At 52.3% G+C, this 57,671-nt stretch carries 53 protein-coding genes and 1 pseudogene (2 of these 54 only partly in view); 50 read left to right on the top strand and 4 right to left on the bottom strand.

Annotated features, from left to right (window positions below; genetic code table 11):
- From aguA to ACTOY7_RS00960, 5 genes are all read left to right on the top strand, one after another.
- Positions 1-937 carry the 3' portion of an agmatine deiminase gene (gene aguA / locus ACTOY7_RS00980; protein WP_004078748.1) on the top strand. It extends 164 nt beyond the left edge of the window, so the window shows 937 of its 1,101 coding nt (coding positions 165-1,101); its start codon lies off the left edge, out of view; the stop codon is at positions 935-937.
- A 95-nt stretch (positions 938-1,032) separates the two neighbouring features.
- Positions 1,033-2,073 carry a putrescine carbamoyltransferase gene (ptcA, locus tag ACTOY7_RS00975; RefSeq protein ID WP_004078750.1) on the top strand — a complete coding sequence of 347 codons (1,041 nt, stop codon included), beginning with the start codon at positions 1,033-1,035 and terminating at the stop codon, positions 2,071-2,073.
- A 31-nt stretch (positions 2,074-2,104) separates the two neighbouring features.
- A complete protein-coding gene (gene arcC, locus ACTOY7_RS00970) occupies positions 2,105-3,046 on the top strand; it encodes a carbamate kinase (RefSeq protein ID WP_004078751.1) in 942 nt (313 codons plus the stop codon).
- A 207-nt stretch (positions 3,047-3,253) separates the two neighbouring features.
- On the top strand, positions 3,254-4,609 hold the full coding sequence (locus ACTOY7_RS00965) for a Na+/H+ antiporter NhaC family protein (protein ID WP_285825512.1): 1,356 nt from the start codon (positions 3,254-3,256) through the stop codon (positions 4,607-4,609).
- Between the two features lie 268 nt (positions 4,610-4,877).
- A complete protein-coding gene (locus ACTOY7_RS00960; protein WP_125127433.1) occupies positions 4,878-5,486 on the top strand; it encodes a cytidylate kinase-like family protein in 609 nt (202 codons plus the stop codon).
- Between the two features lie 149 nt (positions 5,487-5,635).
- Here the strand turns inward: ACTOY7_RS00960 and ACTOY7_RS00955 are convergent, their stop codons facing one another.
- Positions 5,636-7,771, bottom strand: coding sequence for an FtsX-like permease family protein (locus tag ACTOY7_RS00955; RefSeq protein WP_482671801.1), 2,136 nt, complete (start codon positions 7,769-7,771; stop codon positions 5,636-5,638).
- Positions 7,772-7,777: 6 nt separating this feature from the next.
- Positions 7,778-8,518, bottom strand: coding sequence for an ABC transporter ATP-binding protein (locus ACTOY7_RS00950; RefSeq protein ID WP_004078760.1), 741 nt, complete (start codon positions 8,516-8,518; stop codon positions 7,778-7,780).
- A gap of 231 nt (positions 8,519-8,749) precedes the next feature.
- Between ACTOY7_RS00950 and ACTOY7_RS00945 the strand changes: the two genes are divergently transcribed.
- The 7 genes from ACTOY7_RS00945 (at position 8,750) to ACTOY7_RS00915 (ending at position 16,565) form a co-directional block, all read left to right on the top strand.
- The gene (locus ACTOY7_RS00945) at positions 8,750-9,466 is read left to right on the top strand and encodes a LytR/AlgR family response regulator transcription factor (protein ID WP_300849786.1); all 717 of its coding nucleotides are present in this window, start codon (positions 8,750-8,752) and stop codon (positions 9,464-9,466) included.
- A 2-nt stretch (positions 9,467-9,468) separates the two neighbouring features.
- Positions 9,469-10,779: a sensor histidine kinase gene (locus ACTOY7_RS00940; protein WP_160282466.1), complete on the top strand. Its 1,311-nt coding sequence runs from the start codon at positions 9,469-9,471 to the stop codon at positions 10,777-10,779.
- A gap of 219 nt (positions 10,780-10,998) precedes the next feature.
- Entirely contained in the window at positions 10,999-11,718 is a 720-nt protein-coding gene (locus tag ACTOY7_RS00935; protein WP_482671802.1) for a LytR/AlgR family response regulator transcription factor, read from the top strand.
- A 1-nt stretch (position 11,719) separates the two neighbouring features.
- Complete coding sequence (locus tag ACTOY7_RS00930; protein ID WP_482672260.1) at positions 11,720-13,021, top strand: sensor histidine kinase; 1,302 nt, start codon at positions 11,720-11,722, stop codon at positions 13,019-13,021.
- Positions 13,022-13,228: 207 nt separating this feature from the next.
- Positions 13,229-13,654, top strand: coding sequence for a BlaI/MecI/CopY family transcriptional regulator (locus ACTOY7_RS00925; RefSeq protein ID WP_125127425.1), 426 nt, complete (start codon positions 13,229-13,231; stop codon positions 13,652-13,654).
- Positions 13,651-14,904, top strand: coding sequence for a M56 family metallopeptidase (locus ACTOY7_RS00920; protein ID WP_482672629.1), 1,254 nt, complete (start codon positions 13,651-13,653; stop codon positions 14,902-14,904). The genes ACTOY7_RS00925 and ACTOY7_RS00920 overlap by 4 nt, the downstream gene beginning before the upstream one ends.
- Positions 14,905-15,065: 161 nt before the next feature.
- Positions 15,066-16,565, top strand: coding sequence for a hypothetical protein (locus ACTOY7_RS00915; RefSeq protein ID WP_482672261.1), 1,500 nt, complete (start codon positions 15,066-15,068; stop codon positions 16,563-16,565).
- Positions 16,566-16,655: 90 nt separating this feature from the next.
- On the opposite strand, the gene ACTOY7_RS00910 is transcribed toward ACTOY7_RS00915, so the two are convergent.
- Complete coding sequence (locus ACTOY7_RS00910; RefSeq protein WP_482672628.1) at positions 16,656-17,450, bottom strand: HAD family hydrolase; 795 nt, start codon at positions 17,448-17,450, stop codon at positions 16,656-16,658.
- 371 nt (positions 17,451-17,821) lie between these two features.
- On the opposite strand from ACTOY7_RS00910, the gene rimP reads away from it, so the two are divergent.
- The 19 genes from rimP to ACTOY7_RS00815 all read left to right on the top strand — a co-directional run bounded on the left by rimP (position 17,822) and on the right by ACTOY7_RS00815 (position 40,703).
- The gene (rimP, locus tag ACTOY7_RS00905; protein WP_004078775.1) at positions 17,822-18,289 is read left to right on the top strand and encodes a ribosome maturation factor RimP; all 468 of its coding nucleotides are present in this window, start codon (positions 17,822-17,824) and stop codon (positions 18,287-18,289) included.
- A gap of 52 nt (positions 18,290-18,341) precedes the next feature.
- On the top strand, positions 18,342-19,691 hold the full coding sequence (gene nusA / locus ACTOY7_RS00900; RefSeq protein ID WP_160282472.1) for a transcription termination factor NusA: 1,350 nt from the start codon (positions 18,342-18,344) through the stop codon (positions 19,689-19,691).
- Positions 19,692-19,730: 39 nt separating this feature from the next.
- A complete protein-coding gene (gene rnpM / locus ACTOY7_RS00895) occupies positions 19,731-20,009 on the top strand; it encodes an RNase P modulator RnpM (protein ID WP_160282473.1) in 279 nt (92 codons plus the stop codon).
- Positions 19,996-20,334 carry a L7Ae/L30e/S12e/Gadd45 family ribosomal protein gene (locus ACTOY7_RS00890; protein ID WP_160282474.1) on the top strand — a complete coding sequence of 113 codons (339 nt, stop codon included), beginning with the start codon at positions 19,996-19,998 and terminating at the stop codon, positions 20,332-20,334. Before rnpM ends, ACTOY7_RS00890 begins: the two co-directional genes overlap by 14 nt.
- Before the next feature lie 2 nt (positions 20,335-20,336).
- On the top strand, positions 20,337-23,774 hold the full coding sequence (gene infB / locus ACTOY7_RS00885; protein WP_482671385.1) for a translation initiation factor IF-2: 3,438 nt from the start codon (positions 20,337-20,339) through the stop codon (positions 23,772-23,774).
- Between the two features lie 35 nt (positions 23,775-23,809).
- Positions 23,810-24,184: a 30S ribosome-binding factor RbfA gene (rbfA, locus tag ACTOY7_RS00880; protein ID WP_160282476.1), complete on the top strand. Its 375-nt coding sequence runs from the start codon at positions 23,810-23,812 to the stop codon at positions 24,182-24,184.
- Positions 24,181-25,143 (top strand): DHH family phosphoesterase, encoded by a 963-nt coding sequence (locus ACTOY7_RS00875; RefSeq protein ID WP_160282477.1) that lies wholly within the window; start codon positions 24,181-24,183, stop codon positions 25,141-25,143. Before rbfA ends, ACTOY7_RS00875 begins: the two co-directional genes overlap by 4 nt.
- A complete protein-coding gene (truB, locus tag ACTOY7_RS00870) occupies positions 25,143-26,135 on the top strand; it encodes a tRNA pseudouridine(55) synthase TruB (RefSeq protein ID WP_300885387.1) in 993 nt (330 codons plus the stop codon). Before ACTOY7_RS00875 ends, truB begins: the two co-directional genes overlap by 1 nt.
- Before the next feature lies 1 nt (position 26,136).
- Positions 26,137-27,057, top strand: coding sequence for a bifunctional riboflavin kinase/FAD synthetase (locus ACTOY7_RS00865; protein ID WP_160282479.1), 921 nt, complete (start codon positions 26,137-26,139; stop codon positions 27,055-27,057).
- A gap of 51 nt (positions 27,058-27,108) precedes the next feature.
- Entirely contained in the window at positions 27,109-28,764 is a 1,656-nt protein-coding gene (locus ACTOY7_RS00860; protein ID WP_160282480.1) for a Na/Pi cotransporter family protein, read from the top strand.
- Between the two features lie 207 nt (positions 28,765-28,971).
- The gene (gene rpsO / locus ACTOY7_RS00855) at positions 28,972-29,238 is read left to right on the top strand and encodes a 30S ribosomal protein S15 (protein ID WP_004078786.1); all 267 of its coding nucleotides are present in this window, start codon (positions 28,972-28,974) and stop codon (positions 29,236-29,238) included.
- 114 nt (positions 29,239-29,352) lie between these two features.
- Complete coding sequence (ilvB, locus tag ACTOY7_RS00850) at positions 29,353-31,071, top strand: biosynthetic-type acetolactate synthase large subunit (protein ID WP_160282481.1); 1,719 nt, start codon at positions 29,353-29,355, stop codon at positions 31,069-31,071.
- 106 nt (positions 31,072-31,177) lie between these two features.
- Entirely contained in the window at positions 31,178-31,687 is a 510-nt protein-coding gene (gene ilvN, locus ACTOY7_RS00845) for an acetolactate synthase small subunit (RefSeq protein WP_004078804.1), read from the top strand.
- A 291-nt stretch (positions 31,688-31,978) separates the two neighbouring features.
- Positions 31,979-33,004 carry a branched-chain amino acid aminotransferase gene (locus tag ACTOY7_RS00840; protein WP_160282482.1) on the top strand — a complete coding sequence of 342 codons (1,026 nt, stop codon included), beginning with the start codon at positions 31,979-31,981 and terminating at the stop codon, positions 33,002-33,004.
- Positions 33,005-33,138: 134 nt separating this feature from the next.
- Positions 33,139-34,416, top strand: a complete 1,278-nt coding sequence (locus ACTOY7_RS00835) for a hypothetical protein (RefSeq protein ID WP_160281424.1) — start codon at positions 33,139-33,141, stop codon at positions 34,414-34,416.
- 89 nt (positions 34,417-34,505) lie between these two features.
- Positions 34,506-35,345, top strand: coding sequence for a class I SAM-dependent DNA methyltransferase (locus ACTOY7_RS00830; RefSeq protein ID WP_160281425.1), 840 nt, complete (start codon positions 34,506-34,508; stop codon positions 35,343-35,345).
- Positions 35,338-36,225: an Hsp33 family molecular chaperone HslO gene (gene hslO, locus ACTOY7_RS00825; protein WP_482671386.1), complete on the top strand. Its 888-nt coding sequence runs from the start codon at positions 35,338-35,340 to the stop codon at positions 36,223-36,225. Before ACTOY7_RS00830 ends, hslO begins: the two co-directional genes overlap by 8 nt.
- A 45-nt stretch (positions 36,226-36,270) precedes the next feature.
- Positions 36,271-38,181 carry an NAD(+) synthase gene (locus tag ACTOY7_RS00820; RefSeq protein ID WP_300885380.1) on the top strand — a complete coding sequence of 637 codons (1,911 nt, stop codon included), beginning with the start codon at positions 36,271-36,273 and terminating at the stop codon, positions 38,179-38,181.
- Positions 38,182-38,615: 434 nt separating this feature from the next.
- A complete protein-coding gene (locus ACTOY7_RS00815; protein ID WP_160281427.1) occupies positions 38,616-40,703 on the top strand; it encodes a polyribonucleotide nucleotidyltransferase in 2,088 nt (695 codons plus the stop codon).
- 47 nt (positions 40,704-40,750) lie between these two features.
- On the opposite strand, the gene ACTOY7_RS00810 is transcribed toward ACTOY7_RS00815, so the two are convergent.
- Entirely contained in the window at positions 40,751-41,839 is a 1,089-nt protein-coding gene (locus tag ACTOY7_RS00810) for a coiled-coil domain-containing protein (RefSeq protein ID WP_300886061.1), read from the bottom strand.
- Positions 41,840-42,060: 221 nt separating this feature from the next.
- Here ACTOY7_RS00810 and spoIIIAA point away from each other — a divergent pair, with 221 nt between their 5' ends.
- The 19 genes and pseudogenes from spoIIIAA to recN all read left to right on the top strand — a co-directional run.
- The gene (gene spoIIIAA / locus ACTOY7_RS00805; protein WP_482672187.1) at positions 42,061-43,014 is read left to right on the top strand and encodes a stage III sporulation protein AA; all 954 of its coding nucleotides are present in this window, start codon (positions 42,061-42,063) and stop codon (positions 43,012-43,014) included.
- A complete protein-coding gene (locus ACTOY7_RS00800) occupies positions 42,999-43,481 on the top strand; it encodes a stage III sporulation protein AB (protein ID WP_482672627.1) in 483 nt (160 codons plus the stop codon). The genes spoIIIAA and ACTOY7_RS00800 overlap by 16 nt, the downstream gene beginning before the upstream one ends.
- Positions 43,482-43,528: 47 nt before the next feature.
- Positions 43,529-43,723 carry a stage III sporulation protein AC gene (gene spoIIIAC, locus ACTOY7_RS00795; protein WP_016294201.1) on the top strand — a complete coding sequence of 65 codons (195 nt, stop codon included), beginning with the start codon at positions 43,529-43,531 and terminating at the stop codon, positions 43,721-43,723.
- A gap of 124 nt (positions 43,724-43,847) precedes the next feature.
- Complete coding sequence (locus ACTOY7_RS00790) at positions 43,848-44,234, top strand: SpoIIIAC/SpoIIIAD family protein (RefSeq protein ID WP_160281430.1); 387 nt, start codon at positions 43,848-43,850, stop codon at positions 44,232-44,234.
- Complete coding sequence (locus ACTOY7_RS00785) at positions 44,231-45,487, top strand: stage III sporulation protein AE (protein WP_300886060.1); 1,257 nt, start codon at positions 44,231-44,233, stop codon at positions 45,485-45,487. The genes ACTOY7_RS00790 and ACTOY7_RS00785 overlap by 4 nt, the downstream gene beginning before the upstream one ends.
- Before the next feature lie 26 nt (positions 45,488-45,513).
- Complete coding sequence (locus ACTOY7_RS00780; RefSeq protein WP_160281431.1) at positions 45,514-45,966, top strand: stage III sporulation protein AF; 453 nt, start codon at positions 45,514-45,516, stop codon at positions 45,964-45,966.
- Positions 45,947-46,600: a SpoIIIAG-related protein gene (locus tag ACTOY7_RS00775; protein ID WP_160281432.1), complete on the top strand. Its 654-nt coding sequence runs from the start codon at positions 45,947-45,949 to the stop codon at positions 46,598-46,600. The genes ACTOY7_RS00780 and ACTOY7_RS00775 overlap by 20 nt, the downstream gene beginning before the upstream one ends.
- 14 nt (positions 46,601-46,614) lie before the next feature.
- Positions 46,615-47,226 (top strand): SpoIIIAH-like family protein, encoded by a 612-nt coding sequence (locus tag ACTOY7_RS00770; protein WP_160281433.1) that lies wholly within the window; start codon positions 46,615-46,617, stop codon positions 47,224-47,226.
- 295 nt (positions 47,227-47,521) lie between these two features.
- A complete protein-coding gene (locus ACTOY7_RS00765; protein ID WP_160281434.1) occupies positions 47,522-49,114 on the top strand; it encodes a peptide chain release factor 3 in 1,593 nt (530 codons plus the stop codon).
- Between the two features lie 92 nt (positions 49,115-49,206).
- Entirely contained in the window at positions 49,207-49,584 is a 378-nt protein-coding gene (locus ACTOY7_RS00760) for an Asp23/Gls24 family envelope stress response protein (RefSeq protein ID WP_016294194.1), read from the top strand.
- 138 nt (positions 49,585-49,722) lie between these two features.
- Positions 49,723-50,115, top strand: a pseudogene (nusB, locus tag ACTOY7_RS00755) (transcription antitermination factor NusB); the annotation flags it as partial.
- A 290-nt stretch (positions 50,116-50,405) separates the two neighbouring features.
- On the top strand, positions 50,406-51,638 hold the full coding sequence (gene xseA / locus ACTOY7_RS00750; protein ID WP_482671373.1) for an exodeoxyribonuclease VII large subunit: 1,233 nt from the start codon (positions 50,406-50,408) through the stop codon (positions 51,636-51,638).
- A gap of 116 nt (positions 51,639-51,754) precedes the next feature.
- Positions 51,755-52,012, top strand: a complete 258-nt coding sequence (xseB, locus tag ACTOY7_RS00745; protein WP_160281437.1) for an exodeoxyribonuclease VII small subunit — start codon at positions 51,755-51,757, stop codon at positions 52,010-52,012.
- Entirely contained in the window at positions 52,002-52,934 is a 933-nt protein-coding gene (locus ACTOY7_RS00740) for a polyprenyl synthetase family protein (protein WP_304970239.1), read from the top strand. The genes xseB and ACTOY7_RS00740 overlap by 11 nt, the downstream gene beginning before the upstream one ends.
- A gap of 128 nt (positions 52,935-53,062) precedes the next feature.
- Complete coding sequence (dxs, locus tag ACTOY7_RS00735) at positions 53,063-54,943, top strand: 1-deoxy-D-xylulose-5-phosphate synthase (protein ID WP_160281439.1); 1,881 nt, start codon at positions 53,063-53,065, stop codon at positions 54,941-54,943.
- A 64-nt stretch (positions 54,944-55,007) separates the two neighbouring features.
- Positions 55,008-55,853 carry a TlyA family RNA methyltransferase gene (locus ACTOY7_RS00730; RefSeq protein ID WP_160281440.1) on the top strand — a complete coding sequence of 282 codons (846 nt, stop codon included), beginning with the start codon at positions 55,008-55,010 and terminating at the stop codon, positions 55,851-55,853.
- Between the two features lie 21 nt (positions 55,854-55,874).
- On the top strand, positions 55,875-56,708 hold the full coding sequence (locus ACTOY7_RS00725) for an NAD(+)/NADH kinase (RefSeq protein ID WP_160281441.1): 834 nt from the start codon (positions 55,875-55,877) through the stop codon (positions 56,706-56,708).
- Between the two features lie 4 nt (positions 56,709-56,712).
- The gene (gene argR, locus ACTOY7_RS00720; protein ID WP_160281442.1) at positions 56,713-57,168 is read left to right on the top strand and encodes an arginine repressor; all 456 of its coding nucleotides are present in this window, start codon (positions 56,713-56,715) and stop codon (positions 57,166-57,168) included.
- Between the two features lie 49 nt (positions 57,169-57,217).
- A protein-coding gene (gene recN / locus ACTOY7_RS00715) for a DNA repair protein RecN (RefSeq protein WP_300884439.1) crosses the window boundary here: on the top strand, positions 57,218-57,671 show its 5' portion. 1,205 nt of this gene lie beyond the right edge of the window; the window shows 454 of its 1,659 coding nt (coding positions 1-454); the start codon lies at positions 57,218-57,220; the stop codon falls past the right edge of the window.

The following is a 57,671-nucleotide window of genomic DNA, read 5'->3' as shown; positions in this document are numbered from 1 at the left end:
AATCGCGGAATTTGAACCGGTGAAGATGTGCGTACCTCCTGCACAGTATGAGAACGCAATCGCGCGTCTGGGAGGAACCGATAATATCAGCATTATCGAAATGACCAACGACGATTCCTGGATTCGTGATACTGGCGCTACGTTCCTGATCAATGACAAGGGCGGCTTAAGAGCGGTTGACTGGGATTTCAACGCTTACGGAGGATTGATCGACGGACTTTACTTCCCATGGGATCAGGATGCTATGATCGCACGCAAGATGTGTGAGATTGCAGGCGCTGACAGCTACAGGCCGGGAATCGTCCTGGAAGGCGGCTCCATCCATACAGACGGAGAGGGAACGGTTCTCACAACAGAGATGTGCCTGCTCCATGAAAGCAGAAATCCGGACAAGAGCAAGGCGGAATTAGAGCAGATTCTTAAAGATTATCTGAATGCAGAGAAAGTAATCTGGGTAAAAGACGGAATTGATCCGTATGAGACTAACGGACATATCGATGACGTGGCTTGCTTTGTCGCTCCTGGTGAGGTTGTATGTATTTATACAGACGATGAGAACCATCCGTTCTATCAGCAGGCGCAGGATGCTTATAAATTCCTGTGCGAGCAGACAGACGCAAAGGGACGCAAGCTCAAAGTACATAAACTGTGCATGACCAAAGAGCCCTGCTACTTGAAGGACGCAGACACGATTGATTATTCAGAGGGTGCGATTCCGCGTGAAGAAGGCGAGATTTCCATCGCTTCTTATCTGAATTACCTGATCGTAAACGGAGCCATCATCCTGCCTCAGTACGGCGATGAGAATGATGAGCTTGCAGTAAAACAAATGCAGGAAATCTATCCGGATCGCAAGATCGTAGGCGTGCAGACAACAGAAGTTGCTTACGGCGGCGGAAATATCCACTGCATCACACAGCAGCAGCCGAAGGCTTAATCAACCTGGACATATGACAAGGCCCGCAGCAATGAAAACATAATACAGATACCAATTAAAAAAAATAAATTTAAAAGAAAAAGGAGATTACAATTATGTATGCAAATGGCGTAAGACACTTCATCGACACAATGGATTTCACAAAGGAAGAACTGCTTGACATCATCCACCTTTCCCTGGAGATCAAGAAGAGCATCAAGGCAGGCTACAATCCGCCGCTCATGAAGGGCAAGACACTGGGAATGATCTTCCAGCAGTCCTCCACAAGAACCCGTGTATCCTTTGAGACTGCTATGGAACAGATGGGCGGACACGCACAGTACCTTGGACCTGGCATGATCCAGTTAGGCGGACACGAGACCATCGGCGATACAGGTAAGGTTCTGTCCCAGTTGATCGATGTAGTGATGGCACGTGTAATTGAGCATAAGACAGTTGTAGACCTGGCAAGCGCATGCTCCATCCCGGTACTCAACGGAATGTCCGATTACAACCATCCGACCCAGGAAATCGGCGACCTCTGCACCATCGTAGAGAACCTGCCGAGAGGAAAGAAACTGGAAGACTGCAAGGTGGTATTCGTAGGCGACGCGACACAGGTTTGCGCATCCCTGGCAATGATCACCACAAAGCTGGGCATGAAGTTCGTACACTATGGACCGAAGGGACATCAGCTTCAGGACAGCCCCAGCGCGGCATGCCTGGCTAAGATCGAAGAGAACTGCAAGGAAAGCGGAGCAACCTTCCTGACCTCTGACAACAGAGAGGATGTAAAGGGCGCTGACTTCATCTACACAGACGTATGGTACGGCCTGTATGAAAACGAGATGCCAAAGGAAGAGCGTGTACGCGTATTCGGCGACTACCAGGTAAACAGAGAACTGATGAGCCTTGGAAACATTGGATGCAAGTTCATGCACTGCCTGCCGGCAACCAGAGGCGAGGATGTGACAGACGAAGTTGCGGATTCTGATTCTTCACTTTGCTGGGATGAGGCTGGAAACCGTCTGACAGCAATGAGAGGACTTCTGGTATACCTGACACAGTATCAGAGAGAAGAGGCAGCGTCAGAGCTTCAGATCGCAGCGGCAAAAGAGCGTCTTGAGAAGTTCATGGCTGACAGAGGAATCAACTAATCCATAAAAAAAACAGCATGAGGTGAAGAAAATGTCCAAGATTGTAATCGCATTGGGCGGAAATGCCCTTCAATCAAAGAACAGTGCACCGACAGCAGAGGGACAGCTTGAAGTCGTAAAGAATACCTGTGAGAGGATTGCGGATATCTGCTCCCAGGGATATGAGGTAGCCATCGTACACGGCAACGGGCCTCAGGTAGGAAGAATCCTGCTTGCATCGGAGACCGCAAAGGATGTGACCCCGGCTATGCCCTTTGACGTATGCGGCGCTATGAGCCAGGGCTATATCGGATACCACATCCAGCAGGCGCTGCGCTATGCGCTGAATACACGCAACATCAATTATCCTGTACTGACGGTTGCGACCCAGATGATCGTAGATGAAAAAGATCCCGGATTTACCAATCCGACAAAACCCATCGGCCCCTTCTACACAGAGGAAGAGGCGAAATCCCTGCAGGAAGAGAAGGGATATTCGATGAAAGAGGATGCAGGCAGAGGCTGGAGAAGAGTGGTTGCTTCTCCGATTCCGAAGAGGATCGTAGAGATCGAAGCCATCAAGAACCTGTGGGATTCCTCCATCGTGATCTCCTGCGGAGGCGGCGGGATTCCGGTTGTGGAAAAGATGAACGGAACCCTGGAAGGCGTTGCGGCTGTCATTGACAAAGACTTTGCGGCGGAACTGCTGGCAGAGCAGGTGGATGCAGATACGCTGATGATCCTGACAGAGGTGGAGAAGGTTGCCATCAACTGGGGCAAGCCGGATCAGAAGAACCTGGATCACATGAGCCTTGCAGAGGCGGCGCAGTATGTAGAGGAAGGCCAGTTCGCACCGGGAAGCATGCTTCCGAAGGTAGAAGCTGCCATGAAATTTGCCCGCACCTATCCCAATAAGAAAGCCATCATCACCAGCCTGGACAAGGCCATTGATGCGCTGGAAGGAAAGACCGGAACAGTGATCACATTCGCATAAACAAAAGCGCGGAAGCTGTACGGCTTATGAATTGGTTTGGAACTGCTGACATGATTTAACCATAATTCCTTAAAAATATGTATTTACGAAAGGGCGTCCCGGAAAAACAAAACATTTTTTCCCGATACGCCCTTTCCTGCATTTTCGAAACGACCGGGGTCTGCAAGGGAAGATGCCGGGATTCATAAAAAACGATTGGAGAAGCCTATGGATCAAGGATTAATCGCAATCATAATAACTGTCTGTATTATTATAGGGGCAATCAAGACAAGGAGAACGGTGGAGTGTATGCTGCTGGGCTCCCTTGTGGCTGCATTTTTTGCCTTTCAGGGGAATTTCCTTGCGCAGTGGTGCGTGGTATTACAGGAAATGCTTGCGGAGGAGGTCTGGGTTTTTCTGGTGTGCCTGCTGTTCGGCGCGCTGATCGCGCAGCTTACGGCCTCCAGAGGGAGCTTCGGCTTTTCCAAATACCTGGCGAAAATATGCAGCAGCGACAAAAAAACGTTTCTCACCACATATATCATGGGAATCCTGATCTTTGTGGATGATTACCTGAACGTGCTGTCCATCGGAGCCTGCATGAAAAAGATCTACGATGACAGGAAGCTCCCCAGAGAATCGCTGGCCTATGTGCTCAATTCCACCGGGGCGCCTGTATGCGTGCTTCTGCCGATTTCCACCTGGGCGGTATTCTATGCCAACCTGTTTTTCGAGCAGGAGAGTGTGAAGGCGATGGGGGTGACTTCTCCCATGGCGGCCTATCTGAAAGCAGTCCCCTTCTGCTTTTACCCGATTATCACGCTGGCCTTTGTCTTTTTGTTCGCAGTCGGGGCCATGCCGAAGCTGGGCCCCATGAAGAAGGCGTTTCGGAGAGTGGAGGAGACGGGAAAGGTGTATTCGGACTTCAGCCGGAAGTTCAACCACGCAACGGTGTATGACCAGGATACGGACGGCAATATCTGGTACTTCCTGATCCCCATGGGAGTGCTGGTAGGGCTGGCGGTGGCAACCGGGGATATCCTGGTGTCTGTGGTGGTGGCGCTGGTGGTCTGCTTTGTACTCTATGTTCCCCGTAAAGTCCTTACGGTGGATGAATTTATGAACAACACCATCCAGGGGTTCAGCGATATGCTGCCGGTACTGACCATGCTCCTGGTAACTTTTGTATTGAAGGACATCTGCGGGAAGATGGGCCTGACGGAGTATATTGTGGAGAAAACAGAGCCCCTCCTGTTTCCGGCCATATTTCCCGCCATGGTGTTTGCGCTGGGAGCGGTCCTTGCGTTTACCACCGGCTCGGACTGGGGCATGAGTTCCATTATTACCCCCATCGTGTTCCCGCTGGGTTCTGTGATCGGGGCAAATCCGGTGCTGATCATGGCGGCGGTCATCTCCGGAGGAACCTTCGGCAGCCACGCCTGCTTCTATTCGGACGCCACCCTTTTGGCGGCCCAGAGCGCGGGAATCGACAGCATGGAGCATGCCCTGTCCCAGCTTCCTTATAATGTCATCGCGTGCGTACTGGCGATCGTGGGATTTATGATCACGGGGGCTGTCATGTAGCTTGTATTCACTTTGTTCTTGTGATTTTTCCGGGAATGTTGTAAAATATACAGCGGGGTTTCAGCAAGCGTATTTAGGAGTGAGCACTCTCGGAAACTCCCTTGCACCCATCTTTGCGGCTGATTTTCCGCCAGAAGCACCCAAATTTAATCAACGTACGTTCCACGTACGCCTCATAAATTTGTGCACTTCTGACAAAAAATCGTCTCACAAATCTGGGCACAAAGAGTTTCCGAGAGTACTCGGAGTGAAGAATGGAGGAACATAGATGGACCGATTTGTGATTACCGTGAACAGACAGTTTGCCAGCCATGGACGCGAGATTGCAAAGCGCCTGAGCGAGATCCTGGGGGTTCCCTGCTATGACGGCGAGATGATTCAGGAGGCGGCGGAGGAGCTGTCGATCCCGGAGGATGTGGTGGAGAGGGAAGAGGAGACGGCCGTGCGCCAGCCCCAGCCGGCCACCCGGATTCCGTTTGCGATGGCAAGAAACAGCAGCAGTACCCAGGACGAGATCTTCGAGGTGCAGTCGGAATTTATGAAACGTGTGGTGAAGAAGGGAAGCTGCGTGGTAGTCGGGCGCTGTTCGGACTATATACTTTCCGAGGAAGAGAACGCCCTGCATATCTACATCTTTGCAGAGTATAAGGCAAGGCTTCAATACTGTATGGAAGTGCTTGGGCGCACGGAGGAGGACAGCCGCAAGGCCCTGCGTGAGATCGATGAGATGCGGGATTCCTACTCCCTGGAGTATTCCGGATACCTGGCGGAAGACAAGGAATATAAGGACATCCTGATCGACAGCAACACCATGGGGGTGGAGGCCACCGCCCAGTATCTGGCCGTGGCGGCCAGGATGAAGTTCGGCCTGTCCTAGGAGAGCTGAAGCTCCAGAAGTTTTTCCATATGCGGATAGAAGATATGCAGTATAGAAGATATGCGGATAGAAGATAAAAAGATACGGCAGGAACCAAAACAAATTTCCCGGTTCCTGCCGTTTTTTTCTATATACCGAATCCCCCTGTTTCAGCTTTTTTTACAGCGGATATCCAATACCCGGCACGCCTTGCGCAGCGTGACCCTGTAGATTCCATAATACAGCAGGGAGACCGGGACGGCCACCAGGGCGCAGATCCACAGAGCGGTCAGCTCGCTGGGGCTAAAGCTCTGATCATTGAGATACAGGATCATGGCAAAAAAGCAATAGATGGCGCTGGTGCCCACCACTGCCGGTGTGAGAAAGACGCGTTTTGCCTGATCCCTTACCGTATGATACAGATAGGGATCGGAAGCGCCCAGACGCCGCAGGTCTTCATAGACCAGCCTTCCGGACAGCACGATGGTCATAGTCCTGGTAAAGGCGATGACAAACACGGCTGCGAAGCATACAATGGCTATAAAAATGAAAAGCATGAAATAGACAGCCAATGTCTTCAAAAAATCCTGTTTGTCCAGAATCCGGAACTTGGGCATATATTCCCAGTTCAGCCGGAACGTGGAACTGTCCCGCTCGTTATAATCAATTTTTTCGAATCCATGATCCTCTATATGCTCCGGGTCGAGAAAATAAAAGCCTTTTTCGTGATCGTCAATCTGTTTTACGACCGGATCCCAGCTTTGGAAGAGCTCTACGTTTTGATCGGAATGGTCTGTAATGTCATAAAACAGTGCCTTGGCAAAATCATAGCTGTTTTCCCAGTCCGTTACGTGAAACAGGCACAGCATTTCCTTCCATTCCTCACTCAGGCCTGTTTCCATGGACAGAAAATCTTCGTCGTTCATCACATAGTATCCGAAAAGGGTGTCATGCTTTAAGGGAACGATGGAATCGACCTTCATGGTCTGCCCCGACAGTGTATTGGTGACCAGTGACACATCGCGGGAACTGTAGGAGTCCGGATTTGCGTCCCCGCGGAAAACCGCGCCCAGTGTTCCAGGCTTTAGCCCCGGCGCGTCCCCGGTATAGCTGGCGTATGCCGACTCCGGCAGAAACAGCGCCGAACACAGCAGCCTTCGGTACCGGAGTTCCTCCGTCATGCCCACGGCCTGCTGGGTCCAGATTCTGTCCGTCCCGTCCACTCCCAGCCGGATTGCCGGGATATCCGTCCAATCCGTGATCTCTACATCATACCTGCCTGCCAGTTTTTGTACTTCCGGTTTTCGGGGAATCTTCTGGTCCATCCGGAAGCGGTAGAGAAAGTCTGTCTGCCTTAAGCTGTACTCCGCAGCGGAGCCCGTCCCTGTGACGGGGGTATAGAAGGACGCGAAATAAGCGCCTGCGATCAGTATGCTCATGACCAGAAGGGTCTGCACGGTCTGCCGGCCCTGAAATTTCATCTGGCTGTCGGACACCAGGTTTTTATAGCGGTGCGTACTCTGCCTCCATCCGTTTACGACCGTATGCAGAAGGATCATGTACAGGCCGGTCAGGGCCGGAAGATATAAGAGAGCCGACAGAGCGCCCGGCGGATTCCAGTGGAAGACGGACATGAAAAACGAAGGGCCCTGGTATCCGAGAAAAACACCTGCGCACAGGAGGGCAATCCCAAGCTTCCCATAGCTTTTCGGCACGCTGCGGATGGGTTCTGACCTGTGGCTTTCGTGGATGATGTCAATGACGCTGATCCTCTGGATGGAACGGTATCCTGTGAACAGCAGCAGGAAGAGGACCATCAGGGAAAATGCCAGTGTAAAGACAAAAGCCCGGGGATCTAAAAACAGCGTCATTTCTTCCGTGTCTACAACCAGCAGCCGGAATAACGTCCACAGGCCCCTGGTAAAGGGGATGCTCAGTACAATGCCGCAGATGCAGGACAGGGCCAGGAGCAGGCACATTTCCTTTAAGACCTGCACGGCCAGAAGCCTTCTGTCTGCCCCGAGGGCCAGAAAGATCCCGGTGTCTTTGGATCGCTGCCGGAAGAACAGGCCGGCCGCGTACAGGGAAAAGACCATGCATCCGATGGCGGTCAGAACGAAGATCATCATCACCTGCTTCCGGCTGTCTCCGCCTTCCGGCAAAACGGTGAGGATCGTGGGCGAGTACATCATGGAGATATAGGAGGAGATCAGCAGGGCGGAAAAAAACAGGCAGCCGAACAGCAGCAGGTATTGTTTCCGGTTCTGTCTCCTCAGCGTTTTATAGACTTCAGAAAATGTGTTCATTTCGTATCACCTTCCCATCTCCCTTATCGCATTCAGCAGTTCGTCCTGGAACGCGCGCCGTTCTCTTCCGTCCCGTAATAATTCCTTCCAGACCAGTCCATCCTGTAATATGATGACCTTGTCGCAGAAGCTGGCCGCAAACGAATCGTGTGTGACCATGAAAATGGTGGCGGACAGGGAATCCCTGGCCTGGAGAAACGTGTCGATTACGGCCCTGGCGGACTTGGAATCCAGATTCCCGGTGGGCTCATCCGCAAGAATGAGCTGAGGGTGGTTGATCAGGGCCCTGGCAACCGCGGTGCGCTGTTTCTCGCCGCCTGAGATTTCCGCAGGGTATTTTTCACAGATTTTTTCGATTCCGAAAATGGTGCACAGATGGTCCGCCTGTTCCTCGGCGGCATCGGATATGGTATTGCCGATGATGGCCGGGAGGAGGATATTCTGCCTCACCGTCAGCCCGTCCAGAAGGAGGAAATCCTGGAATACAAAGCCCAGTTCCCGGCTGCGGACTCTTGCGATCTGTGTTTCGTCCAAAAGGCTTAAGTCTGTATCCCCCAGCTTCACCTTTCCGGAATCAACCGGTATATACCGGGAGATGCAGTTCAAAAGGGTGGTCTTTCCGGAGCCGGAGCTTCCCATGACCGCAGCAAATTCCCCGTCCATAACCGTGAAAGAGACCCCTTTGAGGACGGGATAGATGGTATTGCCTGCCCCATAGCTTTTTTGCAGTTTTAAAACCTGCAGCATAAATATCACTTCCTTTCTGCAGGGAAGCGTAGCACAAAGGCGGTTTCATTTCAAAAGGGCATGTCATTTATGGCACGGGACAGGTCAATGTCTGCAGGAGGAGTGGCAATTTTATCAAAAACGGCAGGTTTCATGTAAAGTTTGGTTTTATACAAATTCGGATTTATGGTAAGATAGAATTGCCTGAAACGGGAAATGGATGTTCTGTGCGACAGGCAGAAAAAGGAGGGGATGATCGTGATCCGGATCGGAATATGTGATGATATCTATGATGCCAGGCTGATGCTTCGTGCCGCGCTGGAGCAGATTTTTGAGGGCAGGGGGCTTATGAGTACGACTGTGGAATTTTCTTCCGGGGAACGGGCGCTGCGCTGGCTTTCGGCCCACAGAGGGGAATTGGACGTCCTGTTTCTGGACATCAAAATGACAGGTATGGACGGGATGGAAACGGCCCAGAGGATACGGAAAGCGGACGACCGGCTGGAGCTGGTCTTTGTCACCAGCTACTCGGACCGGGTTTTTGACGGGTACTCCGTGGGGGCGCTGGCCTATCTCATGAAGCCGGTAAAAAAACCTCAGTTGGAACCCATTGCGGACCGTATTCTGGCGAAGCTGTACCAGAATGAAAACAGTACGTTTTTTTGCAAATACGGGGAGGTGACCTACCGGATTCCTTATAAAAAGATTCTCTATTTTTATTCGGAACGGAGAATGGTTACCTGCGTGACAGCGGAGAGGGAATATGTGTTTTACGACAAACTGGATCATGTGGCGTCCCGGCTTGGAAGACAGTTTGTTCGGATTCATCAGAGATATCTTGTGTATGCCCCGGCAGTGGAGGAGGTTTCAGCGGCGGAGGTCCATATCGGAGATGCCGTGCTGCCTGTGAGCCGCTCCTGCAGGGAATCGGCCATGATGGCACTCACGTATGCGGCGCTGGAGGACTGAACATGGAATCTGTTTATATCATAGAACCCCGGGGGATGTTGGAGTGGCTTTATAGTATGGTCTGTATCCTGCTCGGCGGATTCTGCATTTACCGGTTATTTGTCCATTATATACAGCCGCGGCAGAACTGGATCTGCAAACTGGTCCTGTTCGCCGCGTTTGGCATCAGCAGCTTCATGCCCATCTGGCTGGGAGATGAAAATCTGCTCCTGACCGCCCCTCCCTTTATCGGGACGGTTATGCTCTGTACGCAGGGAAACAGATATGGGCGTCTCTGTACGGTGTTTACGTTCTTCTGTCTGGAAATGTCCCTCAGCGCCTTTTTCGGCACCTACCTGGAAGGTGTCGGGCCATACACGGGCTTCTCCAGAAGGGCTTTTGACGGATACAGGTGCGTCTCTTATATCCTGATCTTTTTTTATCTGAAAAGGAAACTGCCGGAAAAATGGGTGTATCTGCCGAAGCGGCTCTGGAAGATTCTTTTCTGGTTTTCGCTGATGCCGCTGGGGACTTTGGCCGCGCTGGTCACCCTGGGTATGAGCGAACGCTTCGGCGATCTTGCGTATGTCCAGGTTCGGGCGATGGGGCTGGTCATTCTGCCTTCTGTGTTTCTGACATCCTTCACCATCCTGGCTGCGGTTTCCGCGCTTGCGGATTATGAGCAGATGGAGAGGACTGTGCATCTTTTGGAGCTGCGGGAAGATTATTACGAGAGCCTTAGGCAGGAGGAAACCCGAATCCGGCATATCCGTCATGATATGAAGAATCATCTGTTTACCATCCGGGAATTGCTTGCAGGGGGCAAGCCGGGGGAGGCGGCCGCGTATCTGGACGGCCTGCTGGGGGAAGTGCAGCCGGGGCAGAAGGCGCGCTTCTGTGAAAATGAGGCGGTCAATGCGCTCCTCTGTTCCAAAGTGGATCTGATCCTGCAAAAAGGGCTGGATTACGATTTTCGGATTTTGCTGGAAGAGAGGATTTCCATTGCGGACATCGACCTGTGCTCCCTGATCGGAAATGCCCTGGACAATGCCATACGCGCCGCCGTTTCGGCAGAGGATCAAAAGATTTCCCTGCGGTGCCGGTGCGATAAGGGGATGTTCATGCTCAAGGTGGTAAACGGATTTGGCGGGGAGATTGATGGCCGGCTGAAAACCACAAAGCCGGACAGCGGCAGGCACGGGTTCGGAATCCCCGGTATGCGGGAGATTGCGGCCAGATACGGCGGGTCGCTGGAGGCAAAGGCGCAGGGGGATCGGTTTGTACTTGCGGCCTGTATGCCGCTGCGGCGCACGTCTGAGCAGGGGTTACTGTGAACACCCTGGCCGGGTGTTCACAGTAACGGCATCCAGCCCATTGAAAAGTCGCCTGCAGGCGAGGGGCTGTATGCCCGCCCCATCACTGAATTGGCCGGATGCCGTGCAGCAAGTGCACGCCGTGTGAACTGTAACCATTTCATTACAAATCAGGACCATTTCGATACAATGGGATTGTTCTTTTATCCCATATCTGTTATTCTGTTAAGAAACGTGGTGATGAAAATGATAAAATTCGCAATTTGTGATGATGAGCCGGTTATGGCACAGGAGATTACAAATCAACTTTCACAATATATGCAAGAAAAGGGGCTCACTTCGTACTGTGTCAACAGCTTTTCAAACGGTCGGTCTCTTTTGGAAAACGGCTGTGATTTTGATGTGATTTTCCTCGATATTCAAATGGAATATCTAAACGGGATGGAAACCGCTAAAATGCTCCGCCAAAGGAAAAATCATAGTCTATTGATTTTTGTGACCGTTTTGAAAGAGTACGTTTTTGATGCCTTTGAAGTGGAGGCGTTCGATTATTTAATCAAACCATTGGATAGCGGTCATTTCAAGAGGACCATGGACAGGGTAATCATATCTTTACAGTCGAAAGAGGCCAAAAGCATTGTTATACAGCGAGGAACTTCCTGCGAGGTCATTTTGTTGGAACAGATTTTATACTGCGAAGTACAAGGCCGAAAAATTTATATCCACAAAAATGACGGAAAAATCGTTGACTACTATGAGAAGCTGGAAGATATGGAACAGCGCCTTGACAGGCGGTTTTTCAGGTGTCACAGAAGTTATCTCGTCAATCTTGAGTATGTCCGCGGATGCAATGCCGGACAGGTCATGCTGTCACAGGGCGATAAAATCCCTGTTTCCAGATTGCGTGAGCGAGATTTAACGCAGGCTCTTTTGCGTTATATGAAAGAGAGGGATTTTTGATATGGATTATTTCAGCCTATGCCTTGACGGTCTTTGCCTGCTTGGGCTAAGTGCAGTGCACATTGCGTTTGTCAGCCGTCTGACTGGGAAGAAACAGAAAATATGGCACTTTGTGATCTACTTTTTTCTGCTCTGTACCATACAATGGTTTTTCACTACATTCGACTTTCACGATGTGCTGCCCGTCGGTTCGGAGCTGCTTCTACTATACAGCGTGAGCCGTCTGGCTTTGCAAAACCGGCGATTTGTATCCTGGGCTGCTGCAATTTTGGCAGTTTATATTTCTCAGCTTTCTTTCGGTATCGTCAACTCGGTAGAGGCAATACTATTCTCCCGTATGGTCGGGAAAAAACTGCTGTATCCGTTACTTCTTTTAGCAACGCTGTCCGTCTTTGCAGTCTGCGCCTGTTGCTGCGGTGCGGTATTGAAATTTCTATCTCTGACAGAAGATCCTCAAATGCCGTATGTCGGTTTGCTGCTATTTCCCGGATTGTTTTTCTTTGTTGCTGAACTGTATATTCTGCAAACTTCATATACCGTCTTACCCTCCTACATTTCGTTAGGGGAGATCGGAAAACACAGTGCGTTATTCGTCATGCAAATCCTGGGGCTGGCCGCGTTGCTTTGCACACTGTATGCCTACCGACACATCTGTCACAGCTTTCAAACGCAGGCGGCGTTACGATCTTTGGAGCAGGCAACCCAAGCGCAAAAAAACTATATTGCCGAGGCTCAAATGCGTTACGAACAAACGAAGGCATTTCGCCATGATATTGCAAATCACTTGTCTGTACTTAATGGGCTGTTAAATCATGGAGAACTGGATGAAAGCAAAGCATATCTGAACAAGATGAAAACGGTTTCAACTTCCCTGTCTTTTCCATACCAAACCGGCAATCCGGTAGTGGATATTTTGTTGAGTGAAAAATTGGGACTGGCAAAGGAAATTACAGCAGAGATTTCTCTGTTACTGCCAAGGCCCTGTGGGATAGAAGATTTTGATCTGTGCGTGATTTTTGCAAACGCTTTGGATAATGCAATCAATGCGTGCCGGTTGACCGAGGGAGTAAAGTCAATTCGTATTAGCGGAGAGCGGCAGGGCGATTTCTATATGCTGGCATTTGAAAACACCTGTTTAGATGAACCGCTGCCTCCAGCGGGAATCGGGCTTTCCAATATCAAATCGGTGGCGGAAAAATATGATGGCGCGATGCTGACAGAAAAAGTGGGACAGCGGTTTTTTTTGAATGTGCTGCTGAACATTTCAACAGGAAAAGGAACGTACCAAAGAAACTGGGAATAAGGAAGCTATTTCCTTTGGAAAAAATGTATTTATAATAGAAGCCGGTTTAAGGAGAAATTCTTTTGGAAAATTAATAACAAGTGTTAACTAACAACATGTGTTAACCGATATATATAATATCGGGATAAATACAGCGGTACAATAAAAGAGGCAGTTGACGGCTTATCGGCAATTGTGTCAAATTCGTTCCTAGGGAGGTGAAATTATATGTCAAAGAGAGAAACAACGCCCAGCGAGAGCGAATGGCAGATCATGGAAGCATTTTGGGATAGCGGCGTTCCCCTGACGTCTTCAGAGATTATACGCAGACTTGCAGGTAATACAGATATGACGCCTAGAATGGTACGGGTCTTGATGAACCGATTATGCCAGAAACGGCTTTTGGATTATGTGGTAGATGAAAATGATGCAAGGGTTTATATTTACACCCCGTTAAAATCCAGAGATGAATGCCTGAAAGAGAAGAGTAACAGATTTGCAGACAGTTATTTTTCAGGAAGTCATGCGAATGCTGCCGCAGCATTGTTGAAAAATGTCACATTGACAGAAGAACAGGCAGAGGAACTGAAGAGTATTTTAGAAGCCTGCAGGTTTTCAGAAACAGGCAGGGAGAAGGAAGGCCAAGGCAAATGACAGACAGCCTGATGTTAAAGACATTGGATTTCACGACTGCATATTTTGGCGTGTTGCTCGGTCAATGTGCCCTGATTTCTTTTTTTCTGTTTCCGCTGATTTTTCTTCTAAGAGAGATTTTATTCAAAAAAAATATATTTTTAAAAGGGATGTCATGGGGATTATTATTGCTTACCCCATTTCTGGGTAAGCTTAAAATCATTTATGAGGAAGACCTTTTTCGACGTCTGCTGGATTGTTGGAATATACCATGTATGAATTGCTGGTGGGTTAGATATGGATATCTGTTTGGGATGATAGTTTGCGCGGTTTTTTTGTTTTCAGGCAGGAAAAGGCTTGTCAAATTTGTGAAACAAATGGAGCGTGTTCAAATTTGCGGGCAGGAAGTGAGGATCAATAAACTGGCGGCAACTCCATTTACGGCAGGTTTGTTTTGCCCGAATATTGTGGTGCCGGAGGTAATGCAAAAGGAGATGGAAAAAGAAGAACTGGAAGTCATCTTGATGCATGAAAATAACCACATCCGGCTGGGGCATTTGTGGTACTATCTGTTATGGGATCTGCTGCAGATCCTGTTGTGGCCGAATGTATTTTTTGGTATATGCAGGAAATATTTTCAGCAGGATTTTGAGGAGATCTGTGATCATATCACCATTCAGAAAAGCGGGAAGAATGCGTATGATTATGGTATGTTACTTTTAAAAAGTATTCAGATTTTAGGAAACGGAAAATCTGGCGCAGAGGGAGGAGGGGCAGCTGCGACTTTTGCGGGAGAAGGAGATTATGGAGAGCTGCGGCAGCGGATTTTAAAGGTTTCCGCCTTTCGGCCGTATTCAAAGCCGGCAGTAGTGGCATGGGGCGTCGCTGGCATCATGATGCTTGCCGGGGTGTTCTTTCTGGTCATACATAGCTCTTATCCGCGTTATGTGGAAGAGAATTATATCGTAGTGAAAGAGAATAACAAAGACCCCATCGTCATTCTGGACAGTGAGGAATATGCCCATGCATTATCATGGGATGATTCACGTGTTTTGATTCATAGGGTGGCCATGGACCGGCTTCTGGAGAAATATGGAGTAGAGGGAAAACAGTTCTGGCTTGGATTTGGTGGATATTCTAAAATTCCGAAAATGGGTTCAGGAGGAAACTGCGTGGAAGTGGATTACCGTGGAAAAGAAGAAATTTTACAGATACCTTATAGTAACAGCGAAAATAATTTTTGGATCGCACTTGTGAAACAGATGCCATGATGTCATAAGTTGGTCATTCAAGGAAGGAGACTATGATTATGAAACTGAATTTGAACCCCATAGTACAAAACCAAATTTTTAACGTATACCGTATGAATCAAAGTGCTGTACAGAAAACTGGGAAGGTTGGGGATGCTTCGGCAGAGAAAGGACGTAAGGATATGGCTTTTATCTCACCCCAGGGAAAGAGGGAAAGTCTCATTGAGACGCTTATGAAACAGAAAATGAATATCATGGAACAGAAGGATTCTCTGATCAGTTCTGCTAAAAAAGAGGGAAAGTCGATGGAGTCCATTCAATCCCAGTTAGAGGTCTATGAAAAACAGCTTAAAGATATAGAGGATCAGATTTCCAAAGCTATGACCAAGGAAATGGAGAAGCAGGCTGAGAAGAAAAAGAAAGACGAACCGAAGACAGAACAGGAGCTTGAAAATGAAAGGCTTGCAAATGTAATGGATTTATCCTTAGGCTTGCAGAAAGCAGAGATGGCCGGTTCCGTCAAGGCAAGGGTCGATGGGGAAGCGCGTGTTTTGAAATCGGAGATTGAACTGGATCAGCTGCATGATCCATCTGAAGAGACAAGTAAGGAAATGATTACGGGGAAGGAAGGTCAGCTTGCTGATTTAGAGCAGAAATCCAATGAACTGCTCTCAGACATCGGAGAAATGATAGGGGAGACTGTGGAAAAGGCAGAGTGGCAATCCATTCAACCATTACAAAATGAGGGAAGCAAGGGAGCGCTGACGGGGGTGAAGCTGTCAGAAGGAAAAAGATTAGACGGTTGGGAAATTACACATGTGCAAAGTGAAGATGCTGTTTCATTGGCAAACACATACCAACCAGGCGGCATTAAGGTGGTGCATACAGAAGATAGACATTATTTGAGAAATACGGAACAGTATTTCGGAGTGTTTGAACAATATGCAAAGGGGCAGATCAGTGAAGATGAATTCACGGCATATTCTGCTGCATTTGGGAGTAAAATTCGAACCACTCTGCACACGGATCGGAGTACGGTAGGGGGACTGAACGCCCTCGTGAACGAGATGAAGGAGAATATTTCGAAGGGAATCGCCAATACTCCTGACAATCTGAAAACAAAACTTTTCGCAGGCGGAATAGAAGTGACGTGGAAAGAATTGATGAATATGCAGAAGACGGGAGAGTACATCGACAATTTTTTAGATGCCGGAGGTGCGGGCACCTATAATACTTATGCCAACATAGGGATTGCGAGGGCCTATGTACATAAATCAGGTCTGGGCCTGACGGAAGATCAGGTAAAAGTTTTAAGTGAAGCGGTAGAAAAGAAGATAGACAGGAAGCTGGAAACTTCAAAGCTCCTTTTAGATCTGGCAGCGGCGGATAAACAAAATCCCATGTGGGAAGGGTATTATATCGGCGGAACCAGAACGCAGCCGGTTGCTTCCAATACGAAGATGATTTCCGAGATTACAGAGGCATTTTCTAAGATTGATCCGAATGATCAAAGTACTTATGATGCGGCAGTGGAAAGATTTCAGGAGATTATGCGGCCATGGGAGGAGACTTTTGCAGGCTATGTTGCAAGACAGGAGCCGAGCTACGCAAGTTCTTATGTGCATGAGAAAGAGAGAAATTCCAAGGCAGGGTTTCAGGCGATTTGGAATGGAACATATTAGGAAAAAGTGGATTTCACGACAGCCCCCTTCTTACGCTTTAACTGCTCCAAGCAGAGGATATGTCCTGCTTTGGAGCAGTTCCTTTTTCGCTTATTCCTGAGCCGCGAGCAGGTCTTCGAGCACATCCTCCACGGAGTCCGTCACATAGGTGGAATAGTAAGAGATACCCGGCGCGGAGTTGGACATGGCATAGCTGGTTCCCACGGTCTGCAGCATCTCCACATCGTTGTACTGGTCGCCGAACGCCATACATTCCTCGGGCCGGATCTGCAGCACATCCAGGAGCTTCAACAGGGCGGTTCCCTTGTTGGTTCCGGGAGCAATAAAATCAATCCAGATATTTCCGGAGGTCACCACTTTGATCTCCGAGCTGAACTTTGCCTTCAGATGGTGGAGATATTTGTCTATGATGTGGGGGCCGTCCTTCATATTGCAGATGGCGATCTTTAAGATCGGCCCCTCCACGTCCCGGACATCCTCCACGATCTGCGTTGTATTTTTCATGACATGGACAATATGGTTTACAAAGTCCGGGTCATGGTCCTCGATAAAGCAGGCGTCTTCCCGGGACACTACGATCTCAAACCTCCCGTCCTTTTTCACTTCGTCGATGATCCTGCGGATCAGCTCCGGGGCGATCACCGTACGGGAGATTACGTTTCCTTTGTGAATGCAGATCGAGCCGTTTTCCGCGATATAGGAGATCTGATCCTTCACAGGATTAAAAAGATTTACTTCATTATCATACTGGCGTCCGCTGGAAGCGACGAACACAATGCCTTTTTCCGTCAGCCTCCGAACCAGATCCAGGGCGCGGGGAGTCAGTTCCTGGGCTCCGTTCTGAAGCAGAGTCCCGTCCAGATCACTTGCCACTAATTTTATCATATGCTGCACCATCCCTTTCAGAACAATGTGATTATTCACAGTCACTTCACACAAATGCGCAAAAACAGCGTTTTTGCCTTGCTATATTATGGCGCGTTTTTGCCTTCTTGTAAAGCAGTTTTTCATGTTTTGATTCTCCTTTATGATGTGTTTCTGCTGCTCATTACTTCCATAGACAGAGTATACTATACAAATCCTGACAACGTCATGTGAAAGCATTGGAAATGCGCATTATTTGAGAAAAAGGTTGATTTTACCGGGAAATAGTGGTATACTTGACGACAGTTACATAAGGAACCCGGCGGAAGAGTGGACGAAAGTTCACTCTTCTTTGTTGGAGAAAACCATTTTGCAGGAAAGGAAGTTACAGCGTGTCAAGACGAGAAGAGTATGAGAGCAAGACAGAAGAGCTTTTGGAGCCGATCGTGTCGGAAGCCGGATTTGAGCTGGTGGATGTGGAATATGTAAAAGAAGCCGGAACCTGGTATCTGAGGGCTTATATCGACAAGCCGGGGGGGATCACGGTGGACGACTGCGAGGCAGTCAGCCGGAGGTTCTCGGATATTCTGGATGAAAAAGATTATATAGAGGACAGCTATATCTTTGAGGTGAGCTCTCCGGGGCTGGGGAGGCCCTTAAAGAAAGAGAAGGATTTCCAGAGGAGCCTGGGGGAGGACGTGGAGATCCGCACCTACCGGCCTATCGACGGACAGAAAGAATTTGAAGGGGCCCTAAAAGCATTTGATAAAAATACCGTGACCATTGCCTACGAGGATGACGCGGAGCAGATATTCCAAAGGAGCGAGATCGCATTGATCCGTCTTGCGCTGGATTTCTGAGAACGGACTGGGGCAGAGGACGATACATTGTGATAGAAAGGAAGTAAAGAAAATGAACACAGAGCTACTGGAAGCGTTGACAATTCTTGAACAGGAAAAGAATATCAGTAAAGATACCATGATGGATGCCATTGAAAATTCTCTGATCAGTGCGTGCAAGAATCATTTTGGGACCTCTGATAATATCAAGGTCATTATGAACAGGGAAACCTGCGACTACGCTGTATTTGCGGAAAAGGAAGTGGTGGATGAGGTGATGGACCCGGCGCTGGAGATCAGCCTGGAGGAAGCGGAGCAGATTGATTCCAGCCTGCAGCTCGGGGATGTGGCGCAGATCCGGGTGGAGTCCAAGTCCTTCGGCAGAATCGCCACCCAGAATGCCAAGAACCTGATCCTGCAGAAGATCCGCGAGGAAGAACGCAAAGTGGTCTTTGACCAGTATTTTGAAAAAGAGCGGGATATCGTGACCGGTATCGTCCAGAGATATGTCGGAAAGAATATCAGCATCAACCTGGGCAGGGCGGACGCCATGCTGACGGAAAACGAGCAGGTCAAGGGAGAAGTATTTCAGCCCACAGAGCGCATCAAGCTCTATATTGTGGAAGTGAAGAATACGCCCAAGGGGCCCAAGATCCTAGTGTCCCGTACCCATCCGGAGCTGGTGAAGCGCCTGTTCGAGGCGGAGGTGACAGAGGTTAGCGACGGGACGGTGGAGATCAAGAGCATTGCCCGGGAGGCCGGCTCCCGTACCAAGATGGCGGTCTGGTCCAACGACGACAAGGTAGATCCGGTGGGTGCCTGCGTAGGTCTGAACGGTTCCCGTGTCAACGCGGTAGTCAGTGAGTTGCGGGGGGAAAAGATCGACATCATCAATTGGAGCGATAACCCGGCGCTTCTGATTGAGAACGCCTTAAGCCCGGCCAAGGTCATCTCCGTTATGGCCGACCCGGACGAGAAGGCGGCCAGCGTCATCGTGCCGGACTACCAGCTCTCCCTGGCCATCGGCAAGGAGGGGCAGAACGCAAGGCTGGCGGCAAGGCTGACCGGATATAAGATCGACATCAAGAGCGAGACGCAGGCCATCGAGTCGGGTGAACTGCCGGCGGATTACATGGATCAGATGGAGATGATGGATGAAGACGGCTATGTAGGAGAATACGAGCCGTATGACGAATATGAGGACGACGGGATCGGCGCGGATTACGGAGAAGAGCCCGGATACGGCTACGGAGAAGGCGATGATGCCGGGTACTCAGACGACTATGGATATGAGGGCGGTTATGAGGAAGACGCTTCTGCCGGATATGAAAGCGATGAGCCGGCGGGAATGGATATAGAAGAAACAGAGAGGGAGTACGAGGAGGAAGTTCCGGAGATTGAATTTATAGAAACGGAGCAATGATCTTGACAGAAATTTGCATCCGTCTGAGAGGTGATATGATTGGCAAATAAACGCAAAATACCGATGCGCAAATGTGTCGGCTGCGGAGAGATGAAACCGAAAAAGGAGCTGCTGAGGGTCCTCCGGACAGAGGAGGAAGGCTTTGTTCTGGATACCACCGGAAAGAAAAACGGCCGGGGGGCATATATTTGTTATTCCAGGGACTGCTTTCAGAAGGCAGTGAAGAACAAAGGGCTGGAGCGCTCCTTTAAGCAGGCGGTTCCTGCGGAAGTTTATGGACATCTGGAAAAGGAGATGGAAGAGATTGAGACAGGATAAGGTGCTTTTGCTGGTCGGCCTGGCTACCAAAGCCGGAAAAACGGTCAGCGGGGAATTTATGACAGAACGGGAAGTAAAATCCGGCCGCGCCGCATTGGTCATCCTGGCGGGGGACTCCTCTGAGAACACCAGGAAGAAGTTTTGCAATATGTGCGAATATTATGAAGTGCCAATTTATATTTACGGAGATAAAGATACCTTAGGGCATGCAATGGGAAAGGAATTCCGTGCATCTCTGGCGATATTGGACGAAGGATTTGCTGACGGGATTCAAAAACAGATGAAGGGAAACGATAGACAATTGCATAAAGGAGGTAGTATTTGACTATGGGAAAAATGAGAGTACATGAGCTGGCAAAGGAGCTGGGATTAGAAAATAGAGCATTACTGGATATACTGGCGAAGAAAAAGGTAGAGGTGAAAAATCATATGAATTCTCTGGAGGAATCCGTGATTTCGGACATCCGCAGGGAATTCGGAAAGAAACCGGCCGGTATGTCCGGCCCGGGAACCGCCGCAAAGCCGGCGGAAAAAACGGAGGCGGCGTCGAAGAAACCGGAAGCGCTGATGAAAGCAGAGACACCTGCGCGGACGGAAGCACCGGGAAGAGCAGAAACGCCTGCGCGGACGGAAGCGCCGGGAAGAGCGGAGACGGCTGACAGCGCGGTTCCTCCGATGCAGACGGAAAAGACAGAGGAAGCGGCAAAGGAAGAGGCGGCAGTGCCGAAAAAGAAAAAGATCGTTCAGATCTTCCGTCCTCAGAATGCCAAGAATCCGGGACGGATGTCCGGAGGACGCTCGGGGGCGGATCGGCGCTCTCAGGGACGGCCCCAGGGGGCAGAGAGGCGGCCGTCAGGGCAGCCGGGTACAGAGAGACGACCTCAGGGAATGCAGCCGGGAGAACGGCGCGCCCAGGGACAGCCGGCAGCAGGAGCCCGGCCCCAGGGACGCCTCCAGGGGGCGGAGAGACGCCCCATGCCGGGAGCAGGCGTACGTCCCCAGGGATCACATCAGACACGTCCCCAGGGAATGCAGGGGAATCCACAGGGAGCAGAAGACGTGCAGGCACAGGAGGCTTCCATGCGCAGACAGGATGCTGTTTCTGGCCGTCCCGTTTCGGAGGAGCAGGGCGCGAAGACAGTGCAGCCCCGAGGCGCTTCGAATCCGCAGGTACAAAACCAGGCTGTCCGGAGTTCTCAGGAGGTTCAGGTACAAAAGGAAGGAATGCAGGAAGTAAAAGGAAACGCAGGGGAAGAACAGATGAAAAATAGACGTTCGCAGGAAAGCAACGTACAGGAAAACAGCCAGAATACAAATGTACGCGGCAATATGCAGAATCAGCGTCCGAGACAGGGCGCAGGCCAGGGAGTACAGTCCCAGGGCAATCGGGAGGGAGGACGCTTTGGAAACAGCCAGGGCGGGCGTTCCCAGGATGGCGGCCGCATGAATCGGGACGGCCAGGGAGCGCGTCCCGGAAGACGGGATGGTGCCCGTCCCCAGGGAGAGGGCCAGAGGGACCGTTTCGGCGGACGTTCCCAGGGAGAAGGCCAGAGGGACCGCTTCGGCGGACGCTCTCAGGGAGAAGGTCAGAGAGACCGTTTCGGCGGACGCTCCCAGGGAGGCGGCCAGGGAGACCGCTTCGGCGGACGCTCCCAGGGAGAGGGCCAGAGAGACCGTTTCGGCGGACGTTCCCAGGGAGAGGGCCAGAGAGACCGCTTCGGCGGACGCTCCCAGGGAGGCGGCCAGGGAGACCGTTTCCAGCGGGGAGACCGGGGCGGCCAGCGTCCGTCTGGAAGACCGGGAGCGCGCAGGGAAGACCGGGATTCCATTCCCACACCTATGGTAGAGCAGCAGAAGAGTCAGAGGAATAAAGGAAAAGACAAAGAGAAAGACTATAAGAAAAAAGAACTCCGGGATTCAGAATTTGAAAACAAGGGCAAGAAGGGCAAGAAGCAGAAACCGGCAGCAGAGACGAAAAAGCCGCAGCAGAAGGCTGCGTCGGTGGAGGAGATCAAGCAGATCATCCTTCCGGAGCTTCTGACCATCAAAGAGCTTGCGGATAAGATGAAGATCGTTCCGTCTATTATCGTAAAGAAGCTCTTTATGCAGGGAAAGGTAGCCACCGTCAATCAGGAGATCGACTATGATACGGCGGAAGAGATCGCCATGGAATTTGATGTTCTGTGTGAGAAGGAGGAAGTGGTGGACGTCATCGAAGAGCTTCTGAAGGAGGATGAAGAGGACGAGAGCACCATGGAGAAGCGTCCTCCGGTGGTCTGTGTCATGGGACACGTAGACCACGGAAAGACCTCCCTTCTGGATGCCATTCGTCATACCAACGTGATCGACCGGGAAGCCGGCGGCATCACGCAGCATATCGGAGCTTATGTGGTGGAGGCCAACGGTGAGAAGATCACATTTTTAGATACTCCGGGACATGAGGCGTTTACCGCCATGCGTATGCGGGGCGCCAACTCCACGGATATCGCAATCCTTGTTGTGGCCGCGGACGACGGCGTGATGCCCCAGACCGTAGAGGCGATCAACCATGCCAAGGCGGCGGGGATCGAAATCATCGTTGCCATCAATAAGATCGATAAGCCAAGCGCAAACATCGAGCGTGTAAAGCAGGAGCTGACAGAATATGAACTGATCGCGGAGGACTGGGGCGGAAGCACGGTTTTTGTACCGGTATCCGCACACACAGGAGAGGGAATCTCCGACCTGCTGGAAATGATCCTCCTGACAGCGGAGGTGCTGGAGCTCAAAGCAAACCCGAAGCGTGAGGCAAGGGGTCTTGTGATTGAGGCACAGCTGGATAAGGGCAAGGGCTCTGTGGCAACCGTCCTCGTACAGAAGGGAACCCTTCATGTGGGAGATGCCATTGCGGCAGGCTCCGCCCATGGAAAGGTCCGGGCAATGATGGACGATAAGGGAAGACGCGTGAAGGAGGCAGGCCCGTCCAAGCCGGTAGAGATCCTGGGACTCAACGACGTACCCAAGGCTGGAGAGATCTTCGTAGGATGCGCAACGGAAAAGGAAGCGCGTAACTTCGCGGAGACCTTTATTTCCCAGAATAAGATGAAGCTGCTGGAGGATACCAAGTCCAAGATGTCATTGGATGATCTGTTCTCCCAGATTCAGGAGGGCAATCTGAAAGAGCTGAACATCGTAGTCAAGGCAGATGTGCAGGGCTCTGTGGAAGCGTTGAAGCAAAGTCTCTTGAAGCTGTCTAACGACGAGGTTGTGATTAAGATCATCCATGGCGGCGTAGGAGCCATCAACGAATCCGACGTGACCCTTGCGTCTGCTTCCAACGCCATCATCATCGGCTTTAACGTAAGGCCGGATGCCACCGCAAAGGAGATTGCGGACCATGAAGGCGTGGACCTGCGTCTGTACAGAGTCATCTACAATGCCATTGAGGATGTGGAAGCAGCCATGAAGGGGATGCTGGATCCGATCTTTGAGGAAAAGGTACTGGGTCATGCGGAAGTCCGCCAGACCTTCAAGGCATCCGGTGTGGGAACCATTGCGGGCGCATATGTGCAGGATGGTATCTTTGAGCGGAACTGCTCCGTCCGACTCACCCGTGACAATGTGGTGATGTTCGATGGCCCGCTGGCATCTCTGAGACGTTTTAAGGATGATGTCAAGGAAGTCCGTGCCGGATACGAATGTGGTTTTGTATTTGAAAACTACAACGACATCCAGGAGGGTGACTCCGTGGAAGCATACAAGATGGTGGAAGTGGAGAGAAAATAAGAATAGAATCGGAATTGGGAATAAAAGGAGCGGTTATGAGAAAAAACAGTATTAAAAATACGAGAGTCAATGCAGAGGTCCAGCGGGAATTGAGTAACATACTGCGCGGGGGCATCAAAGACCCCAGGGTCGCGCCCATGACTTCCGTGGTAGCTGTTGAAGTGGCTCCCGACCTGAAGACCTGCAAAGCATATATCAGCGTATTCGGAGACCGTAAGGCGCAGGAAGACACGCTTGACGGGCTTCGGAGCGCAGAGCGGTATATCCGCCGTGAACTGGCAAGGACGATCAACATGAGAAATACTCCGGAGATTCAATTCGTACTGGATCAGTCGATCGAGTACGGTGTGAATATGAGCAGAAAAATTGATGAGCTGACCAGAGATTTGAAAGATGGGGATGAAGAATGAATATAAGTTTATCAGAGCTTTTAGATGGAAAGAAGACAGTGGCCCTGGGCGGGCATATCCGCCCGGACGGCGACTGTGTAGGCTCCTGTATGGGACTGTATCTGTATCTGAGGGAACAATATCCGCAAATGGATACGGATGTGTATCTGGAATACATTCCGGAAGCCTACCGTTTTATCCAGGATACGGAAGCGGCCCGTCACGACATCACGCCTGGGCAGGTATATGACCTGTTTATCTGTCTGGACTGCGGGGATGAAGAACGGCTTGGGTTTGCCGCGCCTCTGTTTGAGAGCGCTCGGCAGACCTGCTGCATCGACCACCATGCCAGCAACCGGTCCTTTGCGGATTATAATGAGATCGTGGCAGATGCCAGCTCCACCTCAGAGCTGGTATACCATCTGCTGGATCAGGAAAAGATCAGCCGTGCCTGCGCGGAAGCGCTCTATATGGGAATCGCGCATGACACGGGCGTGTTCAGGTATTCCTGTACCAGTCCGGAGACCCTGGAAGCGGCGGCCGGACTGCTGAGAAAGGGAATCCACGGCAGCGAGATCGTGGAAAAGACTTTTTACGAAAAGACCTATGTACAGAACCAGATCCTGGGGCTGGCACTGCTGGAGAGTATCCTGATCCTTGACAAGCGTTGCATCGTGACCTGGATCACGAAAAAGAACATGGCGTTTTTTGAGGCCATTCCCGCGGATATGGACGGGATTGTAAATCAGCTCAAGCAGACCAAGGGAATGGAGGTAGCTCTGTTCCTGTATGAGATCGACACACAGCTCTTTAAGGTTAGCCTTCGCTCCAGAGATCAGGTGGATGTGAGTAAGATTGCTACATATTTCGGAGGCGGCGGCCATGTGAAGGCTGCCGGATTTACAATGGCAGGGACGGTTCACGATGTGATCAACAACGTGAGCCATCAGATCGCCCTGCAGTTGGACGGAGCCTGCTGATGTGGAATGGAATTTTAAATATTTACAAAGAAAAAGGCTATACGTCCCATGATGTGGTGGCAAAGCTCAGGGGGATCGTAAAGCAGAAAAAGATCGGGCATACGGGAACGCTGGATCCGGACGCAGAGGGCGTGCTTCCTGTCTGCTTGGGAAAGGCAACCCGGCTGTGTGATATGCTGACGGACCAGAGCAAGACCTATGAGGCCGTGCTTTTGCTGGGAAAGACGACGGATACACAGGATATCACAGGGCAGATTTTGGAGGAGCGGGAGACCGGGCATCTGACAGAGGAAGAGGTCTGCGCCTGCATTGCCGGGTTTACAGGAGAATATGCGCAGCTTCCGCCCATGTATTCCGCCTTGAAGGTGAATGGGAGGAAGCTCTATGAGTTGGCCCGCCAGGGGATTGAGGTGGAGAGGAAAAAACGAAGCGTGACGATCCATGAGATTTTGATCCAGGAGGTTTCCCTTCCACGGGTCCGGATGCGGGTGCGCTGCTCCAAAGGGACGTATATCCGGACCCTGTGCCATGATATCGGCAGGGAACTGGGCTGCGGGGGGTGTATGGCAGCGCTCCTCCGGACACAGGCAGGCTGCTTTGAACTAAAAGACAGTATGAAGTTGAGGGAAGTAGAGGAAGCCTGCGCGGCGGGAGAACTGTCCCGGGTGCTCCTGCCGGTGGACGCAGTGTTTCATCACCTGAAAGAGGTCCGAATCCTGGAACCATATCAGAACCTGGCTTACAACGGGAATCCTTTTTCCGAAAGCCAGATCGGGCAGAAGCCGGACACCCCGGAGGATCCCGAAAAGGCAGACTGCGTCAGGGCTTCTCAGGAGGCCGTCCGGGAGAGGCAGGGGCGGTTTTGTAATGGGGAACAGGTGCGGGTCTATGACCGGGAGCGGCATTTTATCGGGATCTACCGGTATCATGCGGGAAAACAGGTATTCCGTGTTGAGAAGATGTTTCTGGACCAAGAGGCGGCGGAGGATTGACATGCGTTATATGACAGAGATTCATTCTTATCAGAGCGAAAAGCGTTCGGCGGTGACACTGGGAAAGTTCGAGGGACTTCACAGAGGGCATCAGAAGCTGATCAGCAAGGTCAAAGAATATGCGTCGGAGGATGTGGAAAGTATCGTCTGCGCGTTTGATATGGGAAAAGCCTCCCTTTTGACGGCACGGGAGAAAAAAGAACGGCTGGAATCCGAAGTGGATCTTATGATCGCCTGCCCGTTTACGAAGGAGCTGCGGGAGATGGAGGCGGAGGACTTCATCCGGCAGATCCTGGCAGAGAGGTTCCGCGCGGCCTATGTGGTGGTGGGGACGGATTTCCGGTTCGGCCATGAGAAGCGTGGGGACGCGGACATGCTGGCACGGTATGCGGATACGTATGGATATCATCTGGACGTGGTGGAGAAGGAGCGTTACCAGGACCGGGTCATCAGCAGCACCTATGTCCGGGAGGCGTTAAGTGAAGGAAATGCAGAGCTTGCGAAGGCTTTGCTGGGCTATCCTTATCAGATCACCGGCAGGGTGGAGCACGGGAAGCGGCTGGGACGTACGCTGGGTTTTCCGACCATGAATGTGGCGCCCCCTCCGGAAAAGATCCTGCCCCGGTTCGGTGTCTACGCCTGCCGGATCCAGGTGGAAGAAGCGTGCTATCCGGGGATCGGCAACCTGGGGGTGAAGCCTACCGTGGCGGAGGAAGCCAAAGTTCTGGCAGAGGCCTATGCATTTGACTTTGCAGGAGATGCGTATGGAAAAGAGGTCACGGTGGAATTTCACGCCTTCGAACGTCCGGAGCAGAGGTTCGGCTCTGTGGAGGAGTTAAAAGCCCGGGTGGACGCGGATATTCGTTTCGGACGGGAATACTTTTCTTCCCACGCCGGAAGGGAAACAGTGAAAGAAACATAAAGTTATTTACAGAAGCAAACGTTTCGCAGAGAAAGTGTTGGGGATAAACAAATGAATGTTACAAATATCATTTCGTTGTTTGGAGGACTTGGGATGTTCCTGTTCGGGATGAAGCTCATGAGCGACGGACTGGAGCAGGTGGCAGGCGCGAGGATGCGTTCCATTCTGGAATTTTTTACGCAGAACCGCTTTATCGGAATGATCGTGGGACTGATTTTTACCGGGATTATACAGTCCTCCAACGCAACTACGGTGATGGTGGTCAGCTTTGTCAATTCCGGGCTGATGCAGCTTTCCCAGGCTGCGGGTCCGATCCTGGGAGCCAACATCGGTACTACGGTGACCGGTCAGCTGATCGCGTTCAATCTGGCGGAGATCGCCCCACTGTTTGTGATTATCGGTGCGGTGATGTATATGTTTTTTGAAAACCAGAATGTGAAAAAGATCGGGATTGTTTTGTTGGGATTCGGGATCCTGTTTATGGGACTGAGTACCATGGGAGAGAGAATGACCGGTCTGCAGGATTCCCCACAGATCGTGGAACTGCTGCAGTCCATGAAAAATCCGATGGTGGCGATCTTGCTGGGATTTGTGGTGACGGCAGTTCTGCAGAGCGCCTCCGCCTCAGTGGGCATTATCATCCTGATGGCGGCGCAGGGGCTTTTGGCCTTTGAAATCTGCTTTTTCCTGATCCTTGGCTGCAACATGGGCTGCTGTATTTCCGCGCTGCTTGTCAGCCTGAACGGAAATAAAGACGCGAAGCGCGCGGCCTGGATCCATCTGCTGTTCAATATCATCGGTTCTTTGATCGTGTTCGTGATGCTGCTGGTGGCTCTGGGTCCGATCTGCGATCTCTTTATGAGGATATCCGGAAACGATGTGGGGCGTGCGGTAGCCAATGCGAATACGCTTATCAAGGTGCTTGAGGTGGTTTTGCTGTTTCCATTTATGGGATGGATCGAGAGATTGACGCATATCATTATACCGGGTGAGGATGCGGCGCAGGAGGAGACGACACATAAGCTGCAATATATCAACAAGTCTATTTCCGCAGCCACTGCTGTGATTGACGCGATCCATGAGATGCAGCATATGGGAGAGCTGGCAAAGGAAAACCTGCGAATCAGCATGGAGGCCCTGTGCAGTCCGGACCAGGAGAAGATTGAGGAGGTCTATGAGCGGGAGCAGTATATTGATTATCTGAACCAGGAGATCACCGCCTACCTCGTGCAGATCAACAGCCTGGATATTCCGATGGCCGATGGAAAGATGGTCGGCGGCCTGTTCCATGTGGTCAACGATATCGAGCGGATCGGCGACCATGCGGAGAACTTTGCGGATTCGGCAAAGCGCCGTTTTGAAAAAGAAATTCCGTTCAGCGAGAAGGCTGTCAGACAGATGCAGGAGATGACGGATATGGTTCTCAGACAGCTGGATTACGCGTTCAACATGTTTTCGAACCAGAGTCTGGAGCATATGCGGGAGATCCTTCGGCTTGAGGACGCCGTGGATGAAAAGGAGAAGCGGCTCCGCAAGGCGCATGTCAAGCGGCTCACGAAAGGAAAGTGTACACCGGAGGCCGGCGTACTCTACTCGGATGTGATCTCGGGGCTGGAGCGTGTGGGAGATCATGCGACTAACATCGCGTTTGCCCTGCGGCCGGAAAACCAGGATGAGCTGGAGGAACTGGAAGAGGAAGAAGATTAAAAGGTCAAGTAGACATACCCTGCAAGGGGTATGTCTACTTGACCGATGAAAACGCAGGATGAAAAATGTTAAAAATTATCACTTTACAGTGAAGGGGATTCTATGTTATAGTATACGGGTATCAGACAGCCGGTGTTCAGTAACCGGACAACTCCGACCGTTACCTAATACCAGGCGTTCATTAAGAATTTCAAGGAGGAATACAACATGATCTCAGGAGAGAAGAAACAGGCAATCATCAAAGAATACGGAAGAAGCGAAGGAGATACCGGATCACCGGAGGTACAGGTAGCGATCCTGACAGCAAGGATCAATGAGCTGACCGAGCATTTTAAGGCGAATCCGAAGGATCACCATTCCAGAAGAGGTCTTTTGAAGATGGTAGGACAGAGAAGAGGCCTGCTGGCATACCTGAAGAAGATCGACATTGAGAGATACCGTTCTCTGATCGAAAGGCTTGGATTGAGAAAGTAATCATCCAACCGTACAGGTGGAATAATTTCTCATACAATTTTATAGCTGGTAGATTCGCCCTAAGCTGATCAACGGCTTAGGGCTGTTTTTTACATTTATAAAGGAGGACAAGTGATGAGGCAGATTTCAGGCAACAAATTGTTGGTAAAAGCTTTAAAGGAAGAAGGCGTGGATACCCTGTTTGGCTATCCGGGAGCCTGTACCATCGATATCAGCGATGAATTATACAGGCAGAGTGATATCCGGGTGATCCTTCCCCGGCATGAGCAGGCGCTGGTGCATGAGGCGGACGCTTATGCAAGAACCACGGGAAGGACCGGGGTCTGTCTGGTCACCAGCGGACCAGGGGCCACCAATCTGGTGACAGGACTGGCAACGGCCAATTATGACAGCGTGCCTCTGGTATGCTTTACGGGACAGGTGGCGCGTCATCTCATCGGAAATGACGCGTTCCAGGAAGTGGACATTGTGGGGATCACAAGAAGCATCACAAAGTACGGTGTGACCGTCCGCAACCGGGCGGATCTGGGCAGGATCATCAAGGAAGCTTTTTATATCGCGCGGACAGGCCGACCGGGACCGGTGCTGATCGATCTGCCCAAGGATGTGATGGCGGAGCTGGGAAACGCGGATTATCCCAAGGATGTGAATATCCGCGGCTACAAGCCCAATACCAATGTCCATATCGGACAGCTCAAGCGTGCCCTGAAGATGCTGCATAAAGCAAAGCGGCCCCTGTTCCTGGCAGGGGGAGGCGTAAATATCGCAGAGGCCAACGAGGTATTCATGGAGGTGGTGGATAAGACCGGTGTGCCGGTGATCACCACAGTCATGGGACGGGGGGCGATCCCTACAGATCACCCGCTGTTCATCGGCAATCTGGGAATGCATGGCGCCTATGCGGCCAATATGGCGGTGAGCGAGTGTGATCTGCTGTTTTCCATCGGCACCCGGTTCAATGACCGGATCACCGGAAAGCTCCATGCCTTTGCGCCCAATGCGAAGATTGTCCATATCGATATCGATACCGCATCGATTTCCAGAAATATTTCCGTGGATGTGCCCATCGTAGCGGACGCGAAAGAAGCCATTATGAAGATGAAGGAGTATGTAGAAAGCTGCAATACCAAAAAGTGGCTCAAAGAGATTGAGGGCTGGAAGCAGGAGCACCCGCTGGCTATGCGGCCGCATAAGAGCCTGGGGCCGGTGGATATCCTGGATGCGGTCAACCGCCAGTTTGAGGAGGCCATTGTGGTGACGGACGTAGGGCAGCATCAGATGTTTGCCGCCCAGTATACGGAGATCACGGCGAAAAAGAAGCTGATCATGTCCGGTGGACTGGGGACCATGGGTTATGGCTTTCCGGGAGGCATCGGAGCCAGACTCGGCAATCCGGATACGCCGGTCATTGTGATCTCCGGCGACGGCGGGATGCAGATGAATATTCAGGAATTTGCCACCGCGGTTCTGGAAGAGCTTCCGGTCATCGTCTGCGTGTTCAATAATACATATCTGGGAATGGTACGGCAGTGGCAGAAGCTGTTTTACGGAAAGCGCTACGGCATGACGGATCTGCGCGCCGGTGCGCTGACCCGCAGGACCGGCGGCGAAGAAAAGCCGGTCTACACGCCGGACTTTGTGAAGCTGGCGGAGAGCTACGGGGCAAAGGGCATCCGTGTCACACAGCGGGAAGAGGTGGAAGCCGCATTCGAAGAGGCAAAGAAGAATACGAAGACGCCGACCTTGATCGAATTTATCATAGATCCCGAGGAGATGGTGTATCCCATGATCCAGCCGGGCGGAACCCTGGAGGAAATGATCCTGGACTGCTGATCGGATGTTTCGGGAGGATCCTGAGTGTCAAAATGGCTTTCATGATAATATGCGGAAGCGCTGCCCCCCGGCAGGCCTTCCGTATGAAAGAGGAGTGAAAACAGAGATGGATAATAGTATAAAAAAGAGATGGATTTCGTTATATGTGGAAAATCAGGTTGGTGTGCTGTCGAAGATCTCCGGGCTGTTTTCCGGTAAATCCTATAACCTGGACAGCCTGACGGTGGGAACAACGGAGGATCCCACGGTATCCCGTATGACCATCGCCACTGTCAGCGACGACGAGACCTTTGAGCAGATCAAAAAGCAGCTCAACCGGATGGTGGAAGTGATCAAGGTCATCGATTTTACGGATGTATTTGTCCGGATGAAGGAGATCCTCTATGTAAAAGTGAAAAAGTGTACCAGGGACGACAAGGCAGAGCTGTTCCAGATCGCGGATACCTTTAAGGCCAGGGTCATCGACTACGGAAAAGACAGTCTCCTTCTGGAGTTCGTCCAGACAGCGACAAAGAACGACGCGGTGGTGAAGCTGCTGAAGGAAGAATTTAAAAATATAGAGGTGGTCCGTGGAGGCAGTGTAGGAATCGAATCCATCAGTATGATGGAGCGATAGAAGTTACGATTCACAGACGTGTAACAATTCGGGTACAGAGTCGTCAAGCTTGCTTGTAAGACGCTGTATTCGAATTGTTATGCGGCTGGAAGCAGTCACTCAACGTACATAAGCAAAAGGGAAGCTGCGCAGCAGCGGTTTTGCGCATGTATGTTGAGCGGCTGTGAATCGTAAACGGCCTGAGGAAATGAATCGGGGAATAAATTGTAATAAAAAACAGAGTGCGCTCTTGAATTTTGTGCGGGATGGTATTATAATGATTTTTATTATAGAGGAATGGAGGAGATACTGATGGAGAAAAAGAAGATTGACTGGGAGAATCTGGGTTTTGCCTATATGAAGACCGATAAGCGGTATGTATCCAACTACAGGGACGGGGCATGGGACGCGGGTGCTCTCATTGAGGACGCGGATATCACCATGAACGAATGTGCCGGCGTCCTGCAGTATGCGCAGACGATCTTTGAGGGGCTGAAAGCCTATACGACAGAGGACGGACGGATCGTGACCTTCCGGCCGGACCTGAACGGGCAGCGCATGATGGATTCCGCAGCCAGGATGGAGATGCCCCAGTTTGATGCGGACCGCTTTGTGGACGCGGTGACGCAGACAGTCAAGGCAAACGCCGCATACGTACCTCCATACGGCTCCGGGGCAACCCTGTACATCCGGCCTTATATGTTCGGGATCAATCCGGTCATCGGCGTGAAGCCTGCGGACGAGTATCAGTTCCGTGTATTTACGACTCCGGTGGGGCCCTATTTCAAGGGCGGCGTGAAGCCGCTGACGATCTGTGTGTCTGACTTTGACCGCGCCGCGCCGCGGGGAACCGGGCATATCAAGGCGGGCTTGAACTATGCCATGAGCCTCCATGCGATCGTGAGCGCGCATGCCAATGGATTTGATGAAAATCTGTATCCGGATTCTGCGACCAGAACAAAGGTGGAGGAGACCGGAGGGGCCAACTTCCTTTTTGTGACAAAGGAGAACAAGATCGTGACGCCTCACTCGAATACCATTCTTCCGTCGATCACCAGACGTTCCCTGATGTATGTGGCGGAGCATTATCTGGGACTGGAAGTAGAAGAGCGGGATGTATACCTGGATGAGCTGAAGGATTTTGCGGAATGCGGGCTCTGCGGGACTGCGGCAGTCATTTCCCCGGTGGGAAAGATTGTGGACCACGGAAAAGAGATCTGCTTCCAGAGCGGCATGGAGAAGATGGGCGGGACGACCCGGAAGCTGTACGAGACACTGACCGGTATCCAGATGGGACAGATCGAAGCTCCGAAAGGATGGATCCATGTAATCGAATAATGAACAGGAAAATCATGGGATGCCAGCTTATAAAAGTTGGCATCTTTTTTATAAATCTGTTTACAATGATTTGGCAGAATGCTATGATAGAGCATGGGAAAATTAAGATGTGAAGTATCAAGGGAGTATGTTCAATGAAATGGGGAGTGCTTGCCACTGGCCTCATTAGTGTTGTGTTATTATGGTGCATATGGAACTGGAAGCCGCTGGAGGTCCATGCAGAGATTGCATCAGACGATGCGTTTGAGGGAGTAACATGGGAAAAGATCATAGAAGATGACATCGAAGGGCCAAAAGGCGTCATTCAGTCGATGTGCGTGACAGAGGATTATATCATTCTGATCGAGAATTATGATGACAGCGCAGAAAAGTCGGACATTATAAAAGCGTATTATAGGAATGACACGGATGTCCACGGAAAACCGGTGGACAAGTATTCCCTGGCAAAGCGGGTAGTGGAACGAAACTACGAGCATGGAAACGGAATGGCATATAATCCGAACACCGGGGAGATCGCAGTCGCCCTGTATACCCATCTGAACCCGGAAAACAGAGGGTGCATTTTTCTGATAGACGCAGATACGCTTTCTTTCAAGAAAAAGATCAAGATCTCGGATGACTATGATATCCTGGGGATCGGCTATGATGAGGAACAGGACCGCTATGTCATCCAGACCAATGTGGACGGGGGATATAGCTTCAAGATTCTGGACAGTCAGTTCCAGATCATAGAGGACCTGGGAGAATACGAAGGCTCTTCCAAGGGCAATAATTTTCAGGACCTGTGTGTCAGCGGGGATTATATCATCAATTTTCCTCTGACGCTGGGGCTGGGGATCGGAGATTTCCTGAATGTCTATTCCATTTCAAGAAGGGCTCTGGTATCTTGTCCGCAATTAGACTTTGGGCTGGATGCCGGAACCGTGGACGAGCCGGAGTCGATCTGCGAGCTGGAGCCGGGGGTATTTGCCGCGGTGGTGAATGTGTATAACGGAGACGGAAGCCGGAGATTTTCCGTTTATAAAACGATGGTGCCCTATAATTTTCCTGCGAAGCCTGCGGAAGAGAAAAAGCCGGAAAAAGAGGAAGCGGCCGGAGATGCCGGGAAAACGGAAGAAGCAGAACCAGCGGAAGGAGCTGAGACGGCAGCCCAGGGGGACGCGCAGAAAGACGAGCAGGAAGAGAAGCCGCCTCTGCGGGAGCGGATCAAGTCTCTTATGAAGACCACGTATTCTATGAAGAACATCATGAAGACGGCGCTGCTCATTTTCTTTGCTCTGGACATTGTCCTGGTCCTTTATCTCCGGGTTTTGGCTATACGGAGAAAGCGGAAGCGGAAGCTGGAGAAGGCCAGGCGGGAACGCCAGCGGATCCGTCAGGAGATCAGGGCCATGTATGGCGAGCGGCTGTAGAGGAAACAAAGGCAGGAGGGAGAGCAGTGAGGCGGTTTTGAAAGGACTGCCGAATGAGCGGGGCGGTATCAGGCAGAGGGAGGAGCTTTTTGGAGGCATATACGAGTTTTGCAAAGGTGTATGATCAGTTTATGGACAATGTCCCGTATGAAGAATGGGCGCAATATCTGCGCGGCGTGCTGGAAAAACACGGGATCCGGGACGGCCTGGTCTTAGAGCTTGGCTGCGGGACAGGCACTATGACGGAGCTGCTCTCCGGGTATGGGTATGACATGATCGGTGTGGACTGCTCGGAGGAAATGCTGGACGCGGCAATGGAAAAGCGGGAGGAATCCGGGCACGACATCCTGTATCTTCTGCAGGATATGCGGGAGTTCGAGCTGTACGGCACGGTTCGGGCGGTGGTCAGCGTCTGTGACTCGATCAACTATATTTTGGAGGAAAAGGAGCTGGAGCAGGTGTTCCGCTTGGTCAATAATTATCTGGATCCTGGCGGGATCTTTCTCTTTGATTTCAATACGGAGTATAAGTACCGGGAGGTTCTGGGGGACTGTACGATTGCGGAGTACCGGGAGGACTGCAGCTTTATATGGGACAATTATTATTATGAAGAGGAAGGGATTAACGAGTATGAACTGATCTTGTTCATTCGGGCGGGAAGGGACGGCAGTGTACCGGAGCATGAAAATGTACGGCCAAGGGAAGAGCTGTTTCGGCGGTTCCGGGAGACCCACCTTCAGAGAGGCTATACGCTGGAACAGATTCAAACCGCACTGCAGAATGCAGGGATAGAATACCTCGGCGCTTATGACGGAGATACAAAGTCCGGACCACATAGGCAGAGTGAACGGATCTATGTCGTTGCGCGGGAGCGAGGAAAAAAGAAAGCGGAAGAGAATATCCGCAACAGGAGGATCAAGCATGAATGATTATATCGTAAGGGCTACGGCTGCTGACGCGCAGATCCGTGCGTTTGCGGCGGTGACTACCAGACTGACGGAGGAAGCCAGGTCAAGGCACCAGACCAGTCCGGTGGCGACGGCGGCTCTTGGGAGGCTTTTAACCGGCGGCGTGCTGATGGGAAGCATGATGAAGAACCCGGAGGATGTACTGACGCTGCAGATCAAATGCGACGGGCCCATCGGTGGCCTGACGGTGACGGCGGATGCCATGGGACATGTGAAGGGCTATGTAAACCACCCGGAGGTGATGCTGCCTCCGAAAAACGGAAAGCTGGATGTGGGCGGCGCACTGGGCCAGGGGATTTTGAACGTGATCAAGGATATGGGACTCAAAGAGCCTTATTCCGGGCAGACGATTCTGCAGACCGGAGAGATTGCGGAAGACCTGACCTATTATTTTGCGGCTTCGGAGCAGGTTCCCTCGTCGGTCGGGCTGGGCGTTTTGATGAACCGGGAGAATACGGTGCGCTGCGCCGGGGGCTTTATCATACAGGTGATGCCCTTTGTGGAGGAGCGGGTGCTGAGGCAATTGGAGGAGAACATTGGGGCCATGAGGTCGGTGACGGACATGCTGGACGGCGGGCATTCGCCGGAGGAAATGCTGTCTGGGGTGCTTTCCGGCATGGAAGTGGAGATCACGGATACGATGCCTGCCGGATTTGCCTGCAGCTGTTCTGAAAGGCGGATCGAGAAGGCGCTGATCAGCATCGGGAAAAGTGAGATTGAGGATATGATCCGGGATGGAAAGCCCATTGAAGTGAAATGCCATTTCTGCAATACGGCGTATACGTTTTCGGTGGAGAAGCTTGGGCAGATCCTGGAAAAACAGAATGCTGTACTGGGGTAGTGTAAAGCATTGCATGAAAAAAATGGAACGGAAGGGTTGAAGAAAATGAAACATGGGTTTGTGAAGACGGCGGCGGCCACGCCGGACATCCGGGTTGCCGATACGGCGTATAATCAGGAAAAAATCTGTGAGTGTATCCTGGAGGCGGAAAAGCTTCGGGCGAAGATTCTGGTATTTCCCGAATTGTGCGTCACGGGATATACCTGCGGCGACTTGTTTACACAGGATGTACTTTTGAGAAATGCGAGACAGGCTTTGCTGCATATCGCGGAGTTTACGAAGGAAAAGGACATGCTTGTGTTTGTGGGCCTGCCGCTGTGCGTGGAGGGAAAGCTCTATAATGTGGCGGCGGCTTTGAACCGGGGAGAGATCCTGGGCTTTACGACGAAGACATTCCTGCCCAATTACGGAGAATTTTATGAGATGCGGCAGTTTACGCCGGGCCCGCGGACTGCAAGGATGATCGAATTTGAGGGGGCGCAGATCCCCTTTGGGCCTCAGCTTTTGTTTCCGTGCCGGAATATGGAGGAACTGGTGGTATCGGCGGAGATCTGCGAGGATGTGTGGTCCCCTGTCCCGCCCAGCATCCAGGCTGCGCTGGAAGGGGCGACGGTGATCGTAAACTGTTCGGCCAGCGACGAGACCATCGGAAAGGACGTCTACCGCAGGGAACTGATCCAGGGGCAGTCCGCCCGCCTGATCGCAGGATACGTGTATGCAAATGCGGGGGAAGGGGAGTCAACCACGGATCTGGTGTTCGGCGGTCACAATATTATTGCGGAGAACGGCGCCGTTCTGGAGGAGGCGCAGCGGTATGAGAATGACATCATCTGTTCGGAAATCGACGTTCGGAGGCTCTCCGGCGAACGGAGGAAAAATACCACCTTCGGCGGAACGGAGGAAAGGACACTTTTCAGGGTGCCTTTCTGTCTGGATGTGGAGGACACAGAGCTGACCCGGAAGTTTCCCAGGCAGCCCTTTGTACCCCAGGATGATGGAGTACGGGCAAAGCGCTGTGAGGAAATTCTGATGATTCAGGCCATGGGGCTGAAAAAGCGGCTGGCGCATACCCATGCAAAAACCGCTGTGGTGGGAATCTCCGGAGGACTGGACTCCACCCTGGCCCTTTTGGTCGCGGCCAGGGCCTTTGACCTGCTGGAAAGGGATAAGAAGGAGATTCTGGCGGTCACCATGCCCTGCTTTGGAACCACCGACAGGACGTACAACAATGCCTGCCGGATGGCGGTGAAGCTGGGGGCGACGCTGCGGGAGGTGCCCATCGGGGAGGCGGTGAATGTGCATTTCCGGGATATCGGACATGACCCCGCAGATCACAGCGTGACCTATGAGAACAGCCAGGCCAGGGAGCGCACCCAGGTTCTGATGGACCTTGCCAACCGGGACGGGGGGCTGGTCATCGGAACCGGGGATATGTCGGAGCTGGCGCTGGGGTGGGCCACCTACAACGGGGACCATATGTCCATGTACGGTGTCAACGCTTCCGTGCCCAAGACACTGGTGCGCCATCTGGTGAAGTATGCCGCTGACACGGCCAGGGATGAGGAGCTTAAAATGGTGCTCTATGATGTCCTGGATACGCCGGTGAGTCCGGAGCTTCTGCCGCCCAGGGAAGGGAACATTGCGCAGAAGACGGAAGACCTGGTGGGGCCCTATGAGCTGCACGACTTTTTCCTGTACTATATGGTCCGTTTCGGATATGAGCCGGGGAAGATCTACAGGCTTGCGCGGCAGACCTTTGCAGGGAAGTACGAACCGGCTGTGATTCGGAAATGGCTGGAGACTTTCTGCCGGAGATTCTTCAGCCAACAGTTCAAGCGGTCCTGCCTGCCGGACGGTCCCAAGGTGGGGACGGTGGCGCTCTCACCCAGGGGAGACTGGAGGATGCCAAGCGACGCATGGGCGTCAGGGTGGCTGGAAGATTTGGAAAAAGAATGACGATTGTAAAGGATGCCCGGAAAAAAAGCGGCATCCTTTTTTGATGCCATCGTATGTAGGCTGGAGAGTTACATGTCACACACTGACCAATCACTACGCTGATTGGTCAGGAGGATGCACATAAAAGCTGGGATTCAGGCCGTCCATTGCCGTAGGCAATTTTAAATGACGGCCTGAGTTACAGGGCACGCCTGGTCAAGGTGTGACCTGTAACGCTGGAGAAAAGTTCTCAGAAGCATGATGAAAAATTCAATTGCGCTGGTTAGCAGAGTATGGTATAATAATTAAGTCTGCGGGCAGTTGTTTAGTTCCCGAGACCACTGAAAAGTACATCTGCCAAACAGGTTTAGCAAAAGGGCGGATTCCAGGTGTGTTTTTCAGTAGTTTCGGACTCTTCTGTAGGCAGACGAATCCATGACGAAAAGGAGAGTACCATGTATAACAAGTATGAAATGGAGCTTGCGGGGAGGACCCTGCGGGTGGATGTGAACCGGGTTGCCAAGCAGGCCAACGGCGCGGTTCTGATGCATTACGGAGAGACGACGGTGCTGTGTACGGCTACGGCGTCCGAGAAGCCGAGGGACGGGATTGACTTTTTCCCTCTGAGCGTGGAATACAATGAGCGGATGTATTCCGTGGGCAAGATCCCGGGCGGATTTAACAAAAGGGAGGGAAAGGCGTCGGAGAATGCGGTTCTGACAGACCGTGTCATCGACCGTCCCATGCGGCCTTTGTTCCCCAAGGATTACAGGAATGACGTGACGTTAGAGAACCTGGTGATGTCCGTGGACCCGGACTGCAGTCCGGAGCTGACGGCCATGCTGGGAGCGGCCATTGCGGTGAGCATCTCGGATATTCCTTTTGACGGCCCGATTTCCACCACCCAGGTGGGGCTCATTGAGGATCAGTTTGTATTCAATCCCACTGCGGAGCAGAAGGAAGCTTCCAGGATGGCTCTGACCGTGGCGTCCACCAGGGAAAAGGTGATCATGATCGAAGCCGGGGCGGAGGAAGTGCCCGAGGCGCAGATGATCGAAGCGATTTTCGCGGCCCATGAAGTGAATCAGAAGGTCATTGCGTTTATCGATACCATCGTGGCGGAGTGCGGCAAGCAAAAGCACACGTACGAGAGCTGCGCGGTGCCGGAAGAGCTGTTTGAAGCAATCAAAGAGATCGTGCCGCCCTCAGAGATGGAAGAGGCGGTATTTACAGATGACAAGCAGACGCGGGAGGAGAACATCCGCGTGATCAAAGAGAAGCTGGAGGAAGCATTTGCAGAGAAGGAAGAGTGGCTGGAAGTGCTGGGCGAGGCGGTATACCAGTATCAGAAGAAGACCGTCAGAAAGATGATCCTCAAAGACCATAAGCGTCCCGACGGACGTGCCATTGACCAGATCCGGCCGCTGGCGGCTGAGGTGGATCTGATCCCGAGAGTCCACGGGTCCGCAATGTTTACCCGGGGACAGACTCAGATCTGCACGGTGACCACACTGGCGCCGTTATCCGAGGCGCAGAGGCTGGACGGGCTGGATGAGTCCGAGACCTCCAAGCGCTATATGCATCATTATAATTTCCCTTCCTACTCCGTAGGAGAGACGAAGCCCTCCAGAGGACCGGGAAGACGTGAGATCGGGCATGGCGCGCTGGCAGAGAGGGCGCTGCTTCCGGTGCTGCCAAGCGAAGCAGAATTTCCCTATGCGATCCGTACGGTATCGGAGACATTTGAGTCCAACGGCTCCACATCCCAGGCGAGCGTGTGCGCGTCCAGTATGTCCCTGATGACGGCAGGCGTGCCGATCAAGGCGGCGGTTGCGGGAATCTCCGCAGGACTGGTGACAGGCGATACGGATGAGGATTATCTGGTTCTGACCGATATCCAGGGACTGGAGGATTTCTTCGGAGATATGGACTTTAAGGTGGCGGGTACCCACAAGGGAATCACCGCGATCCAGATGGATATCAAGATCCACGGCCTGACCCGTCCTATTATCGAGGAAGCCATTGCGGCTACCAAGAAGGCAAGGACCTATATCCTGGATGAAGTGATGAATCCGGCGATTGCAGAGCCCAGGCCGGAGGTTGGAGAGTATGCGCCGAAGATCATCCAGATGCAGATTGATCCCCAGAAGATCGGGGACGTGGTTGGACAGAGGGGAAAGACCATCAACGCCATCATTGAGGAGACCGGCGTGAAGATTGATATCGAGGACGACGGAGCGGTATCCATCTGCGGAACAGAGCAGGAGAGTATGGATAAAGCGGCAAAACTGATCTCCACCATTGTGACGGAATTTGAAGCCGGACAGGTATTCGAAGGAAAGGTAGTCAGCATCAAGGACTTCGGGGTATTCCTGGAATTTGCTCCGGGCAAGGAAGGCATGGTGCACATTTCCAAGATTGCGAAGCACCGCGTGAATAAGGTGGAAGATGTCCTGAAGATGGGAGATGTGGTAAAAGCTGTCTGCCTTGGAAAGGACAAGATGGGAAGATTCAGCTTCAGTATGCGTGATGTAGCAGAATAGAGAACAATAAAAAACCTGCCGGTGAGGCAGGTTTTTTATTGTTCAGATTACCAATCTGTATAGATATCAATGGTGCCGCTGGCACATCCGCAGTCATATACCTTGCCTGTGCCGAGAGAGGTCTCTACAATACTTCCCCAGGGAAGGTCGCTGCTTGCAACACAGATATAACCGTCAGCATCGCGGATGGTTCCGTCCGATGCAACATGGCGTCCGGGAATATTCAGACCGCCTCCGGGAAGGACTTTCTGGGAATAATAGGTCTCACGGTGTCCGTTGTAATATACCACACCCTTCGAAGGGGTCAGTGCCCCGCCGCTTTCACTGGGAATATATGTGGTCTCCTGGGTAGGGATATCGGTATCCGCCTTCTCATCCTCCTGGGTACCGTCCGCGTCGGGAGCGGTGGAATCTGTCTGGGGTCTGTCTCCTGAGGGTACAGTGGAAACCGGTTTCTGCGCTTCTGCGGCTTTTTTTGCTTCCGCGGCCTTCTGCGCTTCTGCGACTCTTCTTGCTTCTTCTGCGGCCCGTGCCTGTTCCGCGCGCAGTGCCTGAAGCTTCTGATTGAATACGGCCAGATCTGTTGATGTCTCAGCCGCCTTCTGGTTCAAAGCATCCTGCTGGCTTTTCAGCTGGGTCTGCAGGCTGTTTAGGGAATTCTGCTTTTCCGTCAGATCGGCTTCCTGCTGTTCGATCCCCTTCTGGATGCTCCGAAGATTTTCCAGCTTTTCACGGTCATAGCTGCTGATATTCTGTATAAATTCCGCCCGGTTCAGAAAATCGGACATATTCTCGGCGGAGAACAGCAAATCCAAAAGATTATTATTGCCGTTTTCATACATATACTTGATCCGTGTCTTCATGTCATCGTACTGCCTGATCTCGTTCTCCCGGGAAATCGCAAGAGAGTCCTGGATACGAAACATCTCATTGTTGGCATCCTGAATCTTGGTCTCCGTAGATGCGATCTCATCGCTGATGGCCAGCAGATCCTGATTGATATCGTTCAGCAGATTTTGAAGATCACTGGTTTTGCTTTCCAGATTCTCGATCTCATCCGCATAGACAGGAACTGACATCAACAGCATGACAGATGCAAGGAGAAAGGCCGGTATGGCTTGTACTTTTCGTTTCATACGCAATCACAAATCAAATCCTTTCTTTATGATCCGTACTCTGCTGCGCCTGCACAGAGTACCTTGTCTGTATATTATATAGTGAATTTTCCAAAAGCGCAAGCCTTAAAAGGAATATTTTACCGATCATTTACGATTTTGTTAATAAATGAGTTGCTTTTGATATAAATTTCTGCATAATTTTTCCAATGCCTCATATATTGTTACAAGAGGTGGACAAGATGGATGTGAACAGAAAGGAACGGCAGATATTGTGTGTCCTGGCGCGGTCTGTGCGGGCTGTGGTGGAGGATGCGGGTCTGGATTTCGGACAGGTTCAGGAGATCCGAATGCGGATCGCAAAGCCGCTGATCGTGGTATACAACAATGAAGAGAGGATACTGCCGCCGATTCAAAGGGACCGGGAAGGGGGGCATATCGTGACCAGGGAGGAAATGCGGGAAACCCTGGAGTATGTGAGCCATTATTCCCTCTATGCCTATGAGCAGGAGATACGGCAGGGATTTATTACGATTGAAGGAGGACATCGTGTGGGTGTAATAGGAAAGGCAATTCTGGAGCGGGACAGGGTGAAAAATCTGCAGTACATATCTTCGGTCAATATCCGGGTGGCTCATGAGGTGGCCGGCTGCGCGGACAAGGTGATCCCATATATTACAAAAGACAGGCAGGTATGCCATACGCTGATCATCTCCCCTCCCTGCTGCGGAAAAACCACATTGATCCGCGACTTGATCCGGCAGGTGTCGAATGGAAATACCTATGTGAAGGGATGCTCCGTGGGGGTGGTGGATGAGCGTTCAGAGCTGGGGGGCTGCTACCTGGGCGTGCCCCAGAACGAACTGGGAATGCGCACGGATATCCTGGACGGCTGCCCCAAGGCCCAGGGGATGATCATGCTGATCCGTTCCATGGCTCCCAAAGTGATTGCCGTGGACGAGATCGGTTCCCCGGAAGATATCTACGCCCTGGAATATGCCATGCAGTGCGGATGCACGCTGATCGCCAGCGTACACGGGAGGGATATGGAGGAGATCTCCGAAAAGCCGGTGCTTTCCGACCTGGTGCGAAAAAAAAGGTTTGAACGCTATGTGGTGCTGGGGAACCGGAACCACCCCGGAGAGATCCGGGCGGTCTTTGACCAGAGGGGGAGTCTGCTATGCTGCGGTTTATAGGTGGGATTCTGATCATTACGGCAACCACCGGGGCTGGGATCCTTTACGGCATGGAGCTGCAGGAATATCTGGAAAAGCTTTTGTATATCCGGCATATTATCTACATGATCAAAGGGGAGCTGGAATATTCCTCGGCGCCCTTGAGCGAGGTGTTCGGAAGAATCTCGGCGCGTGTCAGAGAGCCCTACAGACAGTGGCTCGGGGCAATGGAGAAGCAGGTAGAGAACCGGGAGGAGGACGCATTTTTGAAAATCTGGATGCGTTCCGTGGACAAATATCTCAAAGAACTGCATCTGAAAAGCGAGCATTCCATCCAGCTCAAAGAGCTGGGAACCTATCTCGGGCAGACGGACGGAGCGTCGGAAAGCAGAAACCTGCAGCTGTACCTGGGCCGTCTGGAGCTGGAGATCGAAAGGTGCGGGAGGGGATGGCATCAAAGAAGCGGATCGGGAACTGTCTTGGGGTGATGGGCGGAATTTTTCTGGTGGTGTTGTTGATCTGATAGGAGGGTACCATGACGATCAATCTGATTTTTAAAATTGCAGCGGTAGGAGTCCTGGTCTCTATCTTATCTCAGGTGCTGAAACACAGTGGAAGGGACGAGCAGGCATTTATCGTAAGTCTGGCAGGGCTGATCCTGGTCCTATCCTGGATCCTGCCGTTTATCTATGATCTGTTCCTGTCCATCAGGCAGCTCTTTCTATTATAAAGAACGGTTGAGGATGAATTTTGCATAGGGGGCAGGAGAGCTTTCAGGGAGCTGTTGGTAAAACTGTACGGATGACGCGGCAGCTCGGTGCGTTGGCAATTGGAGAAAGGGACGGTGCGAAGGTATGAATATGTTTCAGATTGGAATCATCGGGGTGGTGGGGGCGCTGCTGGCCGTGCAGTTCAAAGGCGGGAAAGCGGAATACGGCATCTATATGAGTGCGGCGGTGAGCATCCTGCTGTTTTCGTGCATGATCGACAAGCTGGGGATCTTTGCGGACGCGGTGGAGCAGATGAGCGGGTATATCAGCATTGACACCGGATATATCGCGACCATGCTGAAAATGATCGGGGTCACGTATATTGCGGAATTCTGCTCTGCCATATGCAGGGATACCGGATACCAGACCATCGCCGCGCAGGTGGAGATCTTTGGAAAGCTCACCATCCTGATGCTGGGGATGCCGGTGCTCCTGGCTCTCCTGGAGACGATCCGGGTGTTTTTATCATGAAAAGGGCCTGGATGTGGGTGCTGGTTTTGCTGTTCCTTTTTCAGACAGAGACTGCGGTACAGGCTGCCGGAGAAGACAAGCCTGACGCAGGCCGGGTGGCAGAACAGAGGGAAGAGCGAGAGCCGGCAGAGAACCAGACAGAGGGGGCGGATCCGGCACCGTCCCGGGAGCTGGACGCTGAGCAGATGGAGGAGATCCAAAACCAGACAGAGGATAAGATGCTGGGAAAGTTTGATTTTTCGGAGCTGGACGACAGCATCCGCAATCTGTTTCCCAGAGAAAAGCTCCGATTTTCGGATGTGACGGCATCCATGATGAGCGGAGACCTGACAGAGACCGGGAAGCTTTTGCTGGAATATGTGGGAGATCAGTTTCACTATGAATTCCGGACTAACCGTAAAAATCTGGTATATATGCTGCTGATCGCGGTGATCGCCGCCATCTTCACGAATTTTTCAGGCGCCTTCCAGAGCAGGCAGGTGTCGGAGATCAGCTTCTACGTATTGTATATGCTGCTGATCACGATGTGCCTGACCACATTCCGGGTGGCGATGGAAGGGCTGGAAGGAAAGCTGGAGGCGCTTCTGGACTTTATGAGACTGCTCTGTCCGGGATATTTTATGGCGGTATCACTGGCCTCGGGAACCAGCAGCTCCCTGATGTTTTACGGGATGGTGCTGATCCTGATCTACATGGTGGAAGTGCTGGTGCTGCGGCTTCTGCTGCCATTGATCAATGTGTATATCATGATCCAGGTCATGAATTATCTGGTGGGGGAGCATGTCCTGTCGGAGCTGGCCGATCTGATCCGAAAGTTGATCACCTGGATTTTGCGCTCCCTTCTGGGGCTTGTGGTAGGGATGAATGTGATCCAGGGTCTTTTATCGCCCACGATCGATACCTTGAAGCGGAGTACGCTGACCAAAACAGTGGAGGCGGTTCCAGGTCTAGGGAACCTGTTCGGCGGTGTGACGGACGTACTGTTGGGGACGGCCGTACTGATCAAGAACGGGATCGGGATGGCAGGGGCCGTGATCCTGATCCTGATCTGCAGTGTCCCGGTGGTCCAGATGGCAGCTATGACATTTCTGTATAAATTTGCAGCCGCCATGGTCCAGCCGGTCTCGGACAAACGGATTACCGGATGCATCCGCAGCGTCAGCGAGGGATACCGGCTCATGCTGAAGGTATTGTATACCACACTGCTCCTGTTTCTGATCACCATTGCGGTAGTGGCGGCTTCCACATCTTAGGAGCGATCAAAGGAGGGAGGAGAGTTATGATTGAGGCAATCTATACCTGGATGAAAAATATCGTATTTTTTCTGGTGATCATCACCGCGGTGCTGGAAGTCCTTCCGGGAACCGCCTATCAGAAATACATCCGTTTTTTTACCGGACTGGTTTTGATGATGCTTCTGCTGACTCCGGTTCTGAGCCTGAGCGGGGCCGGGGAGGTCTTTATGGAGCTGTATCATGGATATGAGCATGAGCAGTATAGGCGGGAGCTTGAGGAGCAGGAGGAATATTTTCAGGACCTGGACCTACTGGATTTTCTTCCGGAGGAATACTTCGTGACGGAAAGCGGCGGGACAACCGCAAAGATGGGGGAGCAGGAGAGGGAAAACGCCCCCGGGGAACATGCAGACGCAGGCGGGGATCAGGATTTGGAAGGAATCAGGGTCGATGAGATTGAAGTGAAGGAGGTCAGGATTGGAGAAGAAGTGGAGTGAATGGATGGAACAGATCAGATCCCATTCAAAATTTCCGAATAAGAACCAGCTGCTTCTTATTTTTTTATGCGGGCTCCTGCTCCTTGTGATCGTCTGGCCGGTTTCCGATTCTCGGGAGGATTCCGATCCCGGGGTGCCGGAGACCGGTATGTCCGGGGGCGAAAAGGAGCCGGGAGAGGGCGGCGAACAGGCAAACAGCGGCGCCCAGGGAGGGCACACAAAGTCCATGGAAGCCTATGAGGAATATCTGGAGCGGCGTCTTTCATCGGCACTGGAATATGTGGAGGGCGTGGGGCGGGCGGAGGTGGTGATCACCTTGAAGTCTTCGGGGCAGAAAGTCGTGGAAAAAGACCAGTCTTCCAGCAGCCAGTCCTCCTCCGAGGAGGACCAGAACGGAGGGACCCGGGAGACACAGAACCGTTCTTCGGATAAAACCAGCGTCTATACCCAGGGCTCAGATGGTTCCCAGACGCCTTATATCAGCAAGGAGATGACACCGGAGATCGAGGGAGTACTTGTCATTGCGGAGGGAGGGGAAAATGCGGTGGTGATTCAGAACATCACGGAAGCAATTCAGGCATTATTCGGTGTGGAGGCGCATAAAATAAAAATAATGAAAAGGACAGATACATAAAAGGAGGATTTTAAGTGAAGCGTTTATTTAAGAAAAACCAGATCATTATTACAACACTGGCGGTGATGATCGCCATCGCCGGGTATCTGAACTATTCGGGAAAGCTGTTTTCAGAAACAGACAAAGGAACTGCCGAGGCAAATACGGAGCTGGTCAACCAGGAGCTGCTGGACATTTCTGAGGAGGACATTGAGACGAGCGAAATGGAAATCGCAAGCACGGACTCCGAGGTGGAGGGTACGCCAGGGGAAGCCGTGCTGACCAACAGCGCGGCCAATACCACGGTTGCGGAGGCAAAGGTGTCCCGGGAGCAGATCCGCGCCCAGAATAAGGAAACCCTGCAGGCGCTGATCGACAATACCAATATCAGCGAGGAAGAAAAGCAGGATGCCGTGGCCCAGATGGTCCGTATGACGGAGCTGGCGGAGCAGGAGATGGCGATCGAAACTCTGATGGCATCCAAGGGATTTTCAGAGGCAGTGGTCAGCCTGACCAATGACTCTGTGGACGTGGTGGTGGACGCGGCGGAGCTGACAGACGCCAACCGGGCCCAGATTGAAGATATCGTAACCAGAAAAACAGAGATCGCTCCGGAGAATATCGTGATCACGCCGATCCATGAATAAGGACCTGTTAAAAAACCTGCCGCGCGCAGGTTTTTTTGTATTCCCTCGTATGCGGAAAAGATGACGGCAGGCGACTTTTCAATGGGCTGGATGCCGTTACTGTGAGCGCCCGGTCAGGGTTTGAACAGTAACACTCTGTGACCGCTTTTTTGTATTTTACGAAAAACAGGCGTTGCAGGCAGGGCATTCTTGTGGTAAACTTAGAATACTGTTTCGCCCGGTGCTGTGCGATACACTGCGCGGGATCGGGCGGACTCCTGATTTTTGGATAGAAAGAATGCTGGGAGATTTGAATATGTCTGAGATTACGAAGGAAATAGAGAGAAGAAGAACATTTGCGATCATATCCCATCCGGACGCGGGCAAGACCACGCTGACGGAGAAGTTTCTGCTCTACGGAGGAGCCATCAACCAGGCCGGTTCCGTAAAAGGAAAGGCGACCGCAAGGCATGCCGTGTCGGACTGGATGGAGATCGAGAAGGAGAGAGGGATTTCGGTGACCTCCTCGGTGCTGCAGTTTGAATACGGCGGCTTCTGCATCAATATTCTGGACACACCGGGACACCAGGATTTCTCAGAGGATACCTACCGGACCCTGATGGCGGCGGATTCCGCGGTCATGGTCATTGACGGGTCAAAGGGCGTGGAGGCCCAGACACGGAAGCTGTTCAAGGTCTGTGTCATGCGCCATATTCCGATCTTTACCTTTATCAACAAGATGGACCGAGATGCCATGGATACCTTCGAGCTGCTGGATGATATCGAAAAAGAGTTGGGAATCGCCACCTGCCCGGTGAACTGGCCCATCGGCTCAGGCAAGGCTTTCAAAGGAGTCTATGACCGAAGCCAAAGGGAGGTGGAGCTGTTTTCGGATACCCAGAAGGGAACCCGGATGGGGGAGGTGCGGAAGCTCTCCATCGATGCCCCGGAGCTGGACGGGATCCTGGGTGAGGAAGCCCGGGCAAAGCTGGATGAAGAGATCGAGCTGCTGGACGGCGCGGCGGCTGAATTTGACCAGGAGCTGGTGTCAAAAGGGGAGCTTTCCCCGGTATTTTTCGGATCCGCGCTGACCAACTTCGGTGTGGAGACCTTTCTCCGGCATTTCCTGGATATGACCACGTCTCCGCTGCCGAGAATGTCCGACCAGGGGGAAGTGGATCCGATGACAGAGACGGAGTTTTCCGCATTTGTGTTCAAGATCCAGGCAAATATGAATAAAGCGCACCGGGACCGGATCGCGTTCATGCGCATCTGCTCCGGGGAATTTACGGCAGGGATGTCCGTCTATCATGTGCAGGGAGGAAAAGAGGTGCGCCTGTCCCAGCCCCAGCAGATGATGGCAAGTGAACGGAAGATGATCGACAAGGCTTACGGGGGCGATATCATCGGGATTTTTGATCCGGGCATCTTTTCCATCGGCGATACATTGACCAATGCGAAGGAACGGTATGTCTATGAAGGGATTCCCACATTTGCCCCGGAGCATTTCGCCCGGGTGCGTCAGATGGACACCATGAAGCGGAAGCAGTTCGTCAAGGGGATCAACCAGATCGCCCAGGAGGGCGCCATCCAGATCTTCCAGGAATACAACACCGGAATGGAAGAGATCATCGTAGGCGTGGTGGGCGTGCTTCAGTTTGACGTGCTCAAGTACCGTCTGGAAAATGAATACAACGTGGAAATCCTTCTGGAAAACCTGCCCTATGAGCATATCCGCTGGATTGAAAATGAAGAGATCGATATGGACCGTCTGAGCGGTACGTCGGATATGAAGAAGATCAAGGACTTAAAGGACCGTCCGCTTCTGCTGTTCATCCATGAGTGGAGCGTCCGTATGACACTGGAGAGGAACGAGGGACTGAGGCTGTCGGAGTTCGGAAAATCATAAATTGTTAGAGTTTTTGTTTGCAAACGGCAGGATATTTGCTATAATGATACTTAGCGCCAGATATACGAAACACCAGACGGGAGGTTAGAAAGATGGCAAAGGACGAAAAAATAACGTATGACATACAGAATGACGCCGGACTTGGGGATGTAAAGATTGCGGATGAAGTCGTAGCGATCATCGCGGGGCTTGCCGCGACGGAGGTGGAAGGTGTGGCTTCCATGGCAGGCAATATCACCAATGAGCTGATCAGCAAGCTGGGCATGAAGAAGCTGTCCAGAGGGGTCAAGGTGGATGTGTTGGAGGGCGTTGTGACCGTGTCGCTTGCTCTGAATCTGAAGTATAATTACAGTATTGTGGACGTGACTGCCAGGGTACAGGAGAAGGTAAAGAGCGCGATCGAGAATATGACCGGGCTTGAAGTCGCTGATATCAATATCCGTGTCGCGGGCGTGGAGATGGAAGATTAGGTTTTCGTTGCAAAGCCGCAAGTGTGCGTTGAGGCGCACACTTTTTTACATAGGAACTGTAGGAAAATAACTTGTGCAGACAAGCAAGATGCATAAGTTATTTCCATACAGTTCCGTATAAGCGGAAAGGAGTTTTTTATGGTAAGAACAGAACTTCGTGAGCATGTGTTTAAGATGCTGTTTCAGGTGGAATTCAACCGGCCGGATGAGATGCCGGAGCATCTGAGATTATATTTCGAGAGCCTGGAGCATGCGACGGACCGGGATCAGGAGTATATCCGGACAAAATATGAAAAGGTCATACCGCTGATCCCCGAGATTGATGCGCTGATCAACGCGAAGAGCACGGACTGGAAGACGAAGCGTATGAACAAGGTGGATCTGGCGATCCTGCGCCTTGCCGTATACGAGATGAAGTGGGATCCGGATATTCCCACCGGGGTAGCGATCAACGAAGCCGTGGAGCTCGCGAAGCGGTTCAGCGGAGAAGAAAGTCCGGCCTTCGTAAACGGAGTGCTTGGCCGGCTGGCAGGACGGCAGGACGAACCGGTATCCCGCGGCCCGAAACCGGAAGCAAAATCAGAACCGAAACCAAAGCCGGAAGCGAAATCGGAACCGAAACCAAAACCAGAAGCAAAATTGGAATCGAAACCAAAGCCGGAAGCGAAATCGGAACCGAAACCAAAACCAGAAGCAAAATCGGAATCGAAACCAACGCTGGAACCGAAACCGGAAGCAAAATTACAGCCGGAAGTAAAGTCAGAATCGGAATCATGAAGACGCCGGATGCCGCTGCATGACGAGAACAGGGGGCATGATATATGCGCAGTGTCTATACGGTCAGGCAGGTCAATGCCTATATCAAAAATATGTTTACCCAGGACTTTATGCTGAACCGCATCTATGTCCGGGGAGAAGTCTCGAACTGTAAGTACCACACCTCGGGACACATTTATTTTTCACTGAAGGATGAGTCCGGGACTATAGCCTGCGTCATGTTTGCAGGCTCCAGGTCAGGGCTTTCGTTCCGGATGCAGAGCGGACAGACGGTCATTGTTCTGGGCTCGATCAGCGTCTATGAACGGGACGGGAAGTACCAGCTCTACGCAAAGGAGATCCTTCTGGACGGCGCGGGACTTCTGTATGAGCGCTTCGAGGCATTGAAGCGGGAGTTGGAGGAGATGGGAATGTTCGCGCCGGAATACAAGCAGCCCATTCCCGCCTATGTCCGCCGGGTGGGGATCGTGACGGCGCCTACCGGAGCAGCGGTGCGGGACATCATCAATATTGCCAGACGGAGAAACCCCTATGTACAGCTGATCCTCTACCCGGCCCTGGTCCAGGGAGAGGGCGCGGTATCCAGCATCATCCGGGGAATCCGGATGATGGAAGAGCAGCAGGTGGATGTGATCATTGCGGGAAGAGGAGGCGGATCCATTGAGGATCTCTGGGCCTTCAATGAGGAGGCGGTGGCCCGGGCCATCTTCGACTGCGGCGTCCCGGTGATCTCGGCGGTGGGACATGAGACAGACACCCTGATCTCGGATTTTGTGGCGGACTTAAGGGCGCCTACCCCTTCTGCGGCGGCAGAACTTGCGGTCTATGAATATGCGGCAGCAGAGGCCAGAAAGAAGGAATACGAGCTACAGTTAAAACGGCTGATGGCTCAGAAACTGCGGGAGCAAAGACAGCGTCTGGAACAGCTTTCCGTCAGGCTGCGCTACGCTCATCCCCGGCAGAAGCTCAATGATCGGAGGCAGTATGCGTCCGACTTGGAGACCAGGCTTCGGGGACAGATGGAGAGGCGGCTGGAGACATGTCGGCATAAGCTGGCGATCTATATCGAAAAAATGAACGGTCTGTCCCCGCTGAAAAAGCTGAATCAGGGCTATTCTTATGTGGCGGACCGAACCGGCGGGGCGGTCAGGTCCATTTCCCAGGTAAAGCCTGGGGATGAGCTTTTGATCTATGTATCCGACGGGATCGTGGATGCACAGGTGGGAGGAACCAGTCCATCGCTGACGGACCGAGAGGCGGGCGGCAGCATCCGCTGATTTCAACACAGCGATGGCGTGAACAGCGGGCGGTATGGATACCATCGTATGTGGAAAGGCTGCCGGCCTTTCTGTATTCGGTTAGGAATGCAACACAGTATCAGGGAGGTTTAAGGATGGGAAAAGACAAGCAGGCGGTTCCCGAGGGCGGACAGCTCCCTCTCGAAGAACTGTTTCAAAATCTGGAAGAAGTGATCGGGAAGCTGGAAGGTGAGGATGTCAATCTGGAAGAATCCTTCCGGCTCTATCAGAAGGGCATGGAGCTTCTGAAACAGTGCAATACGGTGATTGACGCGGTGGAGAAGAAAGTGCTGATTCTGGATGAGAATGGGGAAACGCACCCGTTTCAGGATGGAGAAGACAATGAGCAGTAAGATTTGTGATCAGAATTTTGAAAAAAATGAAGCTGCGTTCCAACAGGGACTCATAGAGCGTACCGGGCAGATCGAGGCCGTTCTGAGGGCGTATCTTCCGGAAGCGGCAGGCCCCCAGCGGGTGATCATGGAAGCCATGGAATACAGCCTGATGGCAGGAGGAAAAAGGCTGCGGCCGATGCTGATGCAGGAAGCCTACCGTCTGTGCAGCGGACAGGGAAGGGAGATCGAGCCCTTTATGGCAGCCATTGAGATGATCCACACCTATTCCCTGGTGCACGACGACCTGCCGGCCATGGATGACGACGAGTACCGCAGGAACCGTAAGACAACACATATCGTATACGGGGAGGACATGGGGATCCTGGCGGGAGATGCCCTGCTGAATTTTGCCTTTGAGACGGCCTGCAAAGCCTTTTCTATGGAAGGGGCGGATGCGGCACGGATCGGAAAGGCGCTGGGGATCCTGGCAGGGAAGGCCGGCATCTACGGGATGGTCGGAGGCCAGGTGGTGGATGTGCAGTCCACAGGAAAGGAGATCTCCGGGGAGACTCTGGACTTTATCTACCGGCTGAAAACAGGCGCCCTTCTGGAGGCATCCCTGATGGTCGGCGCGGTGCTTGCAGGAGCAGCAGAGGACCGGGTGGGCGCGCTGGAGTCCATTGCCCGCAAGATCGGCATGGCATTTCAGATCCGGGACGATATTCTGGATGTGGAGAGCACCAGGGAAGAGCTGGGCAAGCCCATCCACAGCGATGAAAAGAACCAAAAGACCACCTACGTGACTTTAAATGGTCTCAGGCATGCGAAAGAAGAGACCGAGCGGCTGTCCCGGGAGGCGATCCGGGAGCTTGAGATTTTCGGACCTCAGGACCCGTTTCTGGAAATGCTGCTGGAATCCCTGATCCACCGGAAAAAATAAGCAGTGTAAAGTATCGTATGAAAAAACGATACGGGAATTGCCCTCATTAAAAAGCTGCTTCGCAGATGGCGGGCAAGTAGGCAATCAATTTGCTTCGCAAATTGGTTACATAAAAAGGGGAAAGCAATATGATTTTGGATAAGATTCAGGGCGAAAATGATATACAGAACCTGGCGCCGGAGGAGCTGGATCCCCTGGCTCAGGAGATCCGGAATTTCCTGGTGGAGAAGATCAGCATGACCGGCGGGCATCTGGCCTCCAACTTAGGTGTGGTGGAGCTGACGATGGCGCTTCATCTGGCTTTTCACCTTCCAGAGGACAAGCTGATCTGGGATGTGGGGCACCAGTCCTATACCCACAAGCTTTTGACCGGGCGCAGGAGCGGATTTGAGAACTTAAGAGCCTACGGCGGAATGAGCGGATTCCCAAAGCGGAAGGAAAGCAGCTGCGACGCGTTTGACACCGGGCACAGTTCCACCTCTATTTCCGCAGGGCTGGGCTATGTGGCAGCCCGGGATATCCGGGGAGAGGATCATTTCGTGGCGGCGGTCATCGGGGATGGCTCCATGACCGGAGGAATGGCCTATGAAGCGCTGAACAACGCGGCACGGTTGAAAAGCAATTTTATCATCGTCCTCAATGACAACAATATGTCTATCTCGGAAAATGTAGGCGGCATGTCCAACTACCTCAACGGGCTGCGCACGGCGGAAGCCTATATGGATCTGAAACGGGGCGTGGAGGATACGCTAAAAAAGATTCCGGGACAGGGCGAACGGATCGTATATCGGATCCGGAAGACAAAGAGCGGCATCAAGCAGCTCATCGTACCTGGGATGCTCTTTGAGAATATGGGTATCACCTACTTAGGGCCCGTGGACGGGCATGACATCAAGGCGCTGTACAAGACCTTCCGGGAAGCGAAGCGGGTAGACCATGCGGTGCTGGTCCATGTGATCACGAAGAAGGGAAAGGGCTATGAACCAGCGGAAAAAAATCCCTCCGGATTTCACGGGACAGGCCCCTTTGAGATCGCCACAGGGGAACCGAAGAAGGCGGCCAAAACCGATTCCTATACGGATGTATTTTCCAAGGTGATCTGTGATATCGGAAGAAATGACGAAAAGGTTGTGGTGATCACGGCGGCAATGGCGGACGGGACCGGACTGAACCGGTTTGCCAGGTATTTTCCACAGCGCTTTTTTGATGTGGGGATTGCGGAGGAGCATGCCATGACGTTTGCGGCCGGACTGGCTGTCGGCGGGATGAAGCCGGTGGTCGCGCTGTACTCCTCTTTTCTCCAGAGAGCCTACGACCAGATCATCCATGATGTGTGCCTGCAGAACCTGCCGGTGACGCTGGCCATTGACCGGGCAGGGCTGGTAGGCTCTGACGGGGAGACCCACCAGGGGATCTTTGATCTGTCCTTTTTGAGCAGTATTCCGAACATGACGGTCCTGTCCCCGAAAAACCGGTGGGAGATGGCGGACATGATCCGGTTTGCGGTAGATTTTCCAGGCCCCGTGGCCGTCCGGTATCCCAGGGGAGAGGCCTATGAAGGGATGCAGGAATTCCGGGCCCCGGTGGTATACGGAAAAAGCGAGGTCCTGTACGAGGAGGGACAGATCGCGCTTCTGTTCGTGGGACATATGTCTTCCCTGGCGGAGGAGGTCCGGACAGAACTGAAAAAGGAAGGCTTCGGCTGTACTCTGGTCAACGCGCGGTTTGTAAAGCCCTTGGACGGGGAGCTTCTCGAGCAGCTCTCAGAGGGACACCGCCTGCTGGTAACCATCGAAGAAAATGTGCTGACCGGAGGCTTCGGTTCCCAGGTGCGGGATTTTATTTCCCGGACGGGACTGCCTGTGCAGGTGTGCGCGGTGGGGCTTCCGGATGCGTATGTGGAGCACGGGAACGCAGAGGTGCTCCGGCGGGAGACCGGGCTGGAAAAGGGAGCCGTTGTGAAGCGGATCCGTGAAGAATATGAAAGAATACAGAAAAACTGCCGCTGACCAGGCGTTGTTGGCGCGGCCGCGTCAATCCTGCGGCAGAGCGGTGAAATGAGGAATCAATGATATGAAAGAACGGCTGGACGTATTACTGGTTAAACGAAACCTCACTGCCTCCCGCGAGAAGGCGAAGGCAGTGATCATGGCGGGAAATGTATTTGTAAACGGACAGAGGGAGGACAAGGCGGGAACCACCTTTCCGGAGGATGTGCAGATCGAAGTACGGGGACCGGCCCTGCGCTATGTGAGCAGGGGCGGCCTGAAGCTGGAAAAGGCCATGAAACACTTTGACGTGTCCGTGGAAGGAAAGGTGTGCACCGACGTGGGTTCCTCCACAGGCGGGTTTACCGACTGTATGCTGCAAAACGGCGCGAAAAAGGTATATGCCATTGATGTGGGGCGGGGGCAGCTGGACTGGAAGCTGCGGCAGGATGAGCGGGTGGTCTGTATGGAAAAGACCAATATCCGTTATGTGAAGCCGGAGGATCTGGGAGAGCCTATCGAGTTTTCCTCCATTGATGTTTCCTTCATCTCCCTGACCAAGGTGCTGGGGCCGATTCGGGATTACCTGACGCCGGAGGGAGAGATTGCGGCTCTCATCAAGCCTCAGTTTGAGGCGGGAAGAGAGAAGGTTGGAAAGAAAGGCGTGGTGCGGGAGAAGAGCACCCACCATGAGGTGATCGAAAAGGTAGCCGGATATGCCCATTCCATCGGGTTTGAAGTCAAAAATATCGACTTTTCCCCCATTAAAGGGCCGGAGGGCAACATTGAATATCTGATCCATTTGAAAAAATGCGCGGAAGGGCCGGCGCCGGAGATCTCCATAGATCTGCAGTCGGTTGTGGACGAGGCATTTGCGGCATTGGGAGGTTCCTCCAAGGCGGAAGCCGATCCGGGACATAAGGAATCATAGCATGAGATACAGGACAGTGTGATGGAAACATTTTATATCATAACGAATCGATTAAAGGATCCGGATTTTCGGATCACAAGGGAAATCCAGAATTACATAGAGGATCATGGAAAACGCTGCGTCCTCTCGAAGAAAGATGAGGAAGGCCATATTATCCCGGGTACCGTGCCGGAAGGGATGGACTGCGCCCTGGTGCTGGGCGGCGACGGGACGCTGATCCGCGCGGCCAGAGAGCTGGGGGGCCATAATATCCCGCTCTTGGGGGTGAATATGGGGACACTCGGCTACCTGGCCGAGGTGGAGCTGCCGCGGATCAGGGAAGCGCTGGACATGTTGTTTTCGGGAGAGCCGGATATTGAGGACCGGATGATGATGCGGGGGTCGATCGACGGCAGGAACGAGTATATGGCCATGAATGATATCGTGGTGACCAGGGAGGGAAACCTGCGAGTGGTGCAGTTCCATGTATATGTCAACGGCGTGCTGCTGAACAGCTACCTGGCGGACGGGGTGATCATTTCCACACCCACGGGTTCTACCGGGTATAACCTGTCGGCGGGAGGACCCGTTGTGGAGCCTACGGCGCAGATGTTTGTCATAACCCCCATCTGCTGTCATGCACTGAACGCCAGCAGCGTGGTCCTCTCCGCGGAGGATGTCATTGAGGTGGAAATCTGCGAGGGCAGGTACGGGCGCACAGAGCGCGCCCTGGTGACCTTTGACGGGGCGGAGACACAAGGGGTGTCCACCGGAGACCGGGTGGCGGTCAGAAAGGCGCGGGAGACCACGAAGCTGGTCAAGCTGAGCCGGGAAAGCTTCATGAAGACCATGAGAGAAAAGATGAAAGGAAATTAAGTGTATGAAAGTCAGCCGCCATGCAAAAATTATTGAATTGATCACACAGCATGATATTGAGACGCAGGAGGAGCTGGCCGAATATCTTGAGGATGCAGGATTTAAGGTGACGCAGGCTACGGTTTCCAGGGATATCCGGGATCTGAAGCTGACGAAGATGTCTGTGGACGGAAGCAGGCAGAAGTATGTCATATTAAAGCCGGAGGAGGGCATGAGCGAGAAGTATATCCGTGTGCTCCAGGACGGATATGTTTCCATGGACATGGCTCAGAATATCCTGGTGATCAAGACGGTCTCAGGAATGGCGATGGCCGTGGCAGCCGCCGTTGACGCCATGAAATGGAACGAGGTGGTGGGGTGTATCGCAGGGGACGACACGATCATGTGCGCCATCCGCAGCGTAGAGGATACGGCTGCCGTGATGGAAAAGATCCGGAAGATCATTACAAAAGGAAAATAGCATTCAGTCTGCCAGACAGACTGGTTACGGAAAATAAGGAGAAGATGGAATGTTAGAAAATCTGCACGTAAAAAATCTGGCATTGATTGATGAGATCGAGGTCAACTTCCGGCCGGGGCTCAACATCCTGACCGGGGAGACCGGGGCGGGAAAATCGATTCTGCTGGGGTCGGTAGATCTGGCGCTGGGCGGCAGGTTTCATGCGGACATGCTGCGCACGGGGGCGAAGTTCGGCCTGGTGGAGCTGACCTTTACCATAGAAACCCCGGAACTGGAGGAGCAGCTTGCCGACATGGACCTCTTTCCAGAGGAGGGAAGGATCGTACTGAGCCGGAAGCTGATGCCGGGGCGCAGCGTGAGCAAGATTAACGGAGAGACGGTCAATATGGCGACCTTGAAGGATGTGGCCAGCATGCTCATCGACATCCACGGGCAGCATGAGCATCAGTCTCTGCTCCATAAGAAGAACCATCTGGCATTTCTGGATCTGTACGCAAGGGAAC

This window comes from Schaedlerella sp. (genome assembly GCF_056796775.1).
The sequence above is the reverse complement of the archived record's forward strand: the minus strand, read 5'-3'. Positions and strand labels throughout refer to the sequence as shown.

What these genes read in the sequence shown, in the direction of transcription:
- ptcA (WP_004078750.1), top strand. Translation starts at nt 1,033, where the DNA reads ATGTATGCAAATGGCGTAAGACACTTCATCGACACAATGGATTTCACA.
- arcC (WP_004078751.1), top strand. Translation starts at nt 2,105, where the DNA reads ATGTCCAAGATTGTAATCGCATTGGGCGGAAATGCCCTTCAATCAAAG.
- ACTOY7_RS00965 (WP_285825512.1), top strand. Translation starts at nt 3,254, where the DNA reads ATGGATCAAGGATTAATCGCAATCATAATAACTGTCTGTATTATTATA.
- ACTOY7_RS00960 (WP_125127433.1), top strand. Translation starts at nt 4,878, where the DNA reads ATGGACCGATTTGTGATTACCGTGAACAGACAGTTTGCCAGCCATGGA.
- ACTOY7_RS00955 (WP_482671801.1), bottom strand. Translation starts at nt 7,771, where the DNA reads ATGAACACATTTTCTGAAGTCTATAAAACGCTGAGGAGACAGAACCGG.
- ACTOY7_RS00950 (WP_004078760.1), bottom strand. Translation starts at nt 8,518, where the DNA reads ATGCTGCAGGTTTTAAAACTGCAAAAAAGCTATGGGGCAGGCAATACC.
- ACTOY7_RS00945 (WP_300849786.1), top strand. Translation starts at nt 8,750, where the DNA reads ATGATCGTGATCCGGATCGGAATATGTGATGATATCTATGATGCCAGG.
- ACTOY7_RS00940 (WP_160282466.1), top strand. Translation starts at nt 9,469, where the DNA reads ATGGAATCTGTTTATATCATAGAACCCCGGGGGATGTTGGAGTGGCTT.
- ACTOY7_RS00935 (WP_482671802.1), top strand. Translation starts at nt 10,999, where the DNA reads ATGAAAATGATAAAATTCGCAATTTGTGATGATGAGCCGGTTATGGCA.
- ACTOY7_RS00930 (WP_482672260.1), top strand. Translation starts at nt 11,720, where the DNA reads ATGGATTATTTCAGCCTATGCCTTGACGGTCTTTGCCTGCTTGGGCTA.
- ACTOY7_RS00925 (WP_125127425.1), top strand. Translation starts at nt 13,229, where the DNA reads ATGTCAAAGAGAGAAACAACGCCCAGCGAGAGCGAATGGCAGATCATG.
- ACTOY7_RS00920 (WP_482672629.1), top strand. Translation starts at nt 13,651, where the DNA reads ATGACAGACAGCCTGATGTTAAAGACATTGGATTTCACGACTGCATAT.
- ACTOY7_RS00915 (WP_482672261.1), top strand. Translation starts at nt 15,066, where the DNA reads ATGGCTTTTATCTCACCCCAGGGAAAGAGGGAAAGTCTCATTGAGACG.
- ACTOY7_RS00910 (WP_482672628.1), bottom strand. Translation starts at nt 17,450, where the DNA reads ATGATAAAATTAGTGGCAAGTGATCTGGACGGGACTCTGCTTCAGAAC.
- nusA (WP_160282472.1), top strand. Translation starts at nt 18,342, where the DNA reads ATGAACACAGAGCTACTGGAAGCGTTGACAATTCTTGAACAGGAAAAG.
- infB (WP_482671385.1), top strand. Translation starts at nt 20,337, where the DNA reads ATGGGAAAAATGAGAGTACATGAGCTGGCAAAGGAGCTGGGATTAGAA.
- rbfA (WP_160282476.1), top strand. Translation starts at nt 23,810, where the DNA reads ATGAGAAAAAACAGTATTAAAAATACGAGAGTCAATGCAGAGGTCCAG.
- ACTOY7_RS00875 (WP_160282477.1), top strand. Translation starts at nt 24,181, where the DNA reads ATGAATATAAGTTTATCAGAGCTTTTAGATGGAAAGAAGACAGTGGCC.
- truB (WP_300885387.1), top strand. Translation starts at nt 25,143, where the DNA reads ATGTGGAATGGAATTTTAAATATTTACAAAGAAAAAGGCTATACGTCC.
- ACTOY7_RS00865 (WP_160282479.1), top strand. Translation starts at nt 26,137, where the DNA reads ATGCGTTATATGACAGAGATTCATTCTTATCAGAGCGAAAAGCGTTCG.
- ACTOY7_RS00860 (WP_160282480.1), top strand. Translation starts at nt 27,109, where the DNA reads ATGAATGTTACAAATATCATTTCGTTGTTTGGAGGACTTGGGATGTTC.
- rpsO (WP_004078786.1), top strand. Translation starts at nt 28,972, where the DNA reads ATGATCTCAGGAGAGAAGAAACAGGCAATCATCAAAGAATACGGAAGA.
- ilvB (WP_160282481.1), top strand. Translation starts at nt 29,353, where the DNA reads ATGAGGCAGATTTCAGGCAACAAATTGTTGGTAAAAGCTTTAAAGGAA.
- ilvN (WP_004078804.1), top strand. Translation starts at nt 31,178, where the DNA reads ATGGATAATAGTATAAAAAAGAGATGGATTTCGTTATATGTGGAAAAT.
- ACTOY7_RS00840 (WP_160282482.1), top strand. Translation starts at nt 31,979, where the DNA reads ATGGAGAAAAAGAAGATTGACTGGGAGAATCTGGGTTTTGCCTATATG.
- ACTOY7_RS00835 (WP_160281424.1), top strand. Translation starts at nt 33,139, where the DNA reads ATGAAATGGGGAGTGCTTGCCACTGGCCTCATTAGTGTTGTGTTATTA.
- hslO (WP_482671386.1), top strand. Translation starts at nt 35,338, where the DNA reads ATGAATGATTATATCGTAAGGGCTACGGCTGCTGACGCGCAGATCCGT.
- ACTOY7_RS00820 (WP_300885380.1), top strand. Translation starts at nt 36,271, where the DNA reads ATGAAACATGGGTTTGTGAAGACGGCGGCGGCCACGCCGGACATCCGG.
- ACTOY7_RS00815 (WP_160281427.1), top strand. Translation starts at nt 38,616, where the DNA reads ATGTATAACAAGTATGAAATGGAGCTTGCGGGGAGGACCCTGCGGGTG.
- ACTOY7_RS00810 (WP_300886061.1), bottom strand. Translation starts at nt 41,839, where the DNA reads ATGAAACGAAAAGTACAAGCCATACCGGCCTTTCTCCTTGCATCTGTC.
- spoIIIAA (WP_482672187.1), top strand. Translation starts at nt 42,061, where the DNA reads ATGGATGTGAACAGAAAGGAACGGCAGATATTGTGTGTCCTGGCGCGG.
- ACTOY7_RS00800 (WP_482672627.1), top strand. Translation starts at nt 42,999, where the DNA reads ATGCTGCGGTTTATAGGTGGGATTCTGATCATTACGGCAACCACCGGG.
- spoIIIAC (WP_016294201.1), top strand. Translation starts at nt 43,529, where the DNA reads ATGACGATCAATCTGATTTTTAAAATTGCAGCGGTAGGAGTCCTGGTC.
- ACTOY7_RS00790 (WP_160281430.1), top strand. Translation starts at nt 43,848, where the DNA reads ATGAATATGTTTCAGATTGGAATCATCGGGGTGGTGGGGGCGCTGCTG.
- ACTOY7_RS00785 (WP_300886060.1), top strand. Translation starts at nt 44,231, where the DNA reads ATGAAAAGGGCCTGGATGTGGGTGCTGGTTTTGCTGTTCCTTTTTCAG.
- ACTOY7_RS00780 (WP_160281431.1), top strand. Translation starts at nt 45,514, where the DNA reads ATGATTGAGGCAATCTATACCTGGATGAAAAATATCGTATTTTTTCTG.
- ACTOY7_RS00765 (WP_160281434.1), top strand. Translation starts at nt 47,522, where the DNA reads ATGTCTGAGATTACGAAGGAAATAGAGAGAAGAAGAACATTTGCGATC.
- ACTOY7_RS00760 (WP_016294194.1), top strand. Translation starts at nt 49,207, where the DNA reads ATGGCAAAGGACGAAAAAATAACGTATGACATACAGAATGACGCCGGA.
- xseA (WP_482671373.1), top strand. Translation starts at nt 50,406, where the DNA reads ATGCGCAGTGTCTATACGGTCAGGCAGGTCAATGCCTATATCAAAAAT.
- xseB (WP_160281437.1), top strand. Translation starts at nt 51,755, where the DNA reads ATGGGAAAAGACAAGCAGGCGGTTCCCGAGGGCGGACAGCTCCCTCTC.
- ACTOY7_RS00740 (WP_304970239.1), top strand. Translation starts at nt 52,002, where the DNA reads ATGAGCAGTAAGATTTGTGATCAGAATTTTGAAAAAAATGAAGCTGCG.
- dxs (WP_160281439.1), top strand. Translation starts at nt 53,063, where the DNA reads ATGATTTTGGATAAGATTCAGGGCGAAAATGATATACAGAACCTGGCG.
- ACTOY7_RS00730 (WP_160281440.1), top strand. Translation starts at nt 55,008, where the DNA reads ATGAAAGAACGGCTGGACGTATTACTGGTTAAACGAAACCTCACTGCC.
- ACTOY7_RS00725 (WP_160281441.1), top strand. Translation starts at nt 55,875, where the DNA reads ATGGAAACATTTTATATCATAACGAATCGATTAAAGGATCCGGATTTT.
- argR (WP_160281442.1), top strand. Translation starts at nt 56,713, where the DNA reads ATGAAAGTCAGCCGCCATGCAAAAATTATTGAATTGATCACACAGCAT.